The organism is Nostoc sp. FACHB-190, assembly GCF_014696905.1.
GTDB lineage: Bacteria > Cyanobacteriota > Cyanobacteriia > Cyanobacteriales > Nostocaceae > Nostoc_B.
Genome location: NZ_JACJQW010000006.1, coordinates 173015 through 230685, shown reverse-complemented (window position 1 = coordinate 230685; position 57671 = coordinate 173015). Strand labels below are relative to the sequence as shown.

General features: G+C 41.7%; 52 protein-coding genes and 1 pseudogene (1 of these 53 cut by a window edge). 22 read left to right on the top strand and 31 right to left on the bottom strand.

Translation table 11 applies throughout. The features are described from left to right. Together H6G28_RS10430 and H6G28_RS10425 are read right to left on the bottom strand one after the other, a co-directional pair. Positions 1-1884, bottom strand: partial view of an AsmA family protein gene (locus H6G28_RS10430; protein ID WP_199332811.1) — the 5' portion only. The gene continues 576 nt to the left of window position 1, outside the view; 1884 of the gene's 2460 nt are visible here — the first part of the coding sequence; it begins with the start codon at positions 1882-1884; its stop codon lies off the left edge, out of view. Between the two features lie 286 nt (positions 1885-2170). Beyond that, on the bottom strand, positions 2171-9250 hold the full coding sequence (locus tag H6G28_RS10425) for a phytase (RefSeq protein WP_313949902.1): 7080 nt from the start codon (positions 9248-9250) through the stop codon (positions 2171-2173). Between the two features lie 1006 nt (positions 9251-10256). Between H6G28_RS10425 and H6G28_RS10420 the strand changes: the two genes are divergently transcribed. Further along, positions 10257-10721, top strand: a complete 465-nt coding sequence (locus H6G28_RS10420) for a hypothetical protein (protein ID WP_190588457.1) — start codon at positions 10257-10259, stop codon at positions 10719-10721. Between the two features lie 13 nt (positions 10722-10734). After that, positions 10735-11292, top strand: coding sequence for a glutathione S-transferase family protein (locus H6G28_RS10415; protein WP_190588458.1), 558 nt, complete (start codon positions 10735-10737; stop codon positions 11290-11292). A 134-nt stretch (positions 11293-11426) separates the two neighbouring features. On the opposite strand, the gene H6G28_RS10410 is transcribed toward H6G28_RS10415, so the two are convergent. Then, the gene (locus tag H6G28_RS10410) at positions 11427-12704 is read right to left on the bottom strand and encodes an aspartate aminotransferase family protein (RefSeq protein ID WP_190670584.1); all 1278 of its coding nucleotides are present in this window, start codon (positions 12702-12704) and stop codon (positions 11427-11429) included. A gap of 151 nt (positions 12705-12855) precedes the next feature. Here H6G28_RS10410 and H6G28_RS10405 point away from each other — a divergent pair, with 151 nt between their 5' ends. Next, positions 12856-13920, top strand: a complete 1065-nt coding sequence (locus H6G28_RS10405; RefSeq protein ID WP_277877227.1) for a potassium channel family protein — start codon at positions 12856-12858, stop codon at positions 13918-13920. 213 nt (positions 13921-14133) lie between these two features. Next, positions 14134-15606, top strand: coding sequence for a glycolate oxidase subunit GlcD (gene glcD / locus H6G28_RS10400; RefSeq protein WP_190670600.1), 1473 nt, complete (start codon positions 14134-14136; stop codon positions 15604-15606). Between the two features lie 74 nt (positions 15607-15680). On the opposite strand, the gene H6G28_RS10395 is transcribed toward glcD, so the two are convergent. Both H6G28_RS10395 and H6G28_RS10390 read right to left on the bottom strand, forming a co-directional pair. After that, complete coding sequence (locus H6G28_RS10395) at positions 15681-17135, bottom strand: ATP-binding protein (RefSeq protein WP_190670583.1); 1455 nt, start codon at positions 17133-17135, stop codon at positions 15681-15683. Next, a complete protein-coding gene (locus H6G28_RS10390; RefSeq protein ID WP_190588461.1) occupies positions 17132-17815 on the bottom strand; it encodes a response regulator transcription factor in 684 nt (227 codons plus the stop codon). The genes H6G28_RS10395 and H6G28_RS10390 overlap by 4 nt, the downstream gene beginning before the upstream one ends. A 333-nt stretch (positions 17816-18148) precedes the next feature. On the opposite strand from H6G28_RS10390, the gene H6G28_RS10385 reads away from it, so the two are divergent. The 4 genes from H6G28_RS10385 (at position 18149) to H6G28_RS10370 (ending at position 20862) form a co-directional block, all read left to right on the top strand. After that, positions 18149-18424 (top strand): hypothetical protein, encoded by a 276-nt coding sequence (locus H6G28_RS10385; RefSeq protein WP_190588462.1) that lies wholly within the window; start codon positions 18149-18151, stop codon positions 18422-18424. A 141-nt stretch (positions 18425-18565) separates the two neighbouring features. Then, positions 18566-19321, top strand: a complete 756-nt coding sequence (locus H6G28_RS10380; protein ID WP_190588463.1) for an intradiol ring-cleavage dioxygenase — start codon at positions 18566-18568, stop codon at positions 19319-19321. Positions 19322-19438: 117 nt separating this feature from the next. Then, positions 19439-20116 carry a hypothetical protein gene (locus H6G28_RS10375; protein WP_190670582.1) on the top strand — a complete coding sequence of 226 codons (678 nt, stop codon included), beginning with the start codon at positions 19439-19441 and terminating at the stop codon, positions 20114-20116. A gap of 494 nt (positions 20117-20610) precedes the next feature. Next, positions 20611-20862 carry a hypothetical protein gene (locus tag H6G28_RS10370; protein ID WP_190670606.1) on the top strand — a complete coding sequence of 84 codons (252 nt, stop codon included), beginning with the start codon at positions 20611-20613 and terminating at the stop codon, positions 20860-20862. Between the two features lie 302 nt (positions 20863-21164). On the opposite strand, the gene H6G28_RS10365 is transcribed toward H6G28_RS10370, so the two are convergent. From H6G28_RS10365 to H6G28_RS10340, 6 genes are all read right to left on the bottom strand, one after another. Continuing rightward, positions 21165-21533, bottom strand: coding sequence for a KGG domain-containing protein (locus H6G28_RS10365; RefSeq protein ID WP_190588465.1), 369 nt, complete (start codon positions 21531-21533; stop codon positions 21165-21167). A gap of 473 nt (positions 21534-22006) precedes the next feature. Beyond that, positions 22007-22198 carry a TLTLP motif-containing protein gene (locus H6G28_RS10360; RefSeq protein WP_190588466.1) on the bottom strand — a complete coding sequence of 64 codons (192 nt, stop codon included), beginning with the start codon at positions 22196-22198 and terminating at the stop codon, positions 22007-22009. Between the two features lie 847 nt (positions 22199-23045). Next, on the bottom strand, positions 23046-24017 hold the full coding sequence (locus tag H6G28_RS10355) for an Npun_F2552 family protein (protein ID WP_190588467.1): 972 nt from the start codon (positions 24015-24017) through the stop codon (positions 23046-23048). Between the two features lie 204 nt (positions 24018-24221). Further along, complete coding sequence (locus H6G28_RS10350) at positions 24222-24623, bottom strand: type II toxin-antitoxin system VapC family toxin (protein WP_242054517.1); 402 nt, start codon at positions 24621-24623, stop codon at positions 24222-24224. Then, entirely contained in the window at positions 24610-24891 is a 282-nt protein-coding gene (locus H6G28_RS10345) for a prevent-host-death protein (protein ID WP_190588469.1), read from the bottom strand. The genes H6G28_RS10350 and H6G28_RS10345 overlap by 14 nt, the downstream gene beginning before the upstream one ends. Before the next feature lie 144 nt (positions 24892-25035). Continuing rightward, positions 25036-26454 carry an aspartate ammonia-lyase gene (locus H6G28_RS10340; protein WP_190670581.1) on the bottom strand — a complete coding sequence of 473 codons (1419 nt, stop codon included), beginning with the start codon at positions 26452-26454 and terminating at the stop codon, positions 25036-25038. Positions 26455-26591: 137 nt separating this feature from the next. Here H6G28_RS10340 and H6G28_RS10335 point away from each other — a divergent pair, with 137 nt between their 5' ends. Next, positions 26592-27158 (top strand): Uma2 family endonuclease, encoded by a 567-nt coding sequence (locus H6G28_RS10335; protein ID WP_190670580.1) that lies wholly within the window; start codon positions 26592-26594, stop codon positions 27156-27158. A 20-nt stretch (positions 27159-27178) separates the two neighbouring features. Continuing rightward, positions 27179-27697 carry a CDP-diacylglycerol--glycerol-3-phosphate 3-phosphatidyltransferase gene (gene pgsA, locus H6G28_RS10330; protein ID WP_190670578.1) on the top strand — a complete coding sequence of 173 codons (519 nt, stop codon included), beginning with the start codon at positions 27179-27181 and terminating at the stop codon, positions 27695-27697. 31 nt (positions 27698-27728) lie between these two features. Here pgsA and rfbA read toward each other — a convergent pair whose 3' ends face one another. Together rfbA and rfbB are read right to left on the bottom strand one after the other, a co-directional pair. Beyond that, the gene (gene rfbA / locus H6G28_RS10325) at positions 27729-28640 is read right to left on the bottom strand and encodes a glucose-1-phosphate thymidylyltransferase RfbA (RefSeq protein WP_190670577.1); all 912 of its coding nucleotides are present in this window, start codon (positions 28638-28640) and stop codon (positions 27729-27731) included. Continuing rightward, positions 28637-29704: a dTDP-glucose 4,6-dehydratase gene (gene rfbB, locus H6G28_RS10320; RefSeq protein ID WP_190670575.1), complete on the bottom strand. Its 1068-nt coding sequence runs from the start codon at positions 29702-29704 to the stop codon at positions 28637-28639. The genes rfbA and rfbB overlap by 4 nt, the downstream gene beginning before the upstream one ends. A gap of 119 nt (positions 29705-29823) precedes the next feature. On the opposite strand from rfbB, the gene H6G28_RS10315 reads away from it, so the two are divergent. Next, positions 29824-30549 carry a Uma2 family endonuclease gene (locus H6G28_RS10315; RefSeq protein WP_190670574.1) on the top strand — a complete coding sequence of 242 codons (726 nt, stop codon included), beginning with the start codon at positions 29824-29826 and terminating at the stop codon, positions 30547-30549. 4 nt (positions 30550-30553) lie between these two features. On the opposite strand, the gene H6G28_RS10310 is transcribed toward H6G28_RS10315, so the two are convergent. Further along, a complete protein-coding gene (locus H6G28_RS10310; protein ID WP_190670573.1) occupies positions 30554-31486 on the bottom strand; it encodes an NAD-dependent epimerase/dehydratase family protein in 933 nt (310 codons plus the stop codon). Between the two features lie 315 nt (positions 31487-31801). Here H6G28_RS10310 and H6G28_RS10305 point away from each other — a divergent pair, with 315 nt between their 5' ends. The 8 genes from H6G28_RS10305 to H6G28_RS10270 all read left to right on the top strand — a co-directional run bounded on the left by H6G28_RS10305 (position 31802) and on the right by H6G28_RS10270 (position 39842). Further along, positions 31802-32944: a glycosyltransferase gene (locus H6G28_RS10305; RefSeq protein ID WP_190670571.1), complete on the top strand. Its 1143-nt coding sequence runs from the start codon at positions 31802-31804 to the stop codon at positions 32942-32944. 113 nt (positions 32945-33057) lie between these two features. After that, complete coding sequence (locus H6G28_RS10300; RefSeq protein ID WP_190670599.1) at positions 33058-33816, top strand: undecaprenyl-phosphate galactose phosphotransferase family protein; 759 nt, start codon at positions 33058-33060, stop codon at positions 33814-33816. 430 nt (positions 33817-34246) lie between these two features. Continuing rightward, positions 34247-35326, top strand: a complete 1080-nt coding sequence (gene gmd, locus H6G28_RS10295; RefSeq protein WP_190588477.1) for a GDP-mannose 4,6-dehydratase — start codon at positions 34247-34249, stop codon at positions 35324-35326. 26 nt (positions 35327-35352) lie between these two features. Continuing rightward, positions 35353-36297, top strand: a complete 945-nt coding sequence (locus H6G28_RS10290) for a GDP-L-fucose synthase family protein (RefSeq protein ID WP_190670570.1) — start codon at positions 35353-35355, stop codon at positions 36295-36297. 96 nt (positions 36298-36393) lie between these two features. After that, positions 36394-36972, top strand: a complete 579-nt coding sequence (locus H6G28_RS10285; protein ID WP_190588479.1) for an ankyrin repeat domain-containing protein — start codon at positions 36394-36396, stop codon at positions 36970-36972. Positions 36973-37185: 213 nt separating this feature from the next. Continuing rightward, the gene (locus H6G28_RS10280) at positions 37186-37761 is read left to right on the top strand and encodes a 5-formyltetrahydrofolate cyclo-ligase (RefSeq protein ID WP_190670568.1); all 576 of its coding nucleotides are present in this window, start codon (positions 37186-37188) and stop codon (positions 37759-37761) included. A 39-nt stretch (positions 37762-37800) separates the two neighbouring features. Continuing rightward, entirely contained in the window at positions 37801-38820 is a 1020-nt protein-coding gene (locus H6G28_RS10275; protein ID WP_190670567.1) for a catalase family protein, read from the top strand. Between the two features lie 182 nt (positions 38821-39002). Further along, positions 39003-39842, top strand: a complete 840-nt coding sequence (locus tag H6G28_RS10270) for a carbohydrate ABC transporter permease (RefSeq protein ID WP_190670566.1) — start codon at positions 39003-39005, stop codon at positions 39840-39842. Positions 39843-39847: 5 nt separating this feature from the next. Here H6G28_RS10270 and H6G28_RS10265 read toward each other — a convergent pair whose 3' ends face one another. From H6G28_RS10265 to H6G28_RS10255, 3 genes are all read right to left on the bottom strand, one after another. Next, positions 39848-40558, bottom strand: coding sequence for a sugar transferase (locus H6G28_RS10265; RefSeq protein ID WP_190588482.1), 711 nt, complete (start codon positions 40556-40558; stop codon positions 39848-39850). A 170-nt stretch (positions 40559-40728) separates the two neighbouring features. After that, positions 40729-43254 (bottom strand): AAA-type ATPase lid domain-containing protein, encoded by a 2526-nt coding sequence (locus H6G28_RS10260; RefSeq protein ID WP_190670565.1) that lies wholly within the window; start codon positions 43252-43254, stop codon positions 40729-40731. Between the two features lie 393 nt (positions 43255-43647). Next, the gene (locus H6G28_RS10255) at positions 43648-44499 is read right to left on the bottom strand and encodes an SDR family oxidoreductase (RefSeq protein ID WP_190670564.1); all 852 of its coding nucleotides are present in this window, start codon (positions 44497-44499) and stop codon (positions 43648-43650) included. Positions 44500-44588: 89 nt separating this feature from the next. On the opposite strand from H6G28_RS10255, the gene H6G28_RS10250 reads away from it, so the two are divergent. Together H6G28_RS10250 and H6G28_RS37335 are read left to right on the top strand one after the other, a co-directional pair. Next, positions 44589-44984 (top strand): winged helix-turn-helix transcriptional regulator, encoded by a 396-nt coding sequence (locus H6G28_RS10250; protein ID WP_190588485.1) that lies wholly within the window; start codon positions 44589-44591, stop codon positions 44982-44984. A gap of 185 nt (positions 44985-45169) precedes the next feature. Continuing rightward, positions 45170-45292, top strand: a complete 123-nt coding sequence (locus H6G28_RS37335; protein ID WP_277880682.1) for a hypothetical protein — start codon at positions 45170-45172, stop codon at positions 45290-45292. A gap of 507 nt (positions 45293-45799) precedes the next feature. On the opposite strand, the gene H6G28_RS10245 is transcribed toward H6G28_RS37335, so the two are convergent. The 4 genes and pseudogenes from H6G28_RS10245 to H6G28_RS10230 all read right to left on the bottom strand — a co-directional run. After that, on the bottom strand, positions 45800-46663 hold the full coding sequence (locus H6G28_RS10245; RefSeq protein WP_190670563.1) for a DUF6671 family protein: 864 nt from the start codon (positions 46661-46663) through the stop codon (positions 45800-45802). A gap of 23 nt (positions 46664-46686) precedes the next feature. Then, positions 46687-47193: a DUF421 domain-containing protein gene (locus H6G28_RS10240; RefSeq protein WP_190588487.1), complete on the bottom strand. Its 507-nt coding sequence runs from the start codon at positions 47191-47193 to the stop codon at positions 46687-46689. A 131-nt stretch (positions 47194-47324) separates the two neighbouring features. Then, on the bottom strand, positions 47325-48239 hold the full coding sequence (locus tag H6G28_RS10235; protein ID WP_190588488.1) for a YihY/virulence factor BrkB family protein: 915 nt from the start codon (positions 48237-48239) through the stop codon (positions 47325-47327). Positions 48240-48486: 247 nt separating this feature from the next. Then, positions 48487-49896: pseudogene (locus tag H6G28_RS10230) on the bottom strand (YifB family Mg chelatase-like AAA ATPase); the annotation flags it as partial. Between the two features lie 61 nt (positions 49897-49957). On the opposite strand from H6G28_RS10230, the gene H6G28_RS10225 reads away from it, so the two are divergent. After that, positions 49958-51553: a recombinase family protein gene (locus H6G28_RS10225; protein ID WP_313949901.1), complete on the top strand. Its 1596-nt coding sequence runs from the start codon at positions 49958-49960 to the stop codon at positions 51551-51553. Here H6G28_RS10225 and H6G28_RS10220 read toward each other — a convergent pair. The 10 genes from H6G28_RS10220 to H6G28_RS10175 all read right to left on the bottom strand — a co-directional run bounded on the left by H6G28_RS10220 (position 51542) and on the right by H6G28_RS10175 (position 57643). Further along, entirely contained in the window at positions 51542-51748 is a 207-nt protein-coding gene (locus tag H6G28_RS10220; RefSeq protein WP_190670560.1) for a hypothetical protein, read from the bottom strand. The two genes, H6G28_RS10225 and H6G28_RS10220, sit on opposite strands and share 12 nt — an antisense overlap. A 79-nt stretch (positions 51749-51827) precedes the next feature. Further along, entirely contained in the window at positions 51828-53732 is a 1905-nt protein-coding gene (locus H6G28_RS10215) for an ATP-binding protein (RefSeq protein WP_190670559.1), read from the bottom strand. Beyond that, a complete protein-coding gene (locus tag H6G28_RS10210) occupies positions 53729-54295 on the bottom strand; it encodes a hypothetical protein (RefSeq protein ID WP_190670558.1) in 567 nt (188 codons plus the stop codon). The genes H6G28_RS10215 and H6G28_RS10210 overlap by 4 nt, the downstream gene beginning before the upstream one ends. Positions 54296-54348: 53 nt before the next feature. Continuing rightward, positions 54349-54954 (bottom strand): hypothetical protein, encoded by a 606-nt coding sequence (locus H6G28_RS10205; RefSeq protein WP_190670557.1) that lies wholly within the window; start codon positions 54952-54954, stop codon positions 54349-54351. Further along, positions 54954-55409, bottom strand: coding sequence for a hypothetical protein (locus tag H6G28_RS10200; protein ID WP_242054515.1), 456 nt, complete (start codon positions 55407-55409; stop codon positions 54954-54956). Before H6G28_RS10200 ends, H6G28_RS10205 begins: the two co-directional genes overlap by 1 nt. A gap of 15 nt (positions 55410-55424) precedes the next feature. Further along, positions 55425-55604: a hypothetical protein gene (locus H6G28_RS36560; protein ID WP_313949900.1), complete on the bottom strand. Its 180-nt coding sequence runs from the start codon at positions 55602-55604 to the stop codon at positions 55425-55427. Further along, a complete protein-coding gene (locus H6G28_RS10190) occupies positions 55543-55830 on the bottom strand; it encodes a hypothetical protein (RefSeq protein WP_190670555.1) in 288 nt (95 codons plus the stop codon). Before H6G28_RS10190 ends, H6G28_RS36560 begins: the two co-directional genes overlap by 62 nt. Positions 55831-55890: 60 nt before the next feature. Continuing rightward, on the bottom strand, positions 55891-56109 hold the full coding sequence (locus tag H6G28_RS10185) for a hypothetical protein (protein WP_190588496.1): 219 nt from the start codon (positions 56107-56109) through the stop codon (positions 55891-55893). Between the two features lie 193 nt (positions 56110-56302). Continuing rightward, positions 56303-56530, bottom strand: coding sequence for a hypothetical protein (locus tag H6G28_RS10180; RefSeq protein WP_190670605.1), 228 nt, complete (start codon positions 56528-56530; stop codon positions 56303-56305). Between the two features lie 3 nt (positions 56531-56533). After that, on the bottom strand, positions 56534-57643 hold the full coding sequence (locus H6G28_RS10175; protein WP_190670554.1) for a ParM/StbA family protein: 1110 nt from the start codon (positions 57641-57643) through the stop codon (positions 56534-56536). Between the last annotated feature and the right edge of the window lie 28 nt (positions 57644-57671).

Sequence of the window (57671 nt, the reverse complement as noted above, 5' to 3'; positions counted from 1 at the left end):
TTGCCGATTTAATGATAATGTGCCGTTCCCCAAAGACTGGTTAAAAGCAAAAATATTTGCTGTACCTGTGGCACTTTGGTTGTTCAAGTCAACTGTCAGGTTTGGAATAACTAAACTTAAGAAACCTGCTAAACCTAGCTGGACATTATTTAAATTAATCTTATCTTTGCTAACATCAAAGGTAATACTTGCTAAAGTATTGCCCAAAATATAAACTGTGCCGAAGCCACTGCCTTTAGCAGATTTTTTATCAATACTTAAGGCATCAACATCAATACTCACTAGATTAGCTAAACTGATATCAAAGTTTTTAAATATTGCTTGTTCCGGCGTAATTTTAAATTCTACATTGGCAATTTCTTGCCCAAATATTTCTATATAACCATCTCCTTGAAGATACTGTTCATCAGGAGTTACCTTGATAGATAAATCTAAACTATCATCATCTGTGCCTTTAATTTTCAGAAACTCTAAATCGATTTCTGGAACTTTTAATGAACCATCAATATGCTGAAAAGCTTTATCACCTTGCAAACTTAAAATTGCTGCATGACCCCAAGCATTAACTTTACCATTAATTTCTAAACCTTCTAATATAGACTGTCCGGCAATAATTGTTGGGAATGGTACATACTTAATTAAGGGGTTAAGTATACCGTCTCCATCTCTATCAAGGGGTTCAATGCTTAAGTTGAGTAAGTTTTCTAAAAATCCTAAAGCTTGATTAACTAACTCAATAGAATAGCCTACTTGCTTGGTAATAAAAGATGTGACTGGCCCCCGCCATAATTCTATTAAGCTAACCGGTTGCTTAGGGTTTAAAATTAACGCTAATCTTTCAGGATCATTAGTATCCATGAGAAATGCAACTTCCAAATTAGTCTTTTCCCATTTCAAATCACCAATGAAGCCAAAATTATCAAAATAAGGAGGTAAATATGTCCCACCTCCTTGAAACCTGACATTGCGAAGTTCAGTTCCAACTAAACCGTAAGGATTACACCAAGGTTTTTCGCTTTGCTGACTGAAGAATGCTGTTAAAGATTCTGGTTCGAGAGAGAGATTACCAGATAGCGATAGTTTGGGTTCTTGTTCTTGGGTGGTATCGTAGCCTTCAAGAATTAAGTTTCCTGTAATTCCAAAGTTTGGTTCTAAATCAGTTCCAATATTTAAATTGATCAGTAAGTTATTGAAAGTAGCCTTAAATGGTTCTTGGCAAAATAGCTGAATATTACCGGCGACATTACCTATTAATTTAACTTCTCCTATCGGCTGAAAGCTAATCATGGCTGCGAATTTAGCCATACCTAAGTTATTACAAATAAAGCCACGCAAATTTGGAGGTAAGCTATTTAAGTCAATATCTCCTATAAAGTTCATTCCTTGGCTTAAGTTGATGCTGCCTAACTTTGGATGAGTCAAACAATAGCTGGTGTTAGTTAGAATGAGTTCTGTACTTCCCAGTTTTAAATCGTTGATGATGGGTATTGTATTTGTTAAAGACTTAAAGCTGAAATTTTTTGGGAGTTTATATTTTAATGTAGTTATTTTGCCAAAGGTTACTTCTATTTTTTGTTTATTTAGTAAGCCTCTAGCCGTGAGTTCGGTTTTCTGCCCGTTTTGAGAGACTGTATATTTGGGATTAGATATAGTAATTTTATGACTACCGAATATGGCATTTATTATGCTATCGAGTGCCACATTCATGTACGGCAGTGTACTATGAAGGTTAAAAATTTTATTTAAATCTAAATCTAAATCATGATTATTATCTAACTGAATTTCTGAGTTTGATTTAGCTAGATTGGCAAAATCTAAAGAGTCTAGTTTGAGTTTGAGATAATCAGGTAGGATAATTGCTGATGATTTAAGAATATTCGGCATAAGTACATTATCGTAAAAGTATTTTATAGCATTTATTAATTAAATATACAAAAGCTTACTATAGCAATCCTAAATTAGTCGTGAAAAACATAGATATGGAAACGAACCGCAAAGAACGCCTAGTACGCAAAGGTAAGAAAGAAGAAAAAGATATAGAAATTTTACAAATGATTTAGGAATGCTATAAAAACCCGTATATACGCGCAGAAAATTTTATCAAAATAAATTAGCCCTACCTTTTTAAGTAGGGCTAATCGCTATGATTTATCTCTGGTGAAATTGATTGTTAGGCGATGTTTAATTCAACGCGGACAATTAAATCGTTGAAATCGCGATCGCCACCTCTTGGCAAATCTTCAAAGCCAAAGATATTATTACCTAATAAAGTAATTTGGTCTGTTTGTCTGGTGTTAGCACCTAAGAAGGGGAAGTAAACCGCCGGATTTCTGGGGTTGCTATCTAACACTGATTCTGGTGTGTCATTGACAATAATAAATGGTGCATAGATATAACCTCCTTGCAGGGTTGCAGAGTAGGTTGTTATCCCACGGTTGGCTGTTAAGTCAATACCTGAAACACGGTTGCGGACAGCCGCTTCGGTGTAACCAGCTTGTCCGGGTAAGATATCTGCTTGGCCATCACCGTTGAGGTCAATACCGCCGTTTACATCGCTGACTCGGTAGAAACTGGCGTAGTTTCTAAAACTTGCATCTTTGCTAACGATAAAATCAGCAGTAACCAATTCTGTGACGTTACGCAAGTCAATGAGTTCGGCTTGTGATTGACCTTGCAAAGCTGTACCAATTGGTAAAACTGTGTCGGTTGATTGGATATTTACCACTAAATCTTGGAAAGGCTGACCATTTCCTGGTTGAAATTCCCAAGCGAGGGAGAATTTATCGTTACCTAAGTTGGTGATTCTTTGGGTGTTGGGATTAGCGAAAATGACACTGTTGCTGGGGATATTACCAGCGCGGACAGCATCACTTGTACCATTGTTCACCACATAAAATCTGAGTTGGTCGCCGGAATCAAATTCCAGTAATCTCGAAACATCGGCGTTGTTTAAGCCACGATTCACCGCCGAGAAGATGGTTCTAGCCCTTTCTAAAGCGGCTGCGGTGTAACCTGCTTCACCTGGGGCGATACCGTTGATTCTACCTGCGGCATCATCTACGGTAAACACACCAAGTTCATTGGTACGGTTGGAACCGCGTCTGGTGAGGTCTACTTGGAGTCGGGTTTTGGCACCACTACCCTTGATTGTGAATATATCAGTATTGGGAGTTTGGGCGAGAGAGCGATCGCTATCGGCAATAGTAACAGTTGCGGTGGTGTTAGTTCTGGCAAGGTCGTAGTTGTTACCATCAACTAACGTTAAAGTTACTGTTTCATTGCTTTCTACCAAGTTGTCATCAATTGGTTTAACGGCTATATCCACGTAGGAACTACCAGCCGCGATGGTGGCTGTACCTGTGAGGCTGTCGTAATCACTACCGTTAGTGGCAGTTCCACCAACAGTATAGTTGAAGGTTAAAGCTGTATTGGTATTACCAGCGCGAGAAATGCGGAAGGTTGCAGGGGTGGAATTTCCTTCTGTGGCATTTGGCGTGGTGCTTGTAACACTAATCACACCAGTAGTTAAATTCAGGGGCTTGTCTAGATGCAGGAGAATAATTTCGTTGTTGTCGATGTCTCCTGGTCTGCCTTGGGAGAAGGGATAATTATTATCGTTGGCAACCAAGATGGTGTTCGCATCCAATACCAACACATCTTCAATAGTGACGAAGGGGAAGGTAAATTTTGTACTACCGTCTCGATTCAAGTCATTGGGGTCTTGAATATTCAGCAAATCAGCAACTTCTTGTTTTTCCACAAAGCCATTAGCATCGCGTTTTGAGAAGTCAACTTTGAAGATTTTCTTGAATTGGGCGGCGCTACCTTGCAGACCATCCCGTTCAATTACCAGATATTCATTTTCGTTGATGACGGTGAAATCACCAATGGCATAACTGGGGTTATCCAAACGGTAATAACCAACCAAACCTTGATATTGTTCTGAGGCGACATCAAATTTATAAATCCGCAGTGAACCAGCAGGGTCGCCAGCCACAGTACCTTCTAATAATGGGTACAAAGTTTGTCTGTCGGGACTGATGGCTAAACCTTCAAAACCTCTAGAACCACCAAGGTTAGCAACGGCTGGCTGTCCAACAAATTGGTCGCGGACTAAATCACCGACACCGGGGAAATCGGTAAAGTAAGCATCTACACCCAACTCGATGAACTGTCTGTATTCTGCCAGTGGGTCGCCGTTGTAATCGGATGCTAAAAACACGCTTTCACTGCGGAAGGTATAAGGATGTACCTGCAAACCTGCGGCGTGGGCATCTTGTACTAAAGTTGTGGGCGTACCCAAGACTCTATCTGCATCGGTAATTGAACCATCACCATCGAGGTCATCTGGTCTACCATCACTGTTACGGTCTACTGTTGTCGCGGGGATAATCAGGCGTTTGTTAGGCCCAATCCCGACTGCGTAAGTGGCGATCGCGGCTAGTCCTGTTGGTCTAATTAAGTCGCCGTAGGTGCGAGTATCACCATTAAATTGGAAGTCGTAAGGTTGACTTGTCGCGCCCCCAATTAACTGAATCAAGGGGATATTAATTCTGGCGGCGGGTAAGATATTTTGTTTCAATTCCCGCAGATTACCCACCTCAAAGGATTGAATAAATACTCTGTCGGGATCAGTAAAGTTTTCCGCAACTAAAACATTTACCAGCAATTGTCCCAGACTGGTATTGATGGGTGTACCATCGATGCGTCTACCTTCAACAGCAAAGTAAGTCGGGTGTTTGGTTTCGGGATAAATGCCGATTTTCCGCCCAGTTTCGGCTTCTACTTGCTGCACCAAATCAATAATTTCTTCGAGGGTAGGAACTTTCAACCCATCATTGTTAAATCTGGTTCCGCGCAAGCCCGGTAAGCGTTCAATTGCATTCAGAGTTTTGATTTCTGCTAAGGTGAGGTCTTCGGTAAACCAACCTCTGATAGTTCTACCATCAATAACTTTGGTCGTCAGTCGGTCAGCAAACTCAGGACGCAGGTAAATATCGGTGCTAGTGTCAGTCAGATTAACTGAACCATCATTGTTGAGAATTGCCAAAGCATTTTCGTGACGGGCGATTAAACGTCCATCTTTGGTAGCTACTAAGTCAGGTTCGATGAAATCTGCACCTTGAGCGATCGCTAGTCTGTATGCTTCTAAAGTATGTTCTGGTCTTTCACCACTCGCGCCACGATGTCCAATAACTAATGGTGCATCACCACTTAAAGTATTAAAATCTTGCAGGTTGCGGACATCGGGGTTTTGCGGCGACCTGACAAACTGCCCTGTTAACTGGTCACGCACAAAATCACCAGTACCGGGGAAGTCTGTAAAGTAACCATCTACGCCCAACTGAATAAACTGGCGAAACTCCGCTTGAGGATCACCGTTGTAGTCTGATGCGAGATAACGCCCTTCGTTGCGGAATGTATAAGGATGGACTAACAAGCCAGCAGTATGGGCATCATTCACCAAAGAGGTTGGTGTAGTTAAGGTTTTATCTGCGTCGTTAACTAATCCATCACCATTGACATCATCAGCTTGACCATCGCCGTTAGCATCCACACCGCGAACCGAAACAATCATCCGCTTCCAAGGGCCGATTCCTTCAGCGTAGGTGGCAATTTCTCGCAAACCTTCGGGGGTTCTTAAGTCGCCGTAGGTGCGAGTATCGCCACTTACTTCAAAGTCAAAAGGTTGATAGTCAATCAGCGAACCATCCAGATTGACATCACGGGCATCCAATAACTGAATTAGCGGTAAGTCAATACCAGCCGCAGGTAAAATCACATCATTGAGTTGCCTGAGATTACCGACCTCGAAAGATTGAATAAATACGCGATTGGGGTCAGTAAAGTCATTGGCAACTAACAAATCAACTAACTTTTGACTGATATCTTGATTGATTGGTGTGCCATCTAAACGAGTACCAACTGATGCAAAGTAGGTGGGGTGCTTAGTTTCGGGATAAATGCCGATTTTCTTACCTGTATCTGCTTCTACCTGCTTCACTAAATCAATGATTTCTTGCAAGGTAGGAATTTCGTACAAGTCGTTAAAGGCTTGAGTACGGAAACTTGGCTGGATTCTGGCGCGGAGGGTTTTAATTTCTGCTAGGGTGAAGTCTTCAACAAAGAAACCTTCCTCAGCGATACCATCTACAATTTTAGTTCTAAGGCGATCGGCAAATTCAGGATGATCTAAAACGTTGGTAGTGTTAATAATATTCGGTTCGTGACGGGCAATCAACACACCATCTTTTGTCACCACTAAGTCCGGTTCAATGAAGTCTGCACCTCTTTGAATCGCCAACATATAAGAACCAAGGGTGTGTTCTGGTAGTTCACCGCTTGCGCCTCGGTGTCCAATCACAATTGGTGCTTGACCATCTAAAGTATTGAGATTGGTAATGTTGGGTGTGGGAATCGGTGCATCTAACAGTTTGCCGGTTGCATCAAAGTGCAGTAAGTAAGGGCCAAACTCATCACCAATCCAGAAAGTACCATCTTCCGCAATTACGAAAGATTCAATATCAAAATCTGCACCAGTTAATAGGCGATCGCTGGTGTTTTCATTCACAATCTGGAAAGGAACTTTATTATCTGGGTCAGATAGCTGAATAAAGTTCAAAATATTGACGCTTCCGTTACCCCCTGGTTCTGCACCCCGGAAACTGGGATCAGCACGATAAATCCGCAACAGATAGTCAGCACTGTTACTTTGACTGCCAAAACCGTTGTCAGAGAGGAAATAGAAGGAATTATCATCAGCCCTCTGCACACCACTAAACCCTTGTATCGGTTGGGCGGCGAAGGGGACATTCCGGCCGTTGGTTCCGGTAATTGCACTACCAGACCTTGGCCCCTCAGCAAAGGTATCAGCAGGAAGTGAAGCAAAGCCTTTGAGGGTGACTCTGGGAACAAACTGGGAAGTATCAGGATTGCGGGGATCGTAACCTGTGGTATCGATGGTTAAAGCCTCTGGGAAAGCATTGGCGATATTTTGCCAAGGAACAAATTTAAAGTTACTGCTGATGTTTTCAATTTCCCCGTCATCTTCTACAAGTACGGCGGGATCATTAGAACCGTCTTGAGTAATAAACACACCAGAGGGGAAGTTAGCGCCTAAAGGCACATTGATCACATCTGCACCATCAGATTCTTGTACGCTATCAATTGAGCCGCTATTCCCGATCGCAAAACTACCTATATACTCGTTATTACCAGCACGGTTGTAAGCCACAAAGGTGTTATCGCCTTGGCTAGAAGCTAACAAATAGCCTTGACCATCACTACCGTAGTAAATTGTTAATCCTTCAACATCGTTGGTAAGATTACTACCACCCAAATCTCGGACGCGATCAATCAGTGTACCTGTATTGTTTCCAAAAGGTTCTGCGTCAAATTTCCAGATACCGACATCTTCTTGACCAATGTAGAGATAACCTGTTTCTTGGTCAACTACCATTCCTTCGGTTTGCGGCGATCGCCCTGCTGTGGTCGGAATGGTAAACTGTCTAACTAGTTCTGCACCAATTTGACCATTACCTCTGTCAACTAATTTTAACTGGGCTACGTCTCCAGTTTCCCGACGGCTAACAAAGGCATAGTAATCATTAGTTTGGGGGCTGCGGTATAGCGCCAAACCGTAAGCACTGCGTTCGTCGGATGAATAAGGCGGTTCAAAAGGTGCTGCTTGGAAAATAGTACCAAGACTGCTATCGGTGATGTCTTCTAAATATTCACCGGGGGTTGTGGGGTTGGGATTAATTTTGAAGATTGCTAGTTTATCATTTTCGCGATCGCTGGCTACGGCAATATCAATGGTTTGATTCCCCAACTTAAATCCATATTGCAAATCAATATTGTTGTAGCGAATATCCCCAGGATTGAAGGTTTGCAACAGTTCCCCAGACAAGTTGTAAACTCGCAACCCACCATTTTTCACTGAGGTTAATACCAAGCTGTCGGCGGAATTGGTGGCGTTGACATAAATCGCTGGATCATCCGCATCCGCATTTTGAATCTCATCATCCAACAAAGCGGGGCTGGTTTCGACAGTCGGCGCAACGGTGGGAATTAAATCTGCACCCAAAGTTAGAATTTGCGTGAATTGGGTGGCGCTGAAGTTGTTGTCACTCACCAGAACAATTGATTGACGACCATCTGGTAAGGTGGGGCCAAATTCTATCCCTTCGATGTTATCCAAGCCAGTGGGCAAATCCAAATCATTCAAATTCAACAGTAAGCGTTTTTGGGCTGGTTGAATTGCAGCTAATTGTTCAGGAGTCAAACTACTAAGTGAGTTGATGCTGCTGATATCAGTTGCACCTTGGAGAGAGATTTCGTAGATTTTGATTGTATTGCCTGTACCGGGAACGCCTGTAGAAAAAGAACGTTCTACAGCGAGTATTGTCCCGCGATTATCAATAGCTAGTAAATCTACTAAGCCGTTGGTGCTAAATGCAGTATTTGGTACTGGTGTTTCTGCTACTGGGTCAGTGACATACAAATATTCTTTTGTTGGCTGTCCTGTAGTCAAATCATATTGCAAGATGCGCGAAGGTGTACCCGCAGCCAAAGAAGCCACAGCCCCATCTTGGAATAAAGCATTTTCGGTGGCGGTGAATAAAGTTGTTTGGTCTGGGGTAATGGTGAGACTTTCCAAAGCCAAGTTATTTCTGACACCAGAGGTTTGGGTATCACCAGTATTAATCAAACCATCGCTGTTAGTATCTTGAACTACTGGTAAGAATTTAGTCGGGATAGTTAGCGATCGCAATTCCTGACCTGTAGTCAGAGAAAATTCCCTGACAAACGGATTTGTTACCCGACCCGCATTAATATTAACTTCCCCTTCCGAAGAAATGAAAACTGTATTGTTGTTAGTTAATACAATGTCTTCTGGGTCTAAACTCAACGCCGCAAATAAATTACCATTGGTATCTCTCAGGGGAGTGACGTTAGTAAAAGTTACATTATTAGTAGCAGGATCACCAGTGAAAGTATAAAAGCGGGCAGGGCCAATTTGGGAGCGATCGTCCGAAATGGCATAGTAACGATTATTAGCAGCATCGTAAGCAAGACCAGATAAACCACCTACTTGAGTTGGCGTACCATTAACAATTCCTGCTACACCAGTAGGAACAAAACCTGTAGCAAAAATCTGTTGTCCTAAAAATTCTATGTTGGTGATAGTTTTACCAGCTTGCATATTTTTGGGTATCGATAAATCAGGATTCAGAGAAGCGATTTCCACTTTGTACTCACTAAAAATTCGTGAGTTGATATGATGTGCAACTTATTTGTTTAACCCCTCTCCAAACCTCTCTCCACTTCGGGGAGAGGCTTTGAATATTGCTCCCCTTCCCTAGTAGGGAAGGGATTGGGGGTTAGGTTGGTTTGAGATAAAGTTGCACACGGCGTGAGTTTGTGAACAGGCGATTGCAAATTTGGCAAGACAATATAAACTGCAAAGATGCACTTTACAGCTTGGGCGATCGCACCATGAGATAACTGTGATATTCAGTGCTTCACGCTATCCCAGCTAGGTTAAGAAATGCCTAGCAAAAGGTTAATTAAACTTCCTTCCCTGAACCAAGATTCATCGAGAATATTGCAGCTTTTTTCCAGAGGATTTTAGAAAAGTCAGTTTGTTAGTGTAGCGCCTGTTTGGGGAGGCGATGCGGACAAGAGGAGGAAATAACAAAATTAGATTCTGCACCAGGGAATATGGTGTAAATTTGACTGGGCTGAAATTTTATTTTGTGGCATTATAATAGTTGTACTCCGATATGGGGATTACATGAAGGTGATCGCAGACTCTTGGCCGAGGGCGATCGCTTTTTCCATAATCTAGACATAAGGTATAAAATTATATTCAAGTATCAATATTGCTAAAGGCTTGTGGTATAGCCCTGCTTTTTTTCCTGATGACTTTTGCAAGATGTCTAATGTAGACAATCAGGAGAAAATGGCAAATGAGCAACAACTTGGTAGAATCCTACTAGCCGTTCAAGAGAGATGGAGAAAAGGGTTAAGAAACATTGCAACTTTCAGGCGCTTTTAGTGTTTTTTTGTTGCGATGTTTCTCCCTTCACTAGCGTCTATAGCAGTCCTAGTTGATATGTGAACAACAAAGACAAGGAGACAAGGAAGACATGGTAGACAAGGGAGAGATGTTTATAAATCATTTAGGATTGCTATACATTTGCTAATCTCTGGTTATACATTTTCCAATTTTAAAGTTTTGCGACAATTTTCTTATGACAACCGCAATGTCTGATCAAAATACTGCCGATTTAGCTGCCGATGATTATGTTGTTATTGGCTTGGCAACCTGTTTTATTAAAGAAGATGGGGAAGTTCATCAAGTTGAAGTTATAGAACCAATTCCCTCTGCATCTTTAGAAACCTTAATAAACGATATTCCAACTTCCTATAAACTGGCTTATGCCACAACTATAGGCGCAGTTTTGGAAGGTGAAACGCCGTTATTACCCCCAGGTTTTCCTGCTTCGGCGCAGTTTGGTGAAGAATTTGCCCAAAGAGTGTTTGCAGCAGCGCGGACTTATAAACGCAGCGAAAGCAGCAAAAATTTAATTCCTTTGGGTGCGACTTACACAGATTTCAAGTATTCTACTGAACGTAAACGAGTGTTAAATGCTGCCAGAGTTGTCACTAAAGAAGACAATGTGAAACAGCATTCACATACACATAAGGTTCTTTAAATAGCAAGTGGTTATGCTAAAACTTTACGGTAGTGCCTTTAGTCGGGCAGCGATCGCCAAATGGTATCTCGAAGAACTAGAACTTCCCTATGAGTTTGTTCAGCTAGATATGCAAGCAGGCGCACACTTACAGCCCGAATACTTGCAAATTAACCCGATGGGGAAAGTCCCGGCAATAGTCGATGGTGATTTTCAGCTTTGGGAATCTGGGGCAATTTTGCTGTATTTGAATGAAAAGTATGGTAAGTTCCCAGGTTCGCCAGAAGAACGGGCGAAAATTTATCAATGGGTGTTATTTGCTAACTCTACCTTATCGGCAGGAATTTTCACAGAATCAACCAGAGAACGGGAAGTACCCCGCTTGTTAACTCCACTAAATGAGATTTTTCAACAACAACCCTTCATTCTAGGTGATGAATTTACCGTTGCAGACGTAGCGGTGGGTTCAGTTCTCTCTTACATCCCAATGATGCTGAAACTCGACCTCAGTGCTTACCCAGAAATTTTGGCATATCTAAAGCGAATATCTGAACGTCCAGCATTTAAAAAAAGCATTGGTGGACGGAGTTAAAAATTAAGAGTGCTGAGTTGAAAGTGCTGAGTGCTGAGTTAAAAGACAACCCACTCATAGCTAAAACATCAAATACAATTTGTTTAGAGTTAAGAGTTATTACTCAGCACTCAGCACTCAGCACTCAGCACTCATTACTCATTACTCAGCACTTTATCTACCACTTTTAAGGCTTGGTCAATTTCTGCCTCGCTGACAATTAGCGGTGGGACAAAGCGCACCACTTTTGGCCCGGCGGGGACAAGTAGTAAACCTTCAGCAATGGCGGCATTGACAACTTCACCAGCAGTTAGGGGAATGTCAGCAACTAATTCCATTCCATTGATTAAGCCCCAACCCCGCACATCAGAAATATACTGGGGATATTTAGCTGCGATCGCTTTTAATCCAGTACGTAACTGTTCTCCCCTCTCACGGACGTTCTGCAAAATATTTTCTTTTTCCAAGGTTTGGCAAACACTCAGCGCCACACCGCAAACAAAAGGATTCCCACCAAAGGTACTGGCGTGTTCTCCTGGCTGAAAAACATCACAGAATTTTTTACTCATCATCGCGCCAATGGGGATTCCACCGCCCAAACCTTTGGCGCTGGTGAAAATATCGGGTTCGACACCGAGATGTTCATAACCCCATAAATAACCACTGCGTCCCATTCCGACTTGCACTTCATCAAAAATCAACAAAATGCCGGTTTCATCACAAATCCGCCGCAGTTTTTGGAAGTAAGCCACATCACCAGGACGTACGCCGCCTTCACCTTGCAATGGTTCTAATAAAATCGCCGCAACGCGATAATCACCTTCATCTAACTCACTAATGGCTGTTTCGACAGCAGTAATATCGTTATAAGGTACGTAATGGAAACCAGGAACCAAGGGATCAAAGTATTTTTGATACTTGGGTTGTCCGGTGGCGGTAATCGTTGCTAAAGTCCGCCCATGAAAACTCGCATTCGCCGTTAAAATAATAGGCTTTTCTATTTCTAGAACTGTATGGGCATATTTACGCGCTAATTTAATCGCCGCTTCATTCGCCTCGGCTCCAGAGTTACAGAAAAATACGCGATCGGCACAGGAATGTTGGATAATCCATTTGGCTAATTCCCCTTGTTCGGGAATGTAGTACAAATTAGAAACGTGATGTAGCTTTTGAATTTGGCGTGTCACAGCTTCAACCATTGCTGGGTGAGCATGTCCTAGGGTACAAGTGGCAATCCCCGCCACGAAATCTAGGTATTCCCGCCCCTGTGTATCCCAAACGCGGCATCCTGCACCTTTTTCTAAGGCTAAAGGAAACCGACCATAAGTTGACATCACGGCTTCGTTAAAACTATCCGAATCAAAAGGAATAGATGACACTGAACCTGATGCTGGGGGGATGCTGGCTTCTTCAACTAGAGTTTGTAAGCTCACTAACCGCTCCTCCTGAAAATTTTTAATTCTACACTCACTTACTAGTTTCCTCGAAATTGTTAAAAATTTCTTGTGATTGATCGCAAATCATGATTTCTTTTAGGCTAACGCTTAAATATCCTTAAACGAAGAACACTGGTGAGAGATAACTTTGTATTCCACTCTTGAGAGAAAATATCAACGTATCCAAAAAGAACTAATGGCAGGGGCGATCGCTCTTGGCGGCGTGTTCCTGATTGGCACTTTGTGGTACAAATTAGTTGAAGGCTGGTCATGGGAAGATTCAGCCTACATGACCGTGATTACCCTAGCCACTGTGGGATATGGAGAAACACACCCACTCGGTAGCCGTGGACGCTTGTTTACCATTGCCTTGATTTTATTGGGTGTAATTAATATTGGTTACATTGTCAATCGATTTACAGAAGCCATCATCGAAGGCTACTTTCAAGAAGGAATTCGGCTACGACAACAGAGGCGCGTAATGGAATCCTTGACAGAACATTATATTATTTGTGGATTTAGTCGCACTGGTCGGCAAATTGCTAGAGAATTTCGGGCAGAAGGTGTACCTTTTGTAGTCATAGATTCCGAGATTGAATCGGTGCAGAGAGCGCAGACGGAAGGTTATGTAGTATACCAAGGCGACGCGACTTTAGATGATACGCTGTTCCATGTGGGGATTGACAGAGCGATTTGTATAGTTGCCGCCCTGCCTTCGGATGCGGAAAATTTATATACAGTATTATCAGCAAAAACATTAAATCCAGATATTCGGGCGATCGCTCGCGCTAGTACAGAAGAAGCGTTACAAAAATTACAGCGCGGTGGGGCGGATGCCGTAATTTCACCATATATTACCGGGGGGAAACGGATGGCCGCAGCAGCCTTGAGACCGCAAGTATTAGACTTTGTAGATGGCATTCTTTCGGGTGCAGACAGGCAGTTGTATATGGAAGAATTTTTACTCGATTCGAGTTTGTCTCCCTTTGTCGGACAAACCTTGCAAAAAGCCAAACTGCGATCGCAAACTGGTGCATTAGTCTTAGCCATTCGCCGCGTTGATGGTAATCTGATTGGCGGCCCCACTGGTGATACTGTCTTAATGCCAGGAGATACCCTAATTTGTATGGGGACAGCCGAACAGTTACGCAGTCTCAACCAAGTTTTGGTTCCCATTGGTTCGCACATATTACGCAAGCCGAAAAATCAGTGATTGGTGACAAATGACAGAGGTGCAATTTGGGAGAGCGATCGCTATTTCCTTCCCCTAAACTGCTATCTTTGCAACAATAGTAAATATTCACCCAACCCTACTCCTACTTGATTGGTGAGCGAAGCCGAATCATGGTTGGTGAGCGAAGTCGAATCATGGTTGGTGAGCGAAGCCGAACCACTGCCCTCTACAGAGTCATCTACCGAAAACCCTATGCTTACCCAAGATAAACAACAACGTAACTGGCAACCTATTATCAAAGCATTTGAGGCTGTCCTTGGTAAAAATGGTGTAGTTCAACGCCGAGAAGAATTGATCACTTATGAGTGTGATGGTTTGACTAGCTATCGTCAACGTCCGGCTGTGGCTGTATTACCCAGAACCACAGAACAAGTCGCGGCGGTGGTGAAAATCTGTAACCAGTATTCTGTACCTTTTATCGCGCGGGGTTCCGGTACAGGTTTATCTGGTGGTGCTTTACCACTAGAAGATTCTGTATTGATTGTCACCTCCTTGATGCGGCAAATCCTCAATGTTGATTTAGACAACCAACGCATTGTTGTACAGCCAGGAGTCATTAATAGTTGGGTAACGCAAACAGTTAGCGGTGCGGGATTTTATTATGCGCCAGATCCTTCTAGCCAAATTATCTGTTCAATTGGCGGGAATGTCGCTGAAAACTCCGGTGGAGTGCATTGTTTAAAATATGGTGTCACCACTAATCACGTTTTAGGTTTAAAAATTGTCACCCCAGAAGGAGAAATTGTTGATTTAGGTGGACAAATCCCAGAAACACCTGGATATGATTTAACAGGTATATTTGTTGGTTCTGAAGGAACGTTAGGAATCGCCACAGAAATTACTCTCAGAATTCTCAAAACTGCCGAATCAATTTGTGTATTATTAGCAGACTTTACAAGTGTAGAAGCTGCGGGGGCTAGTGTTTCTGATATCATCAGCGCCGGGATAATTCCTGGTGGGATGGAAATGATGGATAACCTCAGCATCAATGCTGTTGAAGATGTTGTCGCAACTAATTGTTATCCGCGAGATGCGACGGCTATTTTGCTAGTGGAAATTGATGGTTTAGAAGTCGAAGTCGCAGTTTTAAAACAAAGAATTACTGAAATTTGTCAACAAAATGGAGCGCGGAATGTCACTGCCGCTACTGACCCAGAAACCCGCTTAAAATTGTGGAAAGGCAGAAAAGCTGCCTTTGCTGCGGCTGGACATTTAAGCCCCGATTATTATGTACAAGATGGTGTGATTCCCCGTACACAATTGCCTTATGTTTTGCAAGAAATTGAAAATTTAAGTCAAAAATTTGGATATAAAATTGCTAACGTCTTTCATGCTGGTGATGGCAATCTCCACCCCTTAGTGCTTTATGATAATTCTGTCCCTGGTGCATTAGAAAAAGTTGAAGAATTAGGCGGGGAAATTCTCAAGCTTTGTGTAAAAGTTGGTGGTAGTCTCTCTGGTGAACATGGCATTGGTTCCGATAAAAAATGTTATATGCCAGAAATGTTTAGCAGCATCGATTTAGAAACAATGCAATGGGTAAGACAAGTATTTAATCCCCAAGGTTTAGCCAACCCCGACAAAATTTTCCCCACACCCCGCACCTGTGGCGAAGCTGCACAGGCGATGAATCACAAGCAGCTTGAAGGCGTGGACAGATATTAGGATACAAAAATTTGGGCAAAAATGGCAAAATGACTCATAATTCAGATGATTTCAAGGAAAATTCCTATTCAAGATTATGCAATTGGTAAAGTGAGAATAAACCCTGTTTGACCAGAAGTTGAAGAATTGAGGGCTAGTTCGCCACGGTGCGCCCGGACAATTTCACGGGCGAGGCTGAGTCCCAATCCAATACCCTCTACTTTTCGGGTACGGGCTGGATCACCACGATAAAAGCGTTCAAACAGCCGATCGCGATCGCTGGGTAAAATATCTTTTGATGAATTAGTGACGGTGATTGTGAGAGTTTTTTGGGTTTGACGTGCCTGAATGTTAATCCAGCCATCAGCAAAATTATATTTAATTGCGTTACTGAGCAGATTTTGTATGACTTGCATAAGTAAATCGCGATCGCCTTTTACCTGCAAATGATCAGGAATATCAGTTTGCACATTCAACTGAGGAGCCAGCAATTCCACATCTTCAATCATCTCCTGTAACAACTCAGACATATTGACATCCACCAAATACAAGCCCATTTTGCCTGCATCTGCCAAAGACAACAGTAAGAGTTTTCGCATAATTGTACTTAAACGATGCACTTCATCTAACAAATTGGTTAAACGCTGCTGTACATCACTTCCTGGTTCAACTTGTTGGAGCGATCGCTCTAATTCACCTTGCAAAATAGTTAATGGGGTTTTCAGTTCATGGGCTGCATCAGCACTAAAGCGGGAAGCTTGAGTAAAACTGCGTTCTAGACGTTCTAACATTTGGTTAAACACCTGAATCAGTTCCACAAATTCTAAATCTGTTGTCTCACTGGGAATACGCTGATCTAACCCTTGCACTGTTACCTGTTGAATTACGCCCGTTAACTCGTGAATCGGACGTAACGCCCCACCAGAAACAAACCAAGCCCCAGCCGCAACTAGCAGTAAAGCCCCTGGAATTAACACCAAGAAAATATAGCGGATACTTGCCATTTCTTGGTTCACGGGTTGTAAGCTAACAGCAACCGCCACCTGAGAATTAGGAAATTTCAACGCACCAATTCGCCAAGTTTCTTTCGCGGTTTTTTCTGTAACAAATTGTGGGGGAGTTGGGCGCGGTGGTGGTTGTCCTGGCTGATTTGCACCGAAAATTACAGGTCTTCTTTGTGGGGGAACATCTGGCGGCGCAGGTGCTAACTCTAAACGCTTCACCAACAGATTTTTTACCTCAGTATCCGCCGATAAAGAGTTAAATTCGTAGACTGTTTTACCCTCAGCATTCAGCACCAGTAAAGCGACGGGAATCTTGGTATTTGTACCCAAGCCAGCAGGTAAAAATTCTGGGCGCAGAGGTGCTTTTCCTGGTTCTGGGGGACGGTTGGCGCGGATTAACTGATTTAACAGTTCGGCATCTAAGCGGCTAATTTTGGCATTGTAAATCTGAAACCAGGATATTGCACCAAAACCGACTAAGGTAGTGCCGGCTAAAGCCGCAGATAACAACGCAATTCGGAGTCGAAACGATCGCAGATGTTTCACGATTGATTCTCTGGTTTGCGAAACCGATAGCCAACGCCGCGAATACTTTCAATCCAATTTGTTTCATCAATCGGTTCAATTTTTTTGCGAATGCGCTGAATACACACATCCACAACATTGGTATTAGGGTTAAAATCATAACCCCAAATATGTTCTAAGATTTGGGTACGGGTAAAAACTCTTCCGGGAGAACGCATCAGATATTCCAGTAGATTAAATTCGCGGCTAGTAAGTTCGATGGCGCGTTGATTGCAAGTGACTTCCCGCGTGATGCGATCGAGTTTGATTGAGCCAACTGTTAGTAAATTTTGGCGATCGCCCACACTCCGACGCACCACCGCATGAATCCGCGCCGCTAATTCTTCCACAAAAAAAGGTTTAGCAATGTAATCATCGGCTCCCAAGTTTAATCCTGCCAGGCGATCGTCTAATTCATTACGTGCTGTTAACAAAATTACCGGCGCATTCCGCCCTTCTCGCCGCAGTTGTTTGAGAATCGACAGTCCATCTTTTCCTGGCACCATAATGTCCAGAATAATGGCATCGTATTCATTATCCATTGCTCGCAGATATCCTTCATCACCGTTGTCGCAATAATCTACGACAAATCCTTGCTCCTTCAGTCCAGCCCGGACGAAGTTCGCAATTTTTGCTTCATCTTCGACAAACAGAACGTTCACAAGTCTTCTCTAATTCAATGATGATTTCATTATAGATTTGTCCTCTTGTGACTAAAATTACAAATCTGTAATTTATATCACTATAGGAATAAGGTTTGATTCCTGAATCTAGTTGTGTAGGTAGGGAGTAGGGAATGGGGAGTAGGGAGTAGGAAAGAAGCCTGCTCTCGGTGTACTGATTTTTTTTCAGAAATCAAATATTGATTCATATATTATCTCAAATCTTCAGAATTTAGCAAATTACAAAAATGTAATCAAGAAAATAAGCTATCTGTCATTTTGGAGTGGCTTAATCATAAATATCAGCTACAGCAAGTTTTGAGGTTAATTTTAATGAATATTCGTAGAGTATTAGTTATAGCAGTAATTCCTTTGATGATTGGAACATTTGGCTTTGTAGGAACTAATCAAGCAAATGCTGATGCTCCTTCTCTGCGTAATCAAGATATTAAAGAACAGCCAAGAACAAATAAAAAACCACAAGTCAAACGTCGCCAAGTCCGTCCACAAGCAAAAAAGAATCTCCCTCAAAGTAATCGTCAAAACACAAATTCTCAGCAAGAATTAAATAGTGAAAAGAATAACCAAAGAGTGAGATTACGGGGGTAGAATCAAGTCAAAAGTTAAAAGTCAAAAGTCAAAAGAAAGATAACTTTTGACTTTCCTGTAGGGGTGTATGTATCTCAAACCCTTACACCCCTTCACCCAGTTTCCACAGACAATCTTTGTGTGTAAGTCCTATTAAAGTTTATGAATACCAAAAATCGTCTATTAAATCGCAGAGAGGCACTGGGTTTATTTAGAGCAGCCGGAACTGCAATATTTGTCGTCGGTTGTCTACCAAGAAAATCTGCTTCTACACAAGAACAAATCAGTGCTGTTGTTCCAGTATCATCTACAGTCAAGACTGCAACATCACCGGGTTGTGTTCTTAGTCCACAGCAAACCGAAGGGCCGTATTTTGTGGATGAGAAACTCAATCGTTCCGATATTCGCATTGATCCTGCTGATGGTGCAATCAAAGCAGGTGTACCTCTGCAATTAACACTGCACATTTCTCAGGTTGGCAGTACTGGCTGTACACCCGTTGCAGGTGCAATTGTCGATATTTGGCACTGTGATGCCTTGGGTGTTTATTCTGACGTGGCAGACCAAAGTTTTAATACTGTGGGCAAAAAGTTTTTGCGTGGTTATCAAGTCACCGACGCGCAGGGAAATGTCCAGTTCACAACCATTTACCCTGGTTGGTATGAAGGGAGAACTGTGCATATCCACTTAAAGGTGCGTACACAAGAGAAATATGAGTTTACATCGCAATTATATTTTGACGATGTGATGAGCGATCGCATTTACACCCAAGCACCATACGCCAGCAAAGGACAGCGCATCATCAAGAACGCTGATGACGGAATTTTCCAATATGGTGGCGAACAAATGTTACTCAAGCTGAACACCAATGGAAAAGGTTACACTGCCTCCTTTGATGTTGGACTGCAAATGACGTAATTTCTGCAAAATACTATGCACAAAAATTACAAAAATGTAATCCACAACCAGAGCGAACTGTAATTTTTACTCTGTTAAATAAAAAACATCAACAACTGAACTTTCTAGAGGATAATTATGAAACTCAACACAGCCGCAGTCGTAGCTACAATTTCCATTCTCGCTAGTACATTCGGTGTCATTTCCTTAAATCAAGTCAATGCCGCTAATCCAGCGTCTAAAATTGCTCAAGCTTCCTCACAACCTTCCGACCAACCACCAGAAGGACAACGCCCACCCCGCCCCGACTTTGCCGCCGCCGCCCAGAAGTTAGGTGTCAGTGAACAAAAATTAAAAGAAGCTTTAGGTGTTCCTGCTAATCCTCCTAGTCAAGGGCAAGGGCAACGCCCACCCCGTCCCGATTTTGCCGCCGCCGCCCAGAAGTTAGGTGTTAGCGAACAAAAATTAAAAGAGGCTTTGGGCGTTCCTGCTAATCCTCCCGGTCAAGGTCAAGGCCAACGTCAAGGTAAAGGACAAGGGCAAGGTCAAGGTCAAGGTGATTTCAATCAGCGCCCACCCCGCCCCGACTTTGCCGCCGCCGCCCAGAAGTTAGGTGTCAGTGAACAAAAATTAAAGGAAGCTTTGGGTGTTCCTGCTAATCCTCCCAGCGAAGGTCAAGGTCAAGGACAACGCCCACCCCGCCCCGACTTTGCCGCCGCCGCCCAGAAATTAGGTGTCAGTGAACAAAAGTTAAAAGAGGCTTTGGGCGTTCCTGCTAATCCTCCTGAAGAAAATCGTTCTGAGACAAGAAGATAGGGCAAGAAAATTAATTGCCACCATACGGCGATAGAGTTTGTTCTTCAAAAATAGAACAGACTCTATCGCCGTTTTTTCAGAAAAATAGGACGTAGTTAAAAAACTCTTTCCTACTCCTCATACCAAATTAAAAAATGATTGCGACAGATTGATGGCTCAAAAGCTTACCGATCAACCCTTACCCAATCCAAAATCTAAAATCTAAAATCCAAAATGGTATTACTCCCTATTCCCAACCTTTACAGATAATTTCAACAATCAAAGCAGATCACTATATCTGAGAATTGTAATCTTTATTCATAAAAATCTGAGGTTATTACTTAAGCTAGATTGTATAAATATTACGAATGATTGATTAATATTATTTTCTCCACAACTTTCTTATATTTCATAACTATCCTCGTAGATATAGACAGTTATTTGAATGACAAAATTTCAAGCAAGTGACTGCCTTCATTTTAAAACCCCTTTATATCAATTACTTGTAGAAAAATATGAATTACTGTCCTTGCTGTTCGGAAGTACTTTTACAACATGTACGTGGTTCGGAAATCACTTGGTTTTGCCGCCACTGTTGGCAAGATATGCCTGTCTTAAGTTGTCAGCGTCCTAGTTTATTAGCAGAAGTTATCAGAGAAAAAATACTTACTAAACCTGAATTGCGAGAAAATCTTCCTGTTACAAGTTATGTCAGCACATACAAAAAAATTACTGGTTGGATAGGCGTTAAAGATGCACTCAGTTAACGCAATATTTGGCTTTTTACTACACCCCATAATTCAGCTACATCTTTTATCTGCTCACTAACACATCTGATGCTGCTTATATAGCTAGGCTTTTAGCCAAATCAGGACTTACGCACAAAGATTATCTGTGGAGATTGGGTGTAAGGGTGAAAGGGTTTGGGGTGTAAGGATTTTGAATAAGTACACCCTCGCCAAAACCCTTAATTTTTCGTTTTTATGCGTAAGTCCTAAAAACCTTTACACCGTTCGGCTGAGGCTCACGGCGAAGCCCCTACACCCGTGTCAACAGACGTAAATTCCGACTATTTATCCTTCTCCTGATTGGTGTTCTTGTGACTTTGGCGGCCAGCTTCAGCGTGTTGCTCTTTACTCCCGCCTGGAGTACCTTTTGATTCCGTATCGTCGGAATCTTCAATATCGTCAGCGTCCTCTTTTTGTTTTTTGCGACCGCCACCGTGAGATTGTTTTCCACCTTCACGACCAATTTCAGCCATGTGTTCTCTATCTTTACTGACGGTTTCGCCTCCTTTACGTCCAGCTTCACGCGCTTCTTCAGGGGTAAATTCGTGAGCTGTACCTTTCTCATGAGCAGCGTGTCCACCCTTGCTGGCGATTTCTCGTTGCTTATCTTCATCCATAGAAGCAAAGCCACGTTTACTTGTATCTGACATAATATTGCTCCTGGTCATGAACTATAGTTTTTGACTTTTACAGTCAGTAAAAACTTTTAGCTGATTCACGTTCTCAATTTAGCTATATAAAAAGCAGCTTTCATTGGCCGTAGGAGAGAATCATGCCAGACTAAACCCCAACTTCAGATATATAACCTCAACGCGGCTTTATATCTTTTTGTGTAACTCAGGATTCATACACAGTATTAAGACTGGGGTAGAGGTTGTGAACAGTTCATGTCCGGTAAAAGACTTATCAGAAAAACCGCAGGGAGCAGGGGGAGAAAGAGTTTTGTCTTTCTACACAGATGTATTGAATCATAACTGATTTGCGGGATATGATATTGAACATTTTCCCAAACTCTTGATTTTGTGTGTTTATCGTCAGTTTCGAGTAGAAAAAGCGCCACTAGAAAAACTAGTGACGCTTTTTCTGAATGCCATAAATGTAATTAACTAATGTGGGCTGGGAATTATTCTGAGTGTTTTTGCAGTTGATATGTCAGGGATTGTTGATTATTTGGGGCTACATCATTAGAGGAATAATGGGCGATGACAAATAAAGGTAGGGTTAAGGTTAACAGTGCGATCGCAGTTCCCACAAAGTCTGCCAAACGATGGGAATATGTATCGGTAGTGTTTGCAGACTGACTATTTGAATTCATACAAATTTGAAATTTTTCAACTCACTTGATAAGTTTTATCTCTCGGAGAGAGTCTTGATGCCATTTTAACGATTTTTTACTGACTACTGTGTAGCAGTCACAAAATTGAACCAGTTTGGCAGGTGTCATAACAATAATTTTATCTCCGACAAGATTGATACAAAGTTACAGAAAAACATTTCGGAATTATCTAAGTGAATAATATGTTACGATTCCTTGCAAAGATTTGCCAACTTTTGGTTAAGCATAGGTTAATAAATTGCATCAAAGACTACATTTTTTCTGTTGTGTTGATATAAATTGATAACTTATCTTAAAGCAATTGTTGGAATTATAACATCTGAAAATACTCTAGATAGGTTGGTTTCACAGATTTAGATGATTTTACTCATAAGCAATGTCTACCGAAATCTTACTGAAGACTTTGATACTTTTGATTATCAAACTCAGCCTCACACGTAACCCTATCATTAGTAAATGATTGGATAAAAATACGCTCTAAATCAGCATAGTGAGCAAGAGTAAATTCAGCGATCGCATGAAAAAATAACTTGTTAATTAACTATATTAGTGTTATGTAACATTAATTTTGGTTTGTCAATCTATACATAGGTAGAGTACAAATACTTTGAGAATAAAGTTTTCAGATACCCGACTTCTTCAAGAAGTTGGATATATTTTTGTTAACAAATAATTAAACTTTGATGACAAATAAAAAACCGCCAATAAATGATAGTGGCGGTTGTCTGGTTAAGCAATCGGAGGGTAATTAAAGCTTAATCTCTGAAGTTAGTGGTTGCTGTAGCTGACTTTGCAGTTACTTATTTTCTAAAATTGCCCATTTAAACTATCCTCTGCTATATGTATTCATCGGTTCTTTGATAAATCGAATGTAAAGATGTTTAAACGTAGATTTGATCACACGGGGCATAGCAAAATCTATTGGCATTAACTTATCAGGTAAGCGCCAATCTGAGATTTGTAATAAATCAGGATGTAACAGAGGAAATTCAATTTCATCTAGTTCGGGACAAACCCCCAACCTTTGGGAAGCAGCAACAGTCGGAACTTGCTGGGGTGAAACATTGAGAATTTCTAACATCGCCCTATCTAAAGCAAATACATCTGATGCGGCGGCTAAAATTCCTAAATTCCGAGGTTCTCCACCACTAGGGCCATTACCTTCATGACCAATAATGCCATCTAAAATAGTTAAATCTGGGTTGATTGCTTTCGCTGTTTCTACTAACATTTCCCCAAATCGGTTAGCATCTTTCCCGGCTTCCATGTGCCACCAAGCTTTCATTTTACCGGGAACGCAACCAAATAAATTTTTCACACCCAAGGTTACAGTTAATTGCATGTGTGATTTAACTTTGGGCAAATTAATAACTACATCCGCTTCCATCGCCTCTTTACACAGTAGCAAGTGGTTGAAATTCTCGCTGACTGTGTGGTAACGCTGTCCATGAAATTCGACGATGGGAAGATTGAGTTCTTGGATAAAAGATTGATAACCATTAGCAATGGCGACTCCCTTCGCACTCCCAAAAGCCGGACTGTCGCCTAAAAATGGTTTACCACCAGCTTCGATAACCATTTTGGCAACTTCATAAACCAGTTCCGGGCGAGTAGTACATTCTTTCGTCGGACGTGCGCCTGTGAGGAGATTTGGCTTGAGTAATACCTTTTGTCCTGGTTTGACAAAAGCTGCGATTCCTCCCAGGGGTTCTAGCACAGTGGTTAAGGATTCCCGTAAAGCGTCGCTTTCGTAAGATGTCGCCCTGATTAAGCCAACTGATGATTTGTATGTCTGCATAGGTAAATAATTGCGTGAAGGATGGAATAGCTATGAATATTGAATAACACATTACATGATATTAAATTTTCTCCACAGGGAGCTTAAAAGCAGCATTTATCACTCCTATCGTCTGACAATGAGGAAATGAGGTTTATAAATAATTCACCACTGATAAACCTAAATTTAGATCAAGAGATCGCACTCTTAAGTGAGAAGTAATCTTTAAATAAATGGATTCAATGTAGATATACCACAACCCTCAAAATCCTTAATATTTCTAGTAACAAGGGTTATGGAATGTATCTTAGCTGTTGCAGCAATAAGCATATCAGCTTGCGCTCGCGGCTGACCTTGAGTTCTCAAAAAGCCTCTCAATTCGCCTGAACACTGGGCAATTTCCGAGGTAATAGGTAAAATTTCACAGTGAGTTGTCAGAAAATTTTCAAACCAAGCTTGGATTCTAACATTAGGCTTGGCTGTTAAACCATAATAAATTTCCTCAACTGTAATAACGCTTAAGTTAATTGATGTTACTGTACCTATCCATGATATTACACCTGGGTTTGGCTTTGGGCGAGTTAATTCACTAATGATATTAGTGTCGCAAAGACTACTCATTTTCATCGCCAATAAAAGGATTGTAGCGATCGCTTCGTGCTGGAATCTCTAGGCTATAATTTTCTTCGACACATAACTGTTGAAGTTCTTGAAAGACTTGAGATAGAGACTTTTTAGCCGTTTGTCGTCGCCAGTTTAAAAATTCTTGAAAAAGTTCAGGGTCTACAACAGCAGCCACTAATTCTTCTTGAGTATAGATTAACTGAGGTTCTTGAGTAGTGGCATTAATTACTAAAGATAGCTGTGTTTGGGCTTCTTCAAGTGTCCATTTCATTCTAAAAATCTCCGTTGATACTGTAACGATACACGATGTTTAGCGACAAGCTGAAGAAGCATCTACACTTTCCAAATAACTATGCTCTCATCAAGGCGATCGCTTTAATAGTGAAAAACGCAAAAGCGATCGCTTCTTATGACTTTAAGATTCTTTCCTCAAGGGTACAATGCTACTCATCTGTTCTAGATTTAACACTTCAGCTAATTCCGCTTCTGTCATTAGTCCTTTTTCTAAAACAATCTGTCGCAAGGATTTCCCAGTTGCTAATGATTCTTTGGCGACTTCCGCAGCATTGAGATAGCCAATGTGAGTGTTGAGTGCGGTGACTAAAGCTAAACTACCTTCGGCGTAGGCTAAACAGCGTTCCCTGTTAGCGGTAATATTTTGAATGCAGCGTTCTGTCAGCACCGCGATGGTATTACCGAGAATTTCGATGCTGTGAATCAGGTTATAGGCAATTAACGGCATCATCACATTCAATTCTAATTGTCCGGCTTGGGCGGCAAGAGCGATCGCACTATCGTAACCCATCACCTGAAAACACACCATCGATGTCATCTCTGCCATGACTGGGTTATATTTCCCTGGCATAATTGAGGAACCTGGTTGGACTGGAGGAAGTTGAATTTCCTTCAAGCCAGTTTTCGGCCCAGAGTCCATCAAGCGCAAATCGTGGGATATTTTAACTAAATCCTGGGCTAAGTTGCGTAAAGCCCCAGAAACATTGACAAATGGTGCCATACTCTGCATAGCTGCCATTAACTGCGGCGCAGGTTCTAAAGGCATATTCAGCAATTCTGAGAGAATTTCCACCACACGGGCGCGATACAAAGGATGGGTATTCATCCCCGTACCCGACGCACTACCACCCAAACCCAGCACCATCAAATCTCCAGATGCAGTATAGATGCGGTTTTGATGGTCTGTGAGGATTTGCGCCCAAGCTGCAAAAGTATCACCCAAACGCACAGGTACAGCGTCTTGCATGTGGGTTCTGCCAGATTTGACGATATCTTGAAATTCTAACGCTTTGCTTTCTAAGGCGGCGATCGCTTTTTCTAAGGCTGGGTGTAATGTATGAGTCAGTGCTAATAAACCACCAATGCGAATCGCTGTTGGGATGACATCATTGGTAGACTGTCCGTAGTTCACATGGTCATTAGGATTAACTTTTTTGTAATTACCTTTTTCGTCACCGAGAATTTCTAACGCCCGATTTGCTAAGACTTCGTTAACATTCATGTGGTGGGAAGTTCCCGCACCAGCTTGATAAACATCTACCACAAATTGGTCGCGTAATTGTCCCGCCAAGATTTCATCGGCGGCTTTAACAATGGCTTGACTAATCTCTGGGGAAATGCAGTCTAATTCACCGTTAACAATTGCAGTAGCTTTTTTAATGAGTAAGCAAGCATCTACGTAAGTATGTAAAGGCTTTAAACCACTGATTGGGAAATTTTCTGTAGCCCGTAGAGTTTGAATGCCGTAATAAACATTACTAGGAATTTGGCGATCGCCCATTGAGTCGCGCTCAATGCGAAAATTTATATTGTCAGTCATAGTATTGTCTGGATGATCTCGAAATACAGATCATGCCACGTAAATGGCACTCACGCCCTTTTTACTATGTACAATCTTCCAAACTCAAATCAATTTATTTAAGTTAACCTAAGTTTAAACACGCGCAGGTAAATATTATGATTAAAACACCAACTCGCCGGATCTCTTTAGAGGAATTTTTACAATTACCAGAAACTAAACCAGTAAGTGAATATATCGATGGTGAGATAATTCAAAAACCTATGCCTCAAGGTAAACATAGTAGACTTCAGTTGCAATTACCTAATGCGATTAATCATGTAACAGAACCCAAAAAAACTGCCCTAGCTTTTCCAGAATTACGCTGTACTTTTGGTGGACGTTCCACAGTTCCAGATGTCGCGGTATTTGCTTGGAATCGGATTCCTGTAGATGAAAAAGGCAATATCGCCAATGTTTTTAATACATACCCAGATTGGACAATTGAAATTCTCTCTCCTGAACAAAAAAGTAGCACCAAAGTTACCAAAAACATTTTACATTGTTTAAATCATGGTACGAGCTTAGGTTGGTTAATTGACCCAGAGGAATATTGTGTTTTAGTTTATCAGCCTCACCAGCAAATCATATATTTAGATAATGAAGAAGATATATTGCCAGTTCCCGATTTAGTCAGTGATTTAAATTTGACATTGGGGCAATTATTTGGTTGGTTAAAATTATAAATAATTTCTCAACCTAAATCATGACTTTACCTAATTGGATTACTTTTTCTCGCCTTCTTGGTGTCCCATTTCTGCTTTATGGTTTGTACAACCCAACACCGCAGGCTAGATGGATATGTTTAGCAATTTTTCTTGTAGCGGCGCTAACAGACTGGTTAGATGGCTATTTAGCGCGGAAACTCAACCAAATTAGTGATTTGGGTAAGTTTTTAGATCCTTTGGTAGATAAATTTTTGGTACTTGCGCCGTTGATGGTGTTAATTGAGTTGGGGAAAGTTCCAGCGTGGGGAGTGTTTTTGATTTTAGCGCGAGAATTAGCGATCGCAGGTTGGCGAGTTAACCAAACAAAAATTTCGGGGGCAAATATTTGGGGTAAGCTGAAGACTGTGAGTCAAATAGTAGCGATCGCATTTTTGATTGCACCGTTACCATCAGCATGGCAAACTCCTGCATTAATCGCCTTTTGGATTTCTGTGACTTTAACTTTAATATCAGGGTTAATTTATCTTTTACCACCAAAGGTAAGTAATGATGAATAATATTTAAACTCAGAGGTAAGCATGGTATTGACTACGTATTAATAAAACATTGCGGTCTTCTTCTAGCAGTAATATAATCATCTTCTAAAACAGACATTAAATATTGACCATAGCTACTTTTTGCCATTGGTTGAATTAATTCTTTGAGTTGATTAGCATCTATATAGCCTTGATTGTAGGCAATTTCTTCAATACAAGCTATTTTTAATCCTTGGCGTTCCTCTAAAGTTTGAATAAAATTAGCAGCTTGATGTAAAGATTCATGAGTCCCTGCATCTAACCACGCATATCCTCTACCTAAAAGCTCAACTCTTAATTTTCCTTGCTTTAAATAAGCCATATTCACATCAGTTATTTCTAGTTCATTCCGCGCCGAAGGTTGGAGATTAGCTGAAATTTCTCCAACTTGAGCATCATAAAAATAAATTCCAGGAATTACATATTTAGATTTAGGAATAGTGGGTTTTTCTTCTATCCCTGTTACCCAACCATCCGCATCAAATTCAATCACACCATAAGGACGCGGATCTTTTACCTGATAGCCAAACACCAGTCCACCTTCTTTGAGTTGCGCGGCTCTCAGTAATACTTCTCTTAAACCATTACCATACAATAAATTGTCACCTAAAATTAAGCAGACTGGTTGATTCGCAATAAAATCCTTTCCTAAAATAAAAGCATGAGCCAAACCTTCAGGATAAGGCTGTTCAATATAACTAAACTGCAAACCCCATTGACTACCATCCTTTAATAGTTCCTGCAATAATGGCAAATCATTAGGGGTAGAAATAATTAAAATTTTGCGGATTCCTGCCAACATTAAAACAGACAAGGGATAATAAATCATCGGCTTGTCATAAATTGGCATAAGTTGTTTACTCACAACATTAGTAATCGGATAAAGACGAGTACCAAAGCCACCCGCTAAAATAATTCCTTTCATTTGCGATTTTTGTAATTTTGTTGCAGCCAATTCTGGTAAGCTACTGAACGTACTTGATTGACCCACTCTGAATTATCAAGATACCATTGCACGGTTTTTCTTAAACCACTATCAAAATTTTCTTGGGGTTGCCAGCTTAATTCTCGCCTGATTTTACTACAATCAATTGCATATCTTCTATCATGTCCTGGACGGTCTGGAATAAATGTAATCAAAGACGCATAAGAAAAGTTAGGTTTAGGTGCTAGTTCATCCAGTATGGCACAGATTTTTGTCACAACTGTTAAATTTGTTTGTTCATTCAATCCGCCAATATTATAAGTTTCACCAATTTTTCCTTGTTGGATAACTAAATATATAGCCTCACAATGGTCGATAACATAAAGCCAATCTCGAATATTCTGTCCATCACCATATATAGGTAAAGGCTGACCATCTAGAGCATTTAAAATTATCAAAGGAATGAGTTTTTCAGGAAATTGACGCATTCCATAGTTATTTGAGCAATTAGTTGTTAAAGTAGGCAAGTTATATGTGTGATAGTAAGCCCGGACAAAATGATCTGCTGCGGCTTTAGAAGCAGCGTAAGGGCTATTCGGTGCATAAAGTGTATCTTCTCGAAAGGCTGGTTCATCAATTTGCAAAGAGCCATAGACTTCATCTGTAGATACGTGTAGAAAGCGAAATTGTTGCTGTTTTTGTGGCGGTAGCTTTTGCCAGTAAAATCGGACGGCTTCTAGTAAATTAAATGTGCCAACTACATTAGTTTGGATGAATATCTGCGGATTAAAAATAGAACGATCAACATGACTTTCCGCAGCAAAGTTGATAATTATATCAGGTTGATATTTGTCTAGTAAGTAACTAACTAATTCAACGTTAGCAATATCACCATGCACAAAATGATAGTTGCTATCGCCTCGTAATTCCGCCAAATTTTCTAAGTTACTGGCATAAGTTAATTTATCTAAATTAATTATGTTTAACCACTGATTCTTTCGAGCTAAAAGAATAAAATTTGCCCCGATAAATCCAGCACCTCCGGTTACTAATGCTGTTAGCATACGTACCTCAAATTTGATTGATAGTTGAATTTATACAATTAAGTTGTACAAATTTGCTTGTACAAACATAATTAAAACTAGGCAGAATATCTATTTATCTTTTAGTCAATCGTAATAATATGTATCAAACAGATCCACCCCGTCCAGCGAAAGAATACTTACCTACAATGTATGATCTTCCTAGTGAAGATAAAAAGGAACCTGGCTTGCCTGACCAATTTCATATTTGGCAACCTCGTCTGTTAGAAGACACTTTTTCTCCCCCAGAATACCCTGGAGACGAAATATTTACTGCTAGTGACTTAAACCTCTACTATGATACTCAGCATCCACTATGGTACAAGCTCCCAGATTGGTTTGCGGTTGTAGGTGGTTCTCGTCTCTACGAACAAAAAGATTTACGTTTAAGTTATGTGATTTGGCAAGAAGGTATTGCACCTTTTGTAGTAGTTGAATTACTATCTCCAGGAACAGAAAAAGAAGATTTGGGACAAACTCTGCGAGAGGTTAACCAACCGCCAACAAAATGGGAAGTTTACGAACGAATTTTGCGAGTCCCTTATTACATTGTCTTTGACCGCTACACTGATAAATTACAAGCTTTCCAAATAATTGCAGGGCGCTACAGCGAAATGAATTTAACTACGCCAAGAATTTGGATGCCGAGTTTACAGTTGGGTTTAGGACTTTGGCAAGGCTCTTATCAAGGAATTGAGCGGTTATGGTTACGTTGGTATAATGCAGATGGAAATTGGATTCCTACTCCCGTGGAGCAGGAAAGCCAAAGGGCTGAACGATTAGCCGCAAAGTTACGAGAGTTGGGAATTGACCCCAACCAAATATAAATCGCTACACGGCTTGTAAAATTTCTTCGTCTACAGAGAAATCAACTTCCTTCTGATCCCGTCCATTGGCTAGATAATCATTTTTCAAGGAATCTGTTAACCCAGAAATTAAATCATATTCGGGCTGCCAATTTAATTCTGTTTGGGCTTTTTGTACTGATGCGAAGAAATGTTGAAGGCGCATCGGGAAAGCTTTACGCTTGCCAAAATCAAATTTTTTCGGGTCGTAGTGAACTATTTTAATTGCATCAGGTGATTTACCAGCAGCTACAGCACAAGCACGGGCTAAACCATTAAAAGTCACAAAGCGATCGCCTGAAATATTATAAATCTGCCCAATCGCTTTTTGATTGCCAATCACCAAAGACATTGCCGTTGCCAAATCTTTTACGTGACCAAACTGGGTAATATGTAGACCATTACCCGGAATTGGTATTGGGCGATCGCGCACAATTCTATCAAAAAACCAGCTTTCTAAATCGTTGTAATTACTCGGCCCGTAAATATACGTTGGGCGAATCGAAGTAAACGGTAAGCCTTTTTGAGCCAAGTAAGCTTCTGTTTCATGTTTACCTTTGTGACGACTCTTCGGATCTACCGCATCCCCTTCAACATGGGGTAATTGGTCAGATTTAAGATAAACCCCTGCCGAACTCATATAAACAAACTGCTGCACTCTACCTTGGAAAATTTCTGCCAATGGCTGAGTATCACTTAATTCTCGACCATTATTGTCGAAAATGATGTCAAAATTCTCTTGTGACAGCTTTTCTTTCAGTTGGGCTGCATCCGTGCGATCGCCTATAATCTGTCCTACCTTGGATGGTACCGGACGATTGCCACGATTGAACAGTACCACCTCATGCCCTTGCTTTAAAAGTATTTCAGTTAGGTAAACACCAATGAACCTAGTGCCACCCATAATTAAAATTCGCATAAATTCCCCTTTTATGTCTAATGGAGGGGCTAGGGGCTAGGGGTTAGAGGCTAGGGGTTAGAGGTGAGAGGCTAGAGGCTAGAGGGTTAGATACATAAGATTACTTAAATATCTTTGATACAAATCCCTAGCCCCTAGTCCCTAGCCCCTACTCCCTAGCCCCTACTCCCCACTCCCTACTCCCTACTCCCCCTTAGAGGTTATCAGGTTGCTGTATCCCTCTGGAACCACTTGCGGCAGAATTCCGTCTGGGGTTAAATCTGGGGCGCTTCCTCACAATTTGTCTGACTGTATTTTCCATCTACTCAAGTTACTGTGCCCTTGAAATATGCTCTGGTTCATGAGTGGTTAACACCCAAAGCCACCGGTGGTTCAGAATTAGTCGTACAAGAAATTCTGAACCATGTTAATGCCGATTTATATGCGTTGATTGACTTTGAATCCAGCAATCCTGAAAGTTACTTGTACAAACGCCAAATTGGTACAACGTTTCTTCAGCATTTTCCCTTAGCGCGTAACGGAGTGCAGAAATATTTGCCTTTGTTACCCTTAGCAATTGAACAACTGGATTTGCGGCAATATGACGTGATTTTGTCTTCTTCTCATGCTGTAGCAAAAGGAGTTTTAACTACACCTGATCAGTTGCATATCTGCTACTGTCACAGTCCTATGCGTTATGCCTGGGATTTGACTTTTGACTATCTGCGTCAAAGTAAGCTTGGCAGTGGTTTACCAGGGTGGCTAACCAAGTATCTACTGCATCAGCTACGCCATTGGGATGTCTTAAGTGCCAATCGTGTTGATTACTTTATTGCCAATTCCCAGCATACAGCTAGACGAATTTGGCGTTGTTATCGACGAGAAGCCGCAGTGATTTATCCACCTGTAAATGTGGAAGCATTTCCGCTTTTTCTCCAGAAAGAAAATTTTTACTTGACTGTTTCCCGTTTAGTTAGCTATAAGCAAGTATCTTTAATTGTCCAAGCTTTCAATAAATTGCAGTTACCATTGGTCATAATTGGTACAGGTTCAGAAATGGAAAAAATTCGCCAAATAGCCAAACCTAACATCAAAATACTGGGGTGGCAGCCTGATGATGTAGTCAAAAAATATATGGCTCAAGCCAGGGCATTTGTCTATGCTGCTTGTGAAGATTTTGGCATTGCCTTAGTAGAAGCACAAGCTTGCGGTACACCAGTAATTGCTTATGGGGCTGGGGGTGCATTAGAAACAGTCCGGGATGTGCGATCGCACAAAGAGCAAGGAACTGGGATCTTTTTTCCAGAGCAAACAGTAGCGGCATTAACAGCAGCAGTAGAACAATTTGAAGTGTATCGTAATTTCATCAATCCTGAGTATTTGCGATCGCACGCTGATCAGTTTTCACCGCAAATTTTTGCACAGCGTTATCTAGATTTCATCAACCAGTGCCACAAAACCAGACCATACTTAGCGTAATGGTTGAAATTTGTGTACGGAAATTGTGTATGCTTTTGGAACTTCCCTCCAGAAGCACCTCATTTTGGCTTTAAGATTGGGACTATGTGTGGTGTGGATTATTAAGGAGTATGATGACTGCCCAGAGCTCACTCCTCTCCGGCAAGCGAAGCCTACGGCAAGACGCTAGCTCGTCTAGGCGTACTTTCTTAAAACGTAGCAAAAAAACCAAGACACCCAGGGTAAAATCCAAGGTGTCGTCTGCTCAGGCTTTAAACGGAGAGTTCGTTAAGCGACTATTCGACATCGGGTTTTCGCTGTCAGTACTGATTTTGTTTTTTCCCCTTTACTTGATTTTGGCCTTGCTGATTGCTTTCAGCTCAGAAGGCCCCATTTTTTACGTCCAAGAACGGGTAGGTAAAAACTATAGGCGCTTCAATTGTATTAAATTCCGCACAATGGTGAGCAATGCCGACGAAATGCTTGTGCAGATGATGGAAACATCGCCCCAATTGCGACAGGAATTTGAAAGTAGTTTTAAGCTGAAACATGACCCAAGAATTACCACAATCGGTAAATTTCTTCGCATTACCAGCTTGGACGAATTTCCTCAGTTTTGGAATGTTTTAAAAGGAGATATGAGCGTCGTCGGGCCGCGCCCCCTGGTAGCCGAAGAATTACCAAAATATGGTCATCACATAGGGCAAGTATTAACAATCCGACCAGGAATTACTGGATTATGGCAAGTTTCTGGGCGTAATGATATTCCTTACCCCAGACGAGTGCAAATAGACCTACACTATGTCAAATTTAGAAATTTCTGGCTTGACTTGTGGATAATTCTGAAAACGATTAATGTGGTGATTATGCCTAAAAATAACGGCGCTTATTAAGTCAAAATCAACATTGCTCGTAGCGACATTATCAGAGTTCAGGGGTCAGAATATGGCAAAATTCATCCAAATTATTCGCCATCAAGCATTATAAATTGCTTTTAAATTCTGACTTCTGAATCCTGAATATGGAATTCTGTTTGATCAATCTCTCTAAATTTTTAATTAATTTCCACTTAACAAAAGCCAAGATTATATAAAGTTTTTGTAAAAATTCCGCAACATCACCGAAATTCTATCTATTCATTGAGTTAACCTACTCAAGTTCAGCTTGTTAAGTAATTCTTAATTAAGTATATTTGTTTACGGCAAAATTCTGCTATCAATTAAGACCCGTAAGTTTCCCATTAGGCAATTTAGCCATTTGCTGCTAGGTTGTATCAGTTGGACTGAAACTCTACAGATCAAAAATAACAAGGGATAATTGAGCATGGTGCAAACTAAGCGAGCGTTGATTACTGGTATTACCGGTCAAGATGGTTCATATCTGAGTGAATTTTTGTTAGAGCAAGGTTATGAAGTTCATGGAATTATTCGTCGGACTTCTACCTTCAACACAGACCGCATTGATCATATTTACGAAGATCCCCACAAAGAGGGTGTGCGGTTGTTTCTTCACTACGGTGACTTGACAGATGGTACAACGCTGCGGCGAATTTTAGAAGAAGTTCAGCCAACCGAAATATATAATCTAGGCGCACAATCTCATGTTCGGGTGAGCTTTGATTCACCAGAGTATACCGTTGATGCCGTGGGTATGGGTACTCTGCGTCTATTGGAAGCAATTCGAGATTATCAGCGACGCACTGGTACAGAAGTCCGTTTCTATCAAGCTGGTTCTTCGGAAATGTATGGTTTAGTCCAAGCAGTACCACAAAGCGAAACCACACCATTTTATCCCCGGAGTCCTTATGCTTGTGCAAAGGTTTACGCACACTGGCAAACAGTAAACTACCGCGAATCTTACAATTTGTTTGCTTGTAACGGGATTTTGTTTAACCACGAATCACCACGTCGGGGTGAAACATTTGTTACCCGGAAAATTACCAGAGCAGTAGCGAGAATTGTAGCTGGTAAGCAGAAAAATCTGTATATGGGTAATCTTGATGCGAAACGAGATTGGGGTTACGCGAAAGATTATGTACGCGCTATGTGGTTGATGTTACAGAAAGACCAACCAGATGATTATGTAATTGCGACTGGAGAAACCCACTCAGTCCGAGAATTTTTAGAGTTAGCTTTTGGTTATGTCAATTTAAATTGGCAAGATTACGTAGAGTTTGACGATCGCTACCTACGCCCCGCAGAAGTAGACTTATTAATTGGTGATCCTACAAAGGCAAAACAAAAGTTAGGTTGGGAACCTTCTGTTACCTTTGAAGGATTAGTCGCTCTTATGGTGGAAGCAGATTTACAAGCCTTGGGTCAGACTTCACCCAATGGTAATGGTTCAAAAGTACCTGTAGATATTGCTACTATTCGGCAAGAATTGGGCGCTCTCCACTTCTGATTTACACCGCAGAGGATAATAAAAATATGACCGCCTTAGAACTGAAAAACAAAAGGATTCTCGTCACAGGTGGGGCGGGATTTCTCGGTCGTCAGGTAATAGATCAGCTGTGTAAGGCTGGGGCTGATGAGGCAAAAATAACAATACCGCGATCGCGTGAATGTGACATCCGTGTTTGGGAAAACTGTCAACGTGCAGTTGACCAACAAGATATCATTATCCACCTAGCGGCTCACGTTGGTGGGATTGGTCTCAACCGCGAAAAGCCCGCAGAATTATTCTACGACAACTTAATTATGGGAACCCAGCTAATTCATGCTGCCTACCAAGCTGGCGTAGAAAAATTCGTTTGTGTAGGTACAATTTGTGCCTACCCTAAATTTACACCAGTGCCATTTAAAGAAGATGACCTTTGGAATGGCTACCCCGAAGAAACTAACGCACCCTACGGTGTGGCGAAGAAGGCGTTATTGGTTCAGTTGCAATCTTACCGCCAACAATACGGTTTCAATGGGATTTATCTTTTACCTGTAAACTTATACGGGCCAGAAGATAACTTTGACCCCAGAAGTTCTCACGTAATTCCCGCTTTAATTCGCAAAGTCCACGAAGCCCAAGTTAACGGAGACAAACAACTCCCTGTTTGGGGTGATGGTAGTCCTACCCGCGAGTTTCTGTATTCTGAAGATGCAGCACGGGGAATTGTTATGGGAACTCAGCACTACCATGAATCGGAACCAGTTAACTTAGGTACTGGTTATGAGATTTCCATTCGTGATTTGATTACCCTGATTTGCGAATTGATGGAGTTTGACGGCGAAATTGTTTGGGAAACCGACAAACCCAATGGTCAACCCCGCAGATGTTTAGATACAGAACGCGCCAAGCAAGCCTTTGGCTTTACTGCACAAGTAGGCTTTAGGGAAGGGCTGAAAAATACCATTGATTGGTATCGTCAAAACGCTGCATAGGATATTTATAGACGTTGTAATGCAGAAGTTCATATACCCGGCTTTTTTGAAAAGTCGGGTATTTTATTTCATAATTTATGTGAGAGGAAATCCCAGTTGTCCAAATTTTCAGAACGAAAGTATCTTACGCTGCATCAATTGATAGAGTCCGATGATACTCAACAGATTGAACTAATCGTAAAATCAGGTATGGATCTCGAATCGACTGATGACAAGTGGGGTATGACTCCATTAGAATTAGCGGCTCACCTGAATAAGATAACTGTTGTTTCTCTTCTAGTGAGTAGTGGAGTAAGTGCTAACTCTATTAGTGTCTCTTCCCCTTTACATTTAGCAGCCGCTAATGGAAATCCTGAGATCATATCTATTTTGATTAATGCAGGAGCTAATGTTAATTTCGTTCATGAAGATGGTTGGACTCCTTTATTTGAAGCTGCAAGTCGTGGTCATTTGAAAGCGGTAGAGTTACTAATCAAAGCTGGAGCTAACCCAAATGTTATCGATTCCTATGAAAATAAACCCATTTCCTATGCTGCACGAAATGGTTACATAGAAGTTGTTGAATACCTTGCTACATATACCTCAGTTAATGAAAAAGAAGCTGCTCTTAAAGAAGCTATTGAGGGCGCAGGGGCTAAAGCTAGGAAAAAGCGTGAACGCCAACAAGCACATTGATAAATTTGTTTTATAACGTTTCATCCTGTTCCTAGAGGTATTTAAATTTCGCAATTTGGCAACAATGTTGATTTATTAAAATAACTTTCTATAGCAGTCCTAAACCATTTGTGAAATTCTCTTTCTTTCCCTTCCTCTCCTTCTTTGTGTCCTTTGCGTCCTTTGCGGTTCGTTAAAAAGAATACTTTTTCACCACTCAGATAGGATTGCTATATGTATGAAGTTGATATTCAATTAGATAAAGTTAAGTTACGTCGTACACTGTTGAAAAAACGGCAATTGATGTCTGTTGCAGAATGGAGAGAAAAAAGCGATCGCATCTGTACAACATTACAAACTTTGATTCACTATGATGAAGCAAAAACCATACTAGCTTATTTTAGCTTTCGTCAAGAACCTGATTTAAGTCCTTTATTTGCAGATACTAAATATCAATGGGGATTTCCGCGCTGTGTCGGTAATTCCCTATCTTGGCATGTTTGGCAACCTGGAGACTGGCTGCAATTTAACAGCTATGGTATTAGCGAACCTCATCCCGATGCACCAACCATAAACCCTAGTGAAGTAGATTTAATTCTTGTGCCTAGTGTAGCTTGCGATTCTCGCGGATATCGCTTGGGCTATGGCGGCGGATATTATGACCGCTTACTCAGTTCTCCCGAATGGGCAAATAAACAAACTGTAGGTATAGTATTTGATTTTGCTTACTTGCCGCAACTACCTGTAGAAACTTGGGATAAACCTCTCAAAACAGTTGTGAGTGAAACTGGCTTGACTGGAAAAGATTAAAGCTTCAGGATAATGAAGACACATAATCAAATATTTTCTATGAATAATCCAGTATCATCTACCAATGAGCAGGAAGCACTGCTCGACGAGATTATAGCAAGTAGCCTTCAAGCTCAACAGCAAACAGGCCCAGACCTCCGCCAAATTCATAGCAAAAGTCATGGACTCCTTTGGGGAGAGTTGATTATTGAACCCCATCTTTCTGAAGACTTGAGAATAGGTTTGTTTAAAACCCCTCAAACTTATCCTGTGTGGATTCGTTTTTCTAATGGTGGTGCGCCTCAAAAACGTGGTACATTCAACTCCGATAGCCAGCCTGATGTTCGAGGTATTGCCATCAAGGTGATCAATGTAGATGGACAAAAAGTGCTAGATGATGAAGAAAAAACTCAAGATTTTATCCTCAACAATTATCCTATTTTCTTGACTAAAGATGTTCGTGATTATGCCGATTTAGCCAAAGCAGGTAGTGGACAACTTACACCAGAACGAATCGAAGAACTAGCCTATGCTTTTGCTATTTTGCAAAAAATTGGTAGTCAGAAGGTAGGTAATCCACTTTTGATTCAATATTGGAGTATGGCTCCATTTAAGTTTGGCGATAAATTGGTCAAATTTTCCGTCAAACCCCAACAGCCAGAACAACCTCCCGAAACAGTTCCAGAATCGGAAAACTACCTACGGGAAGCAATAGTCAAATATTTGACACTAGAAGGTCAAGAAGCATCTTTTGATTTCCTGATTCAGTTTTATGTAGATGATGAAAAGACACCAATTGAAAACCATGTTCAAGAATGGCAAGAGGCAGATTCACCATTTATTAAAGTTGCAACTGTGCGTATTCCTAGTCAAAAATTTGATTTTGAAGAACGTAAACGTTTAGATGAAGGTATGTTATTCTCACCTTGGCATACGCTTCTAGAACATGAGCCTGTTGGCACTGTAAATCTCTCGCGTAAGCGGCTTTACAGCGAACTTGCACAATACCGCCGAGAGCAAATTGCCCAACGTCTGCGGGAACCACAACCTCATACAGTAGTTCAAGATGAACCACTTTAAATCAAATTGAAACTGCTTCAGTTCAGTGGTTATCTTATGTTCAAATGTGGCTTACTTATGCAAAATACTGCACATTGTTGTGGCAGCATTCATCATCGGACTTACATCAGCAAGATATAACTTTTATCTAATAGTTTGCGTCAGAGACAATTGTTTTTGACGCATCAAATTAAAGGTTAATTATGAAATTTTTCAAACACAATCCCAAGTTTAATATTGGATTAACTTATATAGTTTTAGGAGCGATCGCACTGATCACTCTCTTTCCCTTACTCTGGTTAATCAGTACTGCGTTAAAATCACCCACAGAAAATATTTTACAGTCGCCGCCACAGTTACTTCCTAGCCAACCGACGCTGGGTAACTTTGCTAAGGTGTGGCAATCTTTACCATTTGCCCAATATTTATATAACAGTACTTTGGTTTCTCTACTGACTGTTGGGTTGAATTTACTATTTTGTTCTTTAGCGGCTTACCCTTTAGCCAGATTATCATTTCCGGGGCGAGACTGGATATTTATTGCGATCGTCTCGACAATCATGATTCCCTTTCAGATTGTGATGATTCCCCTGTATATTTTGACAGTCCAATTAGGCTTAGTAAATACTTATTGGGGGATGATTTTTCCGAGTTTGGCTTCGGCTTTTGGCATTTTTTTACTGCGACAAGCTTTTATGGGTGTGCCGAAAGAAATTGAAGAAGCGGCGCGGATGGATGGTAGTTCTGAGTTAGGTTTGTGGTGGCATATTATGTTGCCAGCAGTTAGTCCAGCGTTAGTTACACTGGCAATTTTCGTCTTTATTGGGTCTTGGAGTGATTTTCTTTGGCCGTTAATTGTCATTCAAGACGAAAAACTCTACACCCTACCTTTGGGAGTAGCAAAATTAGCCGGTACTTTTTCTTTAGACTGGCGCTTAGTCGCTGCTGGTTCGATCATTTCCATCGCCCCAGTACTAATATTATTTATATTTTTACAACGCTACATTGTCCCAACTGAAACTGGTAGTGGTGTGAAAGGTTAATTTGCCTAACAAGCGCCACTTTTACTCAATACCACCCAGATGGTTTTAAATATTAGCATCATGTCATAAACTATCGACCACTTGCGTTGATAATCAACATCCATTTTGACGATAGTTTCAAAATCTTTGATGGTAGAACGACCATTAACTTGCCATTCTCCTGTCATTCCTGGCTTGACTCGTAACCTTTCCCAGTGGTGGGGTGCATAGTGGATGACTTCATCGGGTGTAGGGGGACGTGTGCCAACTAAACTCATTTCGCCCTTCAGCACATTCCAAAACTGGGGAAATTCATCTAAGCTGGTGCGTCGCAGGAATTTACCAACGGGAGTAATGCGAGGGTCGTCAACTGATTTAAAAATATGGCCTTGGGCTTGATTTTTGACCAGATGCTTGATTTGGTCAGCATTGACTACCATCGACCGGAACTTCCAAATACGGAAGGGTTTACCGTTAATTCCACAGCGAATTTGCGAATAAAATATGGGGCCGGGATTAGTAATTTTAGTAATAATCGCTATGGGAATTGCCAACATCACTGTAATGATGAGTCCCACAATAGCCCCTAAGATGTCAATTAATCTTTTTGTGATGCTAGAGGTTGATCTGTGTAAAGGTTGTGAGACAACATTAGTTGCTGAATATTCATCAGCAAATGCTAAAGCGTCCACAGTGTAACCGCCTGTGTGAGAAGGAAAAGTTGGTAGTGACACCATAAAAAGTTGAAGTTAATCAGGGTATCTGAAAAATTTGGCTACATTCATACTGAGTGATAATATAAACAAAAATTGCACTAGTAATGAACTTCCCTTACAAAATTTACCCAATCTTTGAATTCACCAGAGGATTGTAAAATTTACGTGTTGAATGTATAAAGTAAATCTAGCTACAAGACAATTAACACCCACATACTAGCTGCAAATCCAATAGTTGCGAGATGTTGCCATAAGAGCGATCGCAGTGATTGTCGTGCTATTTTTTGGGTGAGTACTATGGTTAACAAGGCAGAAATAATTAAGGTAAAACCTTGTAAAAAGCTGATAACTGCTGGATGTGCTATCAGTACAGGCAAATTTCCGCTATTTAACCCAAAAGTTGCTAAAGTTACAGGTAAAATTTTCCCACCTTCTGCTAAACCTAAGTGCAGGTAGTGGGCTAAGTTGCCTCCCAACACCAAGGGTAAGTAGCTGTATGCAAGTTCCTTGAATGATTTCGGCTTGCGTTGAAAATTGAATAGTTGTATGAAAAAATAAGCAGCCCCAGCCACAGCCACAGGGAAAATTAAGGCAAATAACGATAAACCTAAATGCTGCCAAAATTGCGTTAAATCTAGATGCAGTCCTAACCATGATTGCAATTCTGGTAAATGATGCAGATATACACCACCCAAAAGTAAAAACAATAATGCCACTTCATACTTGCGTGGTGTATGAGTCGTCCACAATTCAATTCCAGGGGGACGCAAGTTAAACTCAACGGAACGATGGGGACAGGCTTTTAAACAAGTCATGCACAAGACACAATCTCGGTTATCTTCTAGCTGGGCGGGATGGGAATATAAAGGACAGCCATTAGTTTCCATACCTTCGCCTTTTTGCGGCCCGCCTTTGTAACATTGATAAGTAGTACAGGTTGCTGAACAAATGCCTTGTTGTGCGCGTAGTTCTGTCATGGAAAGTTTGGCGAATAAACCATTCATTCCGCCAATAGGACAAAGATAACGACACCAAAACCGTCGTTCAAATATGGCGGAGAAAATCATTGCCCCGGCTGTAATTAATAACAGTAAACAGGCAGATAGGTAAGCTGTATTTTCTAAATGCCAGAGTTCTTCCCACAGGAAAATTAAGGTAAATAAGCCAAATAAAAACCATCCGCCCCATTTTTCGGCTGTTTCTCGCGGCCAGCGTTTAAGTTGGCGGGGAAATAACCACAGAGATAATTTTTGGGTAATTTCGCCGTAAATCATGAAGGGGCAAACAGCGCACCAGACGCGACCGAGAAAGGGAAAAATCAGTAAAAAGAAAGGCCACCACCAAGCCCAAAATAAATTTAAAGCGAAATTGCGATCGCGGGTTTGCGGCCCCAAAAATAAGATCATAATAATGATCGGAAACGCAATCACCGTAAAGCCATAGTTGATTTTGTCAGGCCACCAGTCACTGCGGAGAAATCTTCGCAACCCAGAATAAGTATTTAATAAGTTGACGCGAAATTCTTTTTTCTTGGTTTGGGCTGACCAAAAGATTTCTTCGGTTAATTCCTGTCTTTCTCCGGCTTGAACAATTGCCCGTTCGACTAAATTTTTTAACTCTTTCAAGTTACCAGGAAAATCATAAGACTGCAAGCGGCGTAAAGCTTCTGGGGTAATGCGAGGTTTCGCCAGTCCGCGCGATCGCACATATAAACTAGTGTAGTATTCTACCTGGGCTTTAATATCAGCTTTTCGCACCCGTACTGGCGGGACTTTAATGACACGACCTACACAACGTTCAATTTTAGATTCCGTTTTTTCCGAAACAATCAAAATTCGCGCTTGACTAGTGCGTGGTTCAGCTAATAATTCCCCATCACGACTGACTGGGGTGTAAGTACCTGTTTTGATGAACTGCACCATTGCTGGTAATAATTCTGGGGGCAGTTCTTGAATATTATTCAGTACTAAAGTGCCTTCCCCCAGCCATTCTAAAAGCCCTGGTCTACCGCCAGCCCTGCCGAATAAATCGACACCGCTTGTTTGGAGAATGCCACAATTAATTTTAATCATAGGTTCGCGGCGTTGAGGTGAACCGTAGTGAATCAAAGCGGCAATATTATCTTTTTCTAACCCTGGTTCGCCGAAGATTTCTGTTGATTTGCGGTCGGCTGCGGCTTCTCGTATTTGTTCCCGCAACCGGACTGCATAGCGACTCGTCCCCACAATGCCCCTTTGGGCTTTCGTGACCAAATAAGGACGCAAAGCCACAGAACGTTCTTGTGCGTAAGTTAAGGCTGATGTAACTTGGGCTAATTCTTGGGCTAAAGAGCGAGATAATGCTTGGGTAATTTCAGGATATTGGCTGGCTAAAGCACGAAACTCAGCCGCAGGAATTACCCAAACATGGCATTCTGTGAGGGCAATAATTTTAGATGGTGTTAATTCATCTAATAGTAGTTGTCGCAGGTTAATAACTGCCCCTGGTAGAAAGCCACAAGCAAAGGCAAAGTTATTTTTATTGCTGGTATCGCTTTCAATTTGCCCATCTTTGAGGATGTATAGTGCGGCTGGCGGAGTGCCTGCGTTGACTAAGGAACTGCCTTGAGGTATTGTTTGCAATTCTAAAACTTGGGCGATCGCATTCAACGCCGCCGATGAGAGAATTCCTAAAGTTGTACGTTCTTGTAGCCAAATGACTGTTTCTTGTAATGTCATTGTGGGTTTTCCATGCAAGCTGCTGGCTGTATAAATGGAATTATCCCTGATTGCAAGGTTAATTGAGGTATGAAGTTTGAAGTCTGAAGTATGAAATTGATGGGAATCTGGTTTGATTGTTGAAATTATCTGTAAAGGCAGGCTGGATGTGGGTAGGTGCGGGTTGACTCAGGATAGGGGTGTATCCCGGATTTCTCACCACACCTTTCAAAGCCTGTGCAGGGGAGCAGGGGAGCAGGGGAGCAGGGGAGAATGAAGGTACTCTCTCCCCTGCCCCTCCGCACCTCTGCCCCTCTGCCCCATCAAACGCCTGAAGCTTGTGAGAAATGCGGGGTATGTATCTAAAATCCTTCCGCCACACACCCTGACACCCAATCTTGGTTCAGACAGTTTTTAGCCCAAGGCTACTTGAATCGACTCACTCAAAGGTGTGGTAGGACGGCCTATCAGTTGGCTTAGGGTTTGGCTGGCATCAAACAATCCTCCTTTTGCTGCTCCTGTCTCAGATTCTGCTAACATCACAGCCAGAGGCTCAGGTAAGCCAGCATTTTTTAATACATTAATATACTCATCTTCAGACAAATTCTGATATCTAACTTGCTTACCAGAAAGCTTACTAATTTCTGTGGCAAGTTCGCTCAATGTATAAGCTACATCACCAGCCAATTCATAGACTTTACCTGCTTGGTCATTGGCTAATAAAACGGTGGCTGCGGCTGTGGCATAGTCGACGCGGGCTGCGGAGGCTATTTTAGCTTCTCCAGCACAGCCCATAACTACACCATATTCCAAGGCTATCTGGATACCTGTTGTGTAATTTTCGGTATACCAACTATTACGTAATATCACATAAGGCACACCAGATTCTTGCAAGACAGTTTCAGTTTTGTGATGTTCTGCTGCTAGAGGCAGAGGACTGCTATCTGCGTGTAAGAGACTGGTATAAGCCAGTAATTTGATTCCAGCTTGCTTACAGGCGTTGATGACGTTTGTGTGCTGAAGTACGCGACTGCCAATTTCACTGGAGGAGATGAGCAATACTTTTTCTGCACCAGCGAAGGCGATATCTAATGTATGGGGTTGGGTGTAATCAATCTGCCGCACCTGCACGCCTAAACTGGCAAAATCTGATACTTTTTCTGGATTGCGAACCGCAGCGACTAGTTGATTGGCAGGAACGGATTTTAATAGTTCTTGCAATACTAATCTGCCTAACTGACCCGATGCAGCAGTAATGACAATCATATTTTTTAGTTGGTTAATTTTTTGATGTCGATAAACCTAATATAATTGCATTACTAACTTTTGGTAAGTACAAACAAAAAAGTAAGTATATGAGCGATCGCAATGATGATTCCAAGACTCTGACACAACGCTGGGAAATGGGGAATATTTTCGCCGCGCCATGTCCCTCACGAGACATTCTGAAACACGTTTGCAGCAAATGGGGCGTACTGATTCTGATTGCGCTACGCCAAGGGACTCACAGATTTAGCGAGTTGAGACGTAAAATGGGCGGAGTTAGTGAAAAAATGCTGGCTCAAAGTCTACAATCACTGACGGAAGATGGTTTTGTGTTGCGTGTATCTCACCATGTAGTTCCGCCTTTTGTTGAGTACAGTTTGACTCCGATGGGAGAAGAAGTCGCCGAGCGCGTCGCCGCCTTAGCAGACTGGATTGAAGTCAATACGCCAAGGGTGTTGGATGCAAGGAAGAAGGTGGACAGATAGTGATGATAATCCAGCATCCGTATAGCTGTGACTTCAGCCGCTTGGATGTGAATATATGGGAATACGGTTTGATTCCTGCATCTAGTGGTGTACGCAGGGAGTAGGGAATGGGGAGTAGGGAGTAGGAAAGCAGCCTGATCTGGGTGTACTGATTTTTTTCCCAAATCAAATATGAGTCCTATAGTATGAGTCATTGTTTACCCACTAGAGGCTGTTTTATGAGTTTGGCTGATGTGCCTAATCTTTGGGTTCCCTTGGCGCTTTTGGGATTAATTGTCTTGGCGGCGGTGTTTTTTAGTCGTAGCTAGAATTATAGGCGATCGCATAATTTTCACATCAATGTGATAACACTGTCACATCTCATTGCTAATTTAATACTTAAGTAAACAAACAGTTTGCTCCTCACACCATACCGTCTGCCCTTTTGCTGTTTTATAGCACTGGGGCTTATTTAATAAAAAAAGTATGCAATTCTTAGCAGTGTCAGTATATACTTACATCCGCAATCAGCTAGATTATTTCTCTATCTAATGGAGGAATAAATATACCGAAAATAAGTACTAAATAAGATACTATTCCGATCACCTGACGAACTACAACTTTGAATCTTCTCGTTGCTTTTTGGTAACGAGAGATTTTTTTTATAGGAGGTTACAGGTTACAGGTTCGGTGTAGGTTGGGTGGAGGAACGGAACCCAACATTCTCAAGACCCTGTTGGGTTACGCTATCGCTACACCCAACCTACTATTCCTCTTAACTAGTCCCTTCTTTCTAGTCCCTAGCCCCTACTCCCTACTCCCCACTCCCTAGATTACTAAGGATTACAGTACATACATTGGGCTGGGTCAGCAAATTCTTGACCATGAGGAAATAATTTTTCTTGTTTAAACCCACATTTTTGACACTGATAAATTACAGAAAGTGTCAAACTAGTGGGCATAGAACACATTTCACATGGTAATCCGGCGATTTTTTCGGTTATTGCAAAACCGGGTGCAGAACATTGGGGACACAGGCTTTTAATTTTGGTTAATAAATTTAATGTAGCTTTTTCAATATTATTCATCCGGGTTGGATTATACAGCGCCCGCATATCTGTTTCTAAATTCACCTGAGAATTAACAGAATTATTCAGGGCGATTGTAATAGTTTCTTGGAGTTTTGCTGCTGTAATAATCCCTTTAACTATTTCGCGGCAATTATTCGCTTTATCTTCCCAAGAGACAACCAGACCATGTTCAGGAAAACCGATTTTTTGAGCAAAATGTTCTGCTTCTTGGAGACTTGCAACTGTTTGATGATTAAAGTTAGTTTCTATAGAAAATTCTTCACCAATTATTTCTAGTTCATTTTCTTTATCTAACAAAAGCACGACTTCGCGGTTAGAATAAATATAAGGTACCATTGGATGAGGAACAAAACTACCTTCGCTGGCGATCGCTATAGTTTCACCTGTTAATTTTAAAGCTGTTTCGGCTTTTAACTTAGCCGCCGCAATTTGAGTTCCAGGGCGTTTGATTTCTCTCGTAAATGTGCCAAAATCATCAGTATTAAAATTAGATGGCACAATAGTTTTAAGATTTAGTTCTTGTTCTAATAAGGGAGCAATTACTTTTTCTTTGTGGTGCATTGTTGCAATTATACCCACTCGGTTACTAAATAATTGCTGAATTTGCATTGCTGTAATTATCTCCTTTGCTGTTAATCGTTAGTGGCTGATGTGATAATACTAATACCACCATCAGACTCCATATAAGCTAACTTCACCTCAGTTAAAAATTCTACACCTTGTTGACGTAATTTACTCATCAACTCATCTTCTGTAATCAGGGCTTTGTCTAAATGTCGGGAAATCATTTGTCCATTTTTCACCAACAGCAGAGGCGGAGGATTTAGAAATCTCTGGAATTTCGGCAATTTATAACCCAACCAGTTAAGGAAGTAACTCCAAAAAATTACTGTGCCTACTAAAATACCACCTTCGGTAATTGATGTGTAGTGACTTGCCATTGCATTTTGGGCTGCTTCGGCAAATAATACAACTACTAATAAATCGGTGATCCCTAGAGTTCCTATTTGCCGACTAGGGAGAAAGCGTAAAACAGCAAATAAAGCTAAGTAAACCAGAGAACCACGAATGAATAATTCTACAATACTAATGCTAGGGACAAAGATTTCTTGCCAATCAATATATAACCATTTATCCATGTTTATGTCTTTGCTTTTGTTAAGCTAAATAAGTTAGTGAAAAAACTATATTAATAAGGGTTAATTACCATAAAAGCCTCTTCCCTCCTGCCTTTTTACAAATACGAATATTTACGTTTCTCTACATTAATTTATTTGCGATCGCTGTTCGTTCGCTTAGACTGACCATTATGATTCATAGGGACGGCATGACGTGTGGGGCGAATCCCACTGCCGTATCTTCTAGCATAAACTTGGGTAAATTCTGCGCCAAAAAAGAGGATTTGGGCAGCATAATAAACCCAGGCGAGAATAACTACTAAAGAACCAGCCGCACCATAAGTAGAACCAAAACTGCTATTACCGAGATATTGTCCTAATAAATATCTACCTAAAGAAAATAATAAAGATGTAATCACAGCACCTATTAAAACATCATTCCAAGTAATTTTGACATCAGGCAAAACCTTGAAAATGAGTCCAAATAATAGTGTCGTGATGACAAAAGACAGTATAAAGTTAAAGAATTGCCAAATGAAATCTATACCAGGAAGTAAATTACTAAAATAACCGACGATCGCTGTTAAAGCTGTACTAATTATCAGAGTGACAAGGAGCAGAAAACCAATACCTAAAATCATGGCGAAAGATAAAGCACGCTGACGCACAACATTTTTCACGCCATGTCCCGGTTTCGGTTGAACTTCCCAAATTGTATTCAGGGCATCTTGTAATTCTGTAAATAAACCTGTAGCACCTAAAAGTAAAAGTAAAATACTAATTACCGATGCGATCGCACCTGTTTTTGGTTGATTGGCATTTCTGATGGCTATTTCAATAAACTCGGCTCCATCTGGCCCGACTAAACCTTGAATTTGCCGGACAATTTCACCCCTTGCCGCCTCTTCACCAAACACTGCACCAGCGATCGCAATTACAATAATCAGCAACGGTGCGATAGAAAAAATCGTGTAATAAGCTAATGCTGCGGCTAACCGCGAAGCTTTATCTTCACTCCATTCCTGAAAAGTTTCTTGAAACAGCCGCACAATTGCTGAAAAATTCATTTACCTAGTCTCCTTGCTGGAGGATATCGCTTTCTCCCTTGATATATTTGATACTGATTTGCGAAATTGTGACATCTGCCTCAAGAGGTTTGTGCAGTTTCCTGAAGATAGAATTTATTGACACGGAAACTTTTTATATCATGTCCGGCAAATCAGTTATGATTAAACGCATCTGTGTAGAAAAACACAACTCTTTCTCCACCTGCCCCCTGCGGTTTTTATGATAAGTCTTTTACCGGACATGATATTACAACATTCTATCGATGGTGCGATATTGAATGGCTTCGGCGACATGATGAGCTTGTAAATCATCATCTCCGGCTAAATCTGCGATGGTGCGGGCAACTTTGAGAATGCGATCGCTTGCCCTAGCTGATAAACCTAATTTATTGATGGCAGCTTCTAATAAAGAACGACTTGCATCATCTAACTTACACCATTGTTGCAGATGTCGGCTTTGCATTTGAGCATTGCAACGCAGATTTGTTTCGGTTTGAAAACGGTGAATACTGCGATCGCGTGCTTGTTGTACTCTTTCCCTAACAGATTTTGATGATTCCCCTGTGGGTTGTTGGGTAATTTCCTCTGGTTTGAGGCGATTCACCGCCACTTGCAAATCAATTCTATCCATCAACGGCCCAGAAAGTTTCGCCCAATATTGTTCTCGTTGTCTGGGCGAACAGTTACACTGTTGAATAGTATCGCCGTAGTAACCGCAAGGACAAGGATTGGTACTCGCCACTAAAGTAAATTGTGCGGGAAAAACAACAGATTGTCTTGTGCGGGAAATTGTCACAAAACCATCTTCTAAAGGCTGACGCAAAAATTCTAAAACATCCCGTTTAAACTCGGTGAGTTCATCCAAAAAAAGAATCCCTCTGTGAGATAATGATATTTCCCCAGGACGGGGAAAACTTCCACCACCCACCAAAGAAGGGCCGGAAGCGGAATGGTGGGGACTGCGAAAAGGGCGATCGCGCACTAAAGAACCACGATTTTTCAATAAGCCGGCAACAGAGTGAATCCGGGTAACTTCCAAGGCTTCCGAAAATTCCAACGGTGGCAAAATCCCGGCTAAACGTCTGGCTAACATTGTTTTACCACTTCCGGGGGGGCCGACAAATATCAAATTATGCCCGCCAGCCGCCGCAATTTCTAAAGCCCGCCGTCCGTGAGCTTGTCCTTTGACATCGTGCAGATCAGCGATCGCATAAGATACTTGTACCATATCTGCGACATTATTGATCTGCACAGGTTGATAACGTCCAGGATTATTTAATAAATCAACTACTTCCGATATACTTTTACAACCATAAACAGCTAATCCTTCTACTACAGCAGCCTCTTGGGCATTATCAGCAGGTACAACTAAACCCGCAATTCCCATTTTTTTGGCAGTCGCAGCAATGGGTAGAACCCCAGCCACAGGACGCAGACTCCCATCCAGGGAAACCTCACCCAAAAATAAATAATCTCCCAATAAATCAGCATTAATTTGCTCAGAAGCCGCTAAAATACCCACACTAATCGGCAAATCAAAACAAGGGCCTTCCTTGCGTAAATCTGCGGGAGTCAAATTAATCACAATTTTCCGCATCGGAAAGGCAAAACCAGCATTTTTTAAAGTAGCCTTCACCCTTTCTTTTGACTCCTGCACTATATAATATTGGTATGCGATTCTACTGTTATAGTCAGCGATCGCACCTTATTGTGTTGTGATGATGCGAAGAATAATAGCAGGATTAATCCGAGTATCCACTGAGGAACAGGTGGAATCTGGTCTAGTGCAACAGCACGGCAGGTTAAAAGATGCTGGGGCGGAAAGAATTTATATCTTTGTTGGTTCCCGCGACAGTGTAGATAGAGAAGATATTGACCAATTACTAAACGATGTCCGCAAGGGTGAGATAGAAAAAGTCCTGATCACTAGGATGGACAGGGTGACGGCATCACCAGGACTACTAGAAACCCTATCTACTACTTTTAACCAAAATAATACCAGATTGATTTCTCTGGACGAAAACATTGACTTGACCACTATTGACGGTGAGTTCTCAGCGATGCTCAGTGTGGTGTTTGCTGGGCGCGAAGTTAAGACAACTCGCCAACGAATCAAGAAGGGAAATGAATACAGGCGATCGCAGGGAATATCAAGTAGTCCATGTCCACTTGGGTATGTGCGTCGTGATGGTAAATATGTTTTCGATCAAAGACCATTTGTTTGTCTTTTGAGCGATCGCCCTTCTGGCGGTTCAGAATTCAAAGGAAGAACCAGAGCAGATTTAGCGATTGAAATCAAAGAAATATTCTTCAAATGTAAAAGTTTGGGGGGAACTGCTAGAGCAATTAACGAGAGGTATGGTATTCAAAAAATCGGGCATCCCTCTGGAGTGCCGACACCCAAGCGGATGACATTTGTTTTGGATGGCGAGGATATCTCGCAAGTCGTAAACCACCTCAAGAAAACCAAGGGTGTACGCGCTGGTGTATTTCGCCCGTGCGCTTCTGGAATTAAAAAACTATTACTATCCCCAGTGTGGTCTGGAAATACTCATTTTTTAATCTGTAATCAAAAGGGTACAGTCTTGCCGCGTGAACAATGGCAAATAAGGTATGACACCCATGAGGACAAAATTCTCACTCTTTCCGAACAGGAGCAAGTAAAACGAATCCTGGAGATGAATTACGCCATCAGTGGGTACAACAAACACAAAACTCATTTACTCACCGGTTTGATTCGATGCGCCCACTGCAATTATCCTTTTAAAGCTCAGGCAGTCAAACAAGCTAAAGAAGGGGTTGAAAGACGTTACCAGTGCAGGAATTATTGCCAAACTAGATCATGCTTCGCTAGGGGGATGATCACCGAGGTACGACTTGAACAAGCAATACTTGACACTTTGATCAAATCTTCGCAGGCGATCGCTAATGCAGTAGAAATTGAGCCACAACAACAACCGCAGTCACCCGAATTAATCCAGCTACGCCAAAAAATGCAAAAGCTTGAGCATTTAGGAGAAGATGAGCCAGAAATTACGGCTCTAAAAGAAAGGATTCGCAAGCAAATCGAGAAAATAGAACAGCGATCGCATCTTGAAGACACCAGTAAAAACCACATCAAAGAATTACTGATATCCGCTTTTAGTGATGCGATCGCTTTTCAAATGCAAGACGAGGATACAAGAAGAGCTATCTATCTACAGCTTATTGATCACGTCTCTGTAGAGCAAAAAGAAGTTTCTGGAATGTATAGAAATGGCAAGAGTTTTACTAATCTCGTTGCCACCATCAAAGAAGTCAAACTACGCTGCTGATTGATTTGATTCCAGGTATAAGGCGATCGCCTGATCAATATATTCCGCGTCCGTATAGGCAGGCAGTTGAGACTCTTTATCCAGTAGCCATGAGTTAATCTGCGCTGCTGATTCTACTGTGATGCGATCGCCTAGAATCCTTTTTGCAACTGTGTATCTAGCTGCTGATGAAATCATGAGGGCGTTAAAATTCATATCTTGTTCTTTATCCTGCTAAAAAATGTAATACTGTCTGCTCTGTCTCTTGCTGCACAAGCATTCTGTCTGCTTATATCTACTCTGTCCGTCTGTCTAAATCTGTACGAATTTGAATACTTTGGGCATCTATCCACGCGGCCAGACTATTCTCAACCAACTCATAAAAAAGACTTTTTAGCTCATCCGAAGAGAAGCGATCGCCCTTCACTTTAAAGTTAGGTTGTATTTCCTGGATTACTGCCTTAGTTCTGTTAGTGCGTTGTAGATAACCGTGTAGGGCCTGCGCCTGGGGTGAGAGTTTGGGAGTAGGGTTTTGAGGTTGGGGTTTTATATCAAACTCCATCTGGTGGTAAAGCGCCTCAAGCCTGGACTTATCCTCTGCTGTCACTGGGCGATCATTGACTTCCGCTTGTTGAAACTTTGGCACTAAGCCCAAGTAATACCCACCAACAAAAGCAAACATCACAGGCTGATATTGGCTTCTAGACTGCGCCTTTAATTCGCTGTACTGCGTTCTAACTGCTTCTTTATCCTTGGCATGGGTGATAACTTGATTACCCATAATTGCTTGTTCAATCACGCCGTAAGCGTCAATTTCGCGTCCGTCCTTGCGGTAGCGGTTGCCCAACAACAACAGACGTAAAACCTTACGGGTATTTTGGTCTAATTCTTGAATGCCGATCGCTTTAAGGTTGAGCGAGTGCAAGTTAACAAAAAACTTCATGTTATACTCACGCCCTACTATCAGCACATCAAAGAGGATTTGTCCAAAGTCAAAACCTAAATCCTCTGGTTTTACCTTGTTCAGTTTGGCGGCGATGGTTAGCCAGTCATCAAGAATAATAACAAAGGGCGGTAAGCTTTCTCTCCCATCCTCAGTTAGTTCTAAGCGTTTGTTGTATTCAGTCTGAACGCCTAAAAAGAAAGTTCTGGCGTTATCTATGGCATTCTCACCCACAAATCGGGTTACTTTGCCACGCTCACGTAGTCCATTGAATGAGTCATTTTTAACCGCTAATACTCTCATGTCAGCATTTGGACAGTTCGCTTCAACTTGGCGGATATACTCGCGGGTGATTGTGCTTTTACCTGTGCCTGGGTCGCCACACAGCGCGGTGCTGCCATCTTCACGGGCAACACGCCGCAATACTTCTGTAATTGTTTCGTCGTTTGTGGGTGCGATCGCTGGTTGTTCTATCTGTTCTTGAACTGTCCCTGGATCGCCATGCGGTAACTGTGCTTGCACTGGCTCAAACTTCTCAAAACTTGCACCGCCATCAAGTAAGTGACCAAATTCGTAGTAATCATCAGCAGACATCGCCATAAGTAAGGCTGTTTGTTGTTGCGGGGTAATGCTGGCAATAAATTGCTGTCTGGCCTCAGCAATTTTGATGCCACGCAAGTATTTAACTAACTCATTTCCAGACATTTCAAGCAACTGCTCACCAAATTTGAGAGAGTAATTAGCTCTCACACTCTCAAACTCTTTGGTAGCGCGGTAGTGGGGTCGAATATCGCTGAGGTAGTCTCTAGCCTTGCCAGTGAATAACAGACCAATTCCGCCCAGAACCATCGCGCCTAAGCCAAAGTGATTCTTAAATGGGTTATCAGATGGCAGTTCCCGAAAGACATACAAGTTTTCATGCTGGAGGAATGCCCAAGGGTTATAGTTTGGGTTGCTAGTGCGGTACTGGTTAGCTTTTAAATATGGTTCTGGAATTTGCGATCGCTGTTCGTACCTACAATACTTTTTACCCAGCAATATTTTTTCTGGATCGCCCTCCCCTGCCTGTATAGGCGCATCGTGGATTCTGGCTGACTTTGGATAGAAACATAATTCTTTCTTAGCTATGCCATCCCCAACATGCCCAGCTAAAGTACAAAAAACCGCACCTAAAACCGATACCGTAAGCATCAGGTTGAGACGCGGTGAAAGGGAATAAACGCGCTGATTCAATTCTGACAACTTTACGTCTTTCATTTTTTACGAAGGTAGAAAAATATAACAACAGAAACAGCGATCGCAACCGCTAGAAATACCCCGTAATTACCTTGTTTTGGTTCTTGGATGCCTTCATAGGTTTTAACCTGTTCAGACACAGTATAGAAACTATGACGGGCTATACTATCCATACTTTTAGCATCTGCGGTCAACTTCCAAGAGCTTGCTGACAGCATTAAACTGCGAGTTACACCGACTCCGAATCTTTGGCGATCGCTGATTTGGGGAATGATGCTGTTGTGAAATCGTAAATAGCAGAGGGTAGCCGCGAATGATGCGCCAACTGGTAAGCCAGCAATTACGGCGGGGAAAAATCCGACACTGCCAGCAAGGTAGAGATATTGAGTTGACGTGATCTGAAATCCTGCCAGAAAAGCACCTTGGGCAATGCCTTGAATTAGGGTGATGTTATTATCAGTTTCGGATATTGCTTGCTGTACTTGATTTGAGTCGTACTCAGCACCGTCTACAGGATGTATATTCTCGTCTACAATCTCTGCATCAAAGTAAATTGGTGTTTGTTTTTGATTGTTGGTCAACATAGGAACACTTTTCGGAAGAGATTAGCCCAGGTTTTGCGCCTGGGCTTGTGCGTTTAGTCAATCAAACGTCTGAAGAAACCTTTGGCACGATTAACAGCGTTGGAACCGTGTCTGTGAATGTCTTTTAGTGTTTCTTTCGCTCTATCTGCGGGTAAAAGTCCCTGGTGCTTATCTTTAACCTGTTGCCACATCTGAGATTGTGCTTTAGCAGAGTCAATTTCAATACCCCTCAGTACTGCGCGGTGCGACTCGCTTAGTAAATTTAGCGTTCTGGAGTGCTGAAATTGCTCCTGACCTAGTTGGTTGTCAGACGAAACAACTTTTTGTTGTAACCTGTAACCTAAACGCGCATCACTTACCCGAACCTTTGACCAGCTATCAGCCATTTTATTGACGCTATTACCTGCGGTAGCTAAAAACTGGCTTTCTTCTGACATCACAATTTCAGTTGCCTGTAATCCTTGCGATAAGTTTTCAAAAACAGCTTTGGCATTTTGGGCGCGTTGAGTTTGTTGGATTCGGAAATCTGCCACCTGTGCTGCGGCTGTCTGATTTCCGTCAAGGGCTTGAAATATTGTTTCTTGACTGATTCCCGAAAGAGAATGCAACGCAGTATAAGTGATCGGTGCTTCCAGTTTGAGTTTTACGCTTCGGTTCATCACTCCCATGCTCCTAGTTCTTCTAGTCTTGTGAAGATGTTGCCAGCTTTGTTTCTAGTTGCGTCATCAGCAATATCGTTTAGTGCTGTTGAATCGCCTTCCGCAAGTTTCCAAATCATTTCATCTGGTAATTCAGATCCAAAATTACCCAAGAATTGCCCATGAGTAAAAGGGTTTGGCGTTTCATCAATGGTTTGAAACTGGTCATAGATTCCAGTTTGTAAGTATGGCAGTGCTTCTCGAATGATTTGTTGTTGCTCTGATGTTCTGCCTAAATCGGCTTGAAAAGGATCATCATTAGCCACAATTTGCGCTGCTTCTTGTGCCAACTTAATAGGGCATCCATTGTTCGTGAGTGCGTTTAATGCGGCGGTAAACAGATTCTCGTTGTTCATTTGGTAAAATTTTTGTGTGTTGTTTGACAACCAGAGGGCGATCGCTCGGTGTCCAGTCAAGCGATCGCTCTCTTACTACTCTAAAAAGGCTTCCAATTTGGCGACATTGATACTTGGAGGATTTTCTAATTCCCATTCAAGATAGGTTAATGCCGTTGCTGCATCGCCCAATGTTAAGTCGGGGCTGTAGGTTTTAGCGATCGCTTGGTATTCCGGGTGGTTCCTGATCTCTGCGATCGCTAGGTGAGCATCCACAATTAATTCTTGCAATGTTTTCATGAAGTTCTTTCAACTGTTTGATTTTCTGTTTTTCCCGGAATCGGCGATCGTCTAATATCGCATCAATGCCATAGAGGAAATCAGCGATCGTGAAGCCTTCAGCCTCGGCAATTGCAACAATTCTTTCAATGATTGGCTTGATTGCGTCTGACCGCGAATTTTCCAAGTCAGACTTTAAATCCATTTCAAAGTCAAAGCTCATTTTTTTTAGTGGTAACGATTTTTAGCTTTATTTCAGGCGGGTGGGGGTTGCAAGAATTACTCATGCCCTTTTTTTACGTCTACTTGTTGTCTTTGCTTGGGGAGGCACAGGAGATTGATTCGCTAGTGTTTGAGCGATCGCAATACCTCCACCGCCTGCAAACATGGTTGAGCCAATGCAGATCATTAAATTTGCGCCAAACTTTGATGCTCCATACCATCCGATAAGGATGAAACTAGCCAAGCCTAGGCTTGCTGCTACTATTTCCTTTCTGTTCATAATCTCGCTAATCTCAAAAATGTTGCTTTTACGTCGAATTGATTGCCGTTAGTTTGAACTTTATTCGCTCTTAGCAGCAGTGTGCATCCACACATTGGGATTTCGAGTAATTGCCCTACTTTTGGTGGATTAGAGCCTATTAAGTGGCAGGTCATAAGAAAACCGCGACTGTCTTGTGCGACTAAATTAATTGTCATGCCGCTTGCCTTGCCATATTCGCCAACATTGATTTATTGGGTTGCAGTGGTGACACCTGCACAACCGTCTGTGATTGTGCAGTAGCTCCACCTTGAAAAATCAGCTTTTCCACTGCTGCTGATAGTGCCTGTGTTGGTGCATCTTCAGGTATGCCAAACATTTGGCGTAACTCTTGAACAGCTAAATAAGAAATGGTCAAGCGCCGAGATTCGTAATTATTCATGATTTATGCTCCTGATTCTGCAAGTAATTTAAGCCCTTGAGCATTTATGAATTGGGGGTTGGGTAGAACTACAAAACCCAAATTAGAGAGATTCTGATCAACAACTGGGAGAGATACGCCGCCGCCCCACGAAACAAGGTATTTCGCCCTATCTAGGTAGTTGCCAGAGGTTACGAAGTTTGCAAATTTCTCAATTCTGCTAACCCACCACTCGTCAAGACATTGGGCATACTCTTGATCAAACTTTTTAACTGTGAGTGCATTGCCTCCATAGGTAAAAGTTCCGTCCAAGATGCCTTTATTAACAAGGCTTGGAGTGTGTTTTACATCCTTGGATAGCAAACTTACTTTGTCGTTTCGCTTGTCCAATGACTCAGCGATCGCTGTGTGTAAATCACCTGCGCCACCTTCTATTAAATGTCTGTCTATCACTGAGCCATTGCCATCGAACACGGTAATGAGCCAAGTTGATGAACCGATATCAAGCGAAATAGCTATTTCGTGGCTATCTAAAGACAGGCAAGAGTCACCAAATAGACAGTAAGCAATACTTCCGTACCCTTCTGGATAAATGCCAGTAACCTTGATTTCAACTGATTTGGTGACAATCTCCCGCGTGATCAGGTGTTTGTGCTGAAATGTATGAACGCCTTGAACCCTGCGCTTGATTTCGTCTCCCCAACGTTCTGGGTTATGGCTGGACAGTGCTAGAGACAGAGTGAGATTGTCTGGAGCATTCAAAACAGACAGATCAGACAGAATGCTTTCTAGTGATAATTCTGCCTTCTTTGACTTGTCCTCATGTAGTAGGGTGTGGTCAGGTTGTGCAGTTGCAGCAGTTCCCCAAAAAAATTGAACATCTCGCAAGTCTGCGCGGTGTCCGTCCAGGTACCGTACCCATGCACCATGTCTTGAAATAGTCTCATGGTGTTTAATGTTTCGGTTGCGAACAAGCGAGTATGCAGAGGGCATCATGATCGAAAAATCACCATAAATACCTTTTCCGTATCCTGCGCCGCCGTCTTTACCTCCGCAGAGAGTAGTTATCCCAGAAATGGCTAAAGATTCGGATTGAACAAGCCAATTTTCGGCAAGACTGTATGTAATTGTCATGGTTCTGGAAATTGGTAAAAGTCTTATT

Bases quoted from the DNA above. Each gene is read 5' to 3' on its own strand.
- H6G28_RS10420 (WP_190588457.1), top strand. From the start codon at position 10,257: ATGACAACCGCAATGTCTGATCAAAATACTGCCGATTTAGCTGCCGAT.
- H6G28_RS10415 (WP_190588458.1), top strand. From the start codon at position 10,735: ATGCTAAAACTTTACGGTAGTGCCTTTAGTCGGGCAGCGATCGCCAAA.
- glcD (WP_190670600.1), top strand. From the start codon at position 14,134: ATGCTTACCCAAGATAAACAACAACGTAACTGGCAACCTATTATCAAA.
- H6G28_RS10385 (WP_190588462.1), top strand. From the start codon at position 18,149: ATGAATATTCGTAGAGTATTAGTTATAGCAGTAATTCCTTTGATGATT.
- H6G28_RS10380 (WP_190588463.1), top strand. From the start codon at position 18,566: ATGAATACCAAAAATCGTCTATTAAATCGCAGAGAGGCACTGGGTTTA.
- H6G28_RS10375 (WP_190670582.1), top strand. From the start codon at position 19,439: ATGAAACTCAACACAGCCGCAGTCGTAGCTACAATTTCCATTCTCGCT.
- H6G28_RS10370 (WP_190670606.1), top strand. From the start codon at position 20,611: ATGAATTACTGTCCTTGCTGTTCGGAAGTACTTTTACAACATGTACGT.
- H6G28_RS10365 (WP_190588465.1), bottom strand. From the start codon at position 21,533: ATGTCAGATACAAGTAAACGTGGCTTTGCTTCTATGGATGAAGATAAG.
- H6G28_RS10360 (WP_190588466.1), bottom strand. From the start codon at position 22,198: ATGAATTCAAATAGTCAGTCTGCAAACACTACCGATACATATTCCCAT.
- H6G28_RS10355 (WP_190588467.1), bottom strand. From the start codon at position 24,017: ATGCAGACATACAAATCATCAGTTGGCTTAATCAGGGCGACATCTTAC.
- H6G28_RS10350 (WP_242054517.1), bottom strand. From the start codon at position 24,623: ATGAAAATGAGTAGTCTTTGCGACACTAATATCATTAGTGAATTAACT.
- H6G28_RS10345 (WP_190588469.1), bottom strand. From the start codon at position 24,891: ATGAAATGGACACTTGAAGAAGCCCAAACACAGCTATCTTTAGTAATT.
- H6G28_RS10340 (WP_190670581.1), bottom strand. From the start codon at position 26,454: ATGACTGACAATATAAATTTTCGCATTGAGCGCGACTCAATGGGCGAT.
- H6G28_RS10335 (WP_190670580.1), top strand. From the start codon at position 26,592: ATGATTAAAACACCAACTCGCCGGATCTCTTTAGAGGAATTTTTACAA.
- pgsA (WP_190670578.1), top strand. From the start codon at position 27,179: ATGACTTTACCTAATTGGATTACTTTTTCTCGCCTTCTTGGTGTCCCA.
- rfbA (WP_190670577.1), bottom strand. From the start codon at position 28,640: ATGAAAGGAATTATTTTAGCGGGTGGCTTTGGTACTCGTCTTTATCCG.
- rfbB (WP_190670575.1), bottom strand. From the start codon at position 29,704: ATGCTAACAGCATTAGTAACCGGAGGTGCTGGATTTATCGGGGCAAAT.
- H6G28_RS10315 (WP_190670574.1), top strand. From the start codon at position 29,824: ATGTATCAAACAGATCCACCCCGTCCAGCGAAAGAATACTTACCTACA.
- H6G28_RS10310 (WP_190670573.1), bottom strand. From the start codon at position 31,486: ATGCGAATTTTAATTATGGGTGGCACTAGGTTCATTGGTGTTTACCTA.
- H6G28_RS10300 (WP_190670599.1), top strand. From the start codon at position 33,058: ATGACTGCCCAGAGCTCACTCCTCTCCGGCAAGCGAAGCCTACGGCAA.
- gmd (WP_190588477.1), top strand. From the start codon at position 34,247: ATGGTGCAAACTAAGCGAGCGTTGATTACTGGTATTACCGGTCAAGAT.
- H6G28_RS10290 (WP_190670570.1), top strand. From the start codon at position 35,353: ATGACCGCCTTAGAACTGAAAAACAAAAGGATTCTCGTCACAGGTGGG.
- H6G28_RS10280 (WP_190670568.1), top strand. From the start codon at position 37,186: ATGTATGAAGTTGATATTCAATTAGATAAAGTTAAGTTACGTCGTACA.
- H6G28_RS10275 (WP_190670567.1), top strand. From the start codon at position 37,801: ATGAATAATCCAGTATCATCTACCAATGAGCAGGAAGCACTGCTCGAC.
- H6G28_RS10270 (WP_190670566.1), top strand. From the start codon at position 39,003: ATGAAATTTTTCAAACACAATCCCAAGTTTAATATTGGATTAACTTAT.
- H6G28_RS10265 (WP_190588482.1), bottom strand. From the start codon at position 40,558: ATGGTGTCACTACCAACTTTTCCTTCTCACACAGGCGGTTACACTGTG.
- H6G28_RS10260 (WP_190670565.1), bottom strand. From the start codon at position 43,254: ATGACATTACAAGAAACAGTCATTTGGCTACAAGAACGTACAACTTTA.
- H6G28_RS10255 (WP_190670564.1), bottom strand. From the start codon at position 44,499: ATGATTGTCATTACTGCTGCATCGGGTCAGTTAGGCAGATTAGTATTG.
- H6G28_RS10250 (WP_190588485.1), top strand. From the start codon at position 44,589: ATGAGCGATCGCAATGATGATTCCAAGACTCTGACACAACGCTGGGAA.
- H6G28_RS37335 (WP_277880682.1), top strand. From the start codon at position 45,170: ATGAGTCATTGTTTACCCACTAGAGGCTGTTTTATGAGTTTGGCTGAT.
- H6G28_RS10245 (WP_190670563.1), bottom strand. From the start codon at position 46,663: ATGCAAATTCAGCAATTATTTAGTAACCGAGTGGGTATAATTGCAACA.
- H6G28_RS10240 (WP_190588487.1), bottom strand. From the start codon at position 47,193: ATGGATAAATGGTTATATATTGATTGGCAAGAAATCTTTGTCCCTAGC.
- H6G28_RS10235 (WP_190588488.1), bottom strand. From the start codon at position 48,239: ATGAATTTTTCAGCAATTGTGCGGCTGTTTCAAGAAACTTTTCAGGAA.
- H6G28_RS10225 (WP_313949901.1), top strand. From the start codon at position 49,958: ATGATGCGAAGAATAATAGCAGGATTAATCCGAGTATCCACTGAGGAA.
- H6G28_RS10220 (WP_190670560.1), bottom strand. From the start codon at position 51,748: ATGAATTTTAACGCCCTCATGATTTCATCAGCAGCTAGATACACAGTT.
- H6G28_RS10215 (WP_190670559.1), bottom strand. From the start codon at position 53,732: ATGAAAGACGTAAAGTTGTCAGAATTGAATCAGCGCGTTTATTCCCTT.
- H6G28_RS10210 (WP_190670558.1), bottom strand. From the start codon at position 54,295: ATGTTGACCAACAATCAAAAACAAACACCAATTTACTTTGATGCAGAG.
- H6G28_RS10205 (WP_190670557.1), bottom strand. From the start codon at position 54,954: ATGAACCGAAGCGTAAAACTCAAACTGGAAGCACCGATCACTTATACT.
- H6G28_RS10190 (WP_190670555.1), bottom strand. From the start codon at position 55,830: ATGAGCTTTGACTTTGAAATGGATTTAAAGTCTGACTTGGAAAATTCG.
- H6G28_RS10185 (WP_190588496.1), bottom strand. From the start codon at position 56,109: ATGAACAGAAAGGAAATAGTAGCAGCAAGCCTAGGCTTGGCTAGTTTC.
- H6G28_RS10180 (WP_190670605.1), bottom strand. From the start codon at position 56,530: ATGAATAATTACGAATCTCGGCGCTTGACCATTTCTTATTTAGCTGTT.
- H6G28_RS10175 (WP_190670554.1), bottom strand. From the start codon at position 57,643: ATGACAATTACATACAGTCTTGCCGAAAATTGGCTTGTTCAATCCGAA.